The following is a 44,559-nucleotide window of genomic DNA, read 5'->3' as shown; positions in this document are numbered from 1 at the left end:
GGTGACCCCGCGGGGTCACCGTACCCGGCCGTCGGGCCATACAAGATCGTGATCGCCGATTCCGGGCTGCCCACACTCGACGAGCTCACCGGCCGGATCCGGGCCGCGCACGCCGCCGGGCGCGCGGTCGCCGCGCACTGCGTCACCCGCGAGGCGCTGGTCCTGCTGCTGGTCGCGCTGGACGACGCCGGTTCCCTGCCCGGTGACCGGGTCGAGCACGCCGCGCTCGTACCGGCCGAACTCGCCCCGGAGATGGCCCGCCTCGGCCTGCGCGTCGTCACCCAACCCGGCTTCCTCGCGCACCGGGGCGACGACTTCCTGCGGGACCTCCCCACCCAGGACCACCAGGACCTGTACCGCTGTGCCACCTTCTTCCGGGCGGGCGTACCCGTCGCGCTGTCCAGCGACGCCCCCTACGGCCCGCTCGACCCCTGGACCGTCATCGGCGCGGCGATCCGGCGGCACACCCCGGCCGGGCGGGTCGCCGGTCCGGGTGAGCGGCTCACCTTCTCCCAGGCCCTCGACGCCTACCTCGCCCCGCCCGGCGATCCGGGCGGTCCGGCCAGGCGCGTCCGTCGCGGCACACCCGCGGACCTCGTCGTCCTGCGCACTCGCCTCGCCGACGTGCCCGCCGACCCGGAGCCCGTCCGGGCGGTGCTGGTGGGAGGCCACCTCGTCTGGGACGGGCTCGGCGCGGGGGCCGCCGGCGGGTAGACGCCGTACGCCACCGCCCGACTCCTCACGGACGGCCGACCCGCGCGCGCGTCGAGGTCAGCCCTTCAGGCCGGTGTGGGCCAGGCCCTCGATGAACTGCCGCTGCGCGAGGACGAACACCACCAGCACCGGTAGCGCGGTCATCGAGGCGGCGGCGAGCTGGACGTTCCACATCGGCCCGCCGTAGGCGTCGACGAACTGGGTCAGTGCCTGCGGCAGGGTGAACCTCTCCGGCGAGGAGAGGTACACGATGGGTTCGAGATAGAGGTTCCAGCTGTGCAGGAAGGTGAAGATCGCGACAGCGCCGAGCGGGAGAGCTCACGGGCCGCGGCCAGGTGCCTGTCGGCATCCGGAACGTCGATGACCGGACCCTCCAGGTAGTCGATCATCGGCCAGTTGACCAGGGTGATGTCGCTGGCGTAGGCGCCGTCCGTGAAGTTGCGCCGCGCGGCGATCCTGCGGAAGGTCCACAGGTTCGCGTCGCCGGGGTTGAGCCGTTGGTCGGCCTCGACGAGCAGCGGATCGTCGTCGGGGTTGGGGGTGAAGGAGCGTTCCACGATCTCCAGGGTCCTGGGGTGCGGGCAGCGCCAGGACAGCAGCCGGTCACCCCGGAAGCCGGGCTGGTAGCTCCGCCAGAACTCGTAGGATCCGGGCCTGTCGATGGTGTGGTCACCGTCGACGTGGTCGATCGCGAAACAGACCGAGACCGCCTGCATGTTCGTCGGCTGGGCCTCGGCGGGCGCGCTCGGCTCGCCGGTGTCGCCCTGCGACTCGAACGTAGTCGGCGCCCACGTACGGCACCGGCGCACCGGCGTCGTCACGGCGGCCGATGGAGACGAAGGGTATGCCCTCCGCCAGCAGCCGGGCCAGGTCGTCGCGGTCGACCGTGCGCCCGAGGAGGACGCAGCCGTCGGCCAGCCGCACCCGGCTGTCCTCGTTGAAGATCCGGCGCCGCTCCCCCGCGGCCCTGGCGCTGGTGAACAGCAGCAGGTCGCAGCCCATCTCCTCGGCGCACTCCTCGATGCCGAGCAGGAAGGGGTGGTAGAAGTCGGCGCTCGCGGTCGGGAAGACCGCCTCGTAGGTGAAGACGCCCAGGATGCGGTTGCGCCGCTCGGCGAGTCTCCGGGCGACCGGGTCGGCGACGTATCCGGTCTCCCTGATCACCCTCAGCACCCGCTCACGCGTCTCCGGGGCGATGCGTACCTCGGCGTCGGTCCTGTTGTTGAGGACCAGCGACACGGTGGTCTGGCTAACCCCCGCGATGCGGGCGATGTCCTGCTGGGTGAGTCGGCGACCGGGAGCAGTCACGATCCGCAGCTTGAGCTGCCCGTTGCCGAACACCGGACGGCTGGGAGTTGATCCGTCGATCAGCTGACACGGGCGGCGATGGTCCGCGCGCACACCAGGGACTCGGTATGCGTCGTGTCCACCTCCAGGTCATAAATCACACCGTCGTGAACCACATCCGCTTGCGACGCGGCCATACCCTGGACCCGATCTCCACGTGCGACCTCGCGGCCTGCGGCGACCGTACTCTCACACCTCACACCAACCCACAGCACGTCCAGCTCGCTCAGAGCCTTCTGCCACCGCTGCTGGGACGAGGCTCCACCGAGAAAGACGTCATCGACGATAACCTTGGCGCCGGCACGGGCCATGGCCACGACCCCCTCCATCCAGGCTGCCTCCAGCGCCCGGAAGTCCGCCCCGATGCTCACCCCACCGTCCGCCGCGATCTCGATCCCCGCGTCCGACGCCTGCATCCTCGCGGGCATCGCGTCGACGAATGAATCAACGCCGAACGCCAGCCACGGATCTGGAAGAACGGCCTGCAGGCACCGTACGATCCCGGACTTCCCCGAGCTGGAACCACCATTGATAATGATCATCCGAGTCGCCACCCCGCCACAGTAGGGCCTCTCCCATACGGCATAAAACGGATTTCGGCAGACCACACCCCGGTGAACGTTCCCGGTCACAGCACCAGGGACACGCGTTCCCTGGGGCGCACGGTCCTGGGGCGCGCGGTCCTGGGGCGCGTAAGCCGCGCACCACCGGCTCTCCCCGGTCACGAACCCGCCGTGCCATGGCCGCCTCCGCGCCGCCATCGACGCCTCTGCCGCGTCTGGTCACCGTTACCGGCCATCGCCCCCGTACGGGGTGCTGGTCTAGTCTCACGATCGTGACGATCAGGAACTCGCACTGCTCCTTCTGCGGTGCGGCATTCGCCCCCGGACAGGACTGGCCGCGCACCTGCGCCGGCTGCCGGAACACCTCCTACCTCAACCCGCTGCCGGTCGCGGTGATGGTGCTGCCGGTCGGCGACGGCCTGCTGGTGATCCGCCGTGACATCGAACCGCACCGGGGTGAGCTCGCCCTGCCCGGCGGCTTCGTCGACATGGGCGAGTCCTGGCAGCAGGCGGCCGTCCGGGAGCTCCGGGAGGAGACGGGGATCGTCGTCGACGCGGACGAGGTGCGCCTCCTCGACGTGCTCAGCGCCCCCGACGGCACCGTGCTGATCTTCGCTCTGGGGCCGAGGACCCGCTCGGCCGCCCTCCCGCCGGTCACGCCCACGGCCGAGACGACGGAGTGGCTGCTGATCGACGGGCCGAGGGAGCTGGCGTTCCCGCTGCACACCAGGATCGTGGCGAAGTACTTCGGCTGAGCGGCCGCCGAGAGGCAGGCGGCGCACGGCCCTCGCCCCCGCGGCGACCCCGTGGTTCTCGTACGGCGGGCGCCTTCGCCGGCGATCAGGCACAGCACGTCTACAACTCGACCTCGCCTGTGACGCAGGTGATCGTGCCGCCGCCGACCCAGATCGTCCCGTCGGCGTCCCGGGAGATGTGGGCGCGCCCGGCACGCCCGAGGACCGTCCCCTGACTCGCCACATACGGTGCCTCGGCGCGGCCGGTGCGGAGCAGCCACTGCGCGAGCGAGGCGTTCAGGCTCCCGGTCACCGGGTCCTCGGCCGTGGCACCGTCCTTGGGGAAGAACGCCCGCACCTCGAACGCCTCCGGCGACCCCTCGGGATACGGGCCGACCACACCCACGTCGAGATCCACGAGCCCCGGCCGCAGCGCGAGCACCTCGTCCGCGCTGGCCAGCAGGACGGCCACCCAGCCGGGCCCGTTGGCCGCCCACTCGGCGTCCAGGATCTCGGCGCGGCCGATGCCCAGCATCCGCGCGACGCGCTCCACCACCGGCTCCTCGACCGGCCCCGAGCGGAGCAGCGGCGGCGCGGCGAAGGCCAGCCCGTATCCGGTCCGGCGCACCGGCACCAGCCCCGCCCCGCACTGCTGGACGATCACGTCGGCCCCGCCCGGCGTCCCGCCCGCCGCCAGCCAGGCGTGGCAGGTGCCCAGCGTCGGGTGCCCGGCGAAGGGCAGTTCCGAGCCCGGAGTGAAGATCCGCACCCGGTAGTCCGCGCCGGGCGCGCTCGGCGGCAGCACGAAGGTGGTCTCCGACAGGTTCGTCCAGCGCGCGAACTCCAGCATCTCCTCGGTGGTCAGCCCTCTCGCGTCGAGCACGACGGCGACCGGATTACCCCGGTATGGAGTGGTGGTGAAGACGTCGACCTGCTGGAAGGGACGCGGCATGCCGCCGAGTATGCCACCCCGGGCCTCGAATCCACGCCTTGACAGCGTTCACCGTGAGGGCTTGTAATGATCCACGTCGCGTGTCGCCGACCTGGAGGACGGCGGTGGCATGGAGGCGCCGTAACAAGGGATGATGTCGTGACCTCTCACTTCACAGGCTGCGCCTAACCGCATCGCGCCCGCGCGCCGTTCCCGCATTCGGTGGTGCTGAGCACCGCTTTCGCAGGTGAGCTCTTCTCGAATCCGACGGGCCGGTGACCGGCCGGCGGCCCACTGCCCCGCGTACTCATCAAGGCTCCATGCCCGCGGCCGAGTCGGCGTGTGGCGGCTTCGTACCACCCGTACCGCATCATTCATCTCCACCGCGCACCCTCGCGCTTCACCCACGCCTGGAGTAGGCAGAGCATGCCCAACGACTTCAATCAGCGGATCATCGAAGAGTTTCGTGCCAACGCCGGCCGGGTCGGCGGCCCCTTCGAAGGAGGCCGGTTACTCCTTCTGACGACGACCGGGGCCAGGACCGGCGCGCGCCGTACCACCCCGGTCGGCTATCTGCCGGACGGCACGCGCAAGCTGATCATCGCCTCCGCCGGGGGCGCGCCGAGCCATCCGGCCTGGTACCACAACCTCCTCGCCGACCCGCGCGTCACCGTGGAGGACGGGGTCTTCACCTACCAGGCGCAGGCGGTCGTCCTGGAAGGCGAGGAACGGGACCGCCTCTTCGCCCGTGCGGTGGAGTCGGATCCCGGATGGGCCGACTACCAGGCCAGGACGAGGCGGGTCATTCCCGTCATCGCCCTGAACCCCGTCGACGGCGGGCCGCCCGCCGGGCCGTAGGGGACTCCCTTGCCATCAGTGCCTTCACCCGGGCCGACCGGCCGCACGTGCCGCGCGCCGTCTGTGACCGCTCTCATCACCAGGCCTGTCCCATCAACGAGCTTCAGCCACACCGGGCAGATGGCAGTCCACACCCCGTCACCCGCACAGCGGAAGGATCACGTTTTGAACGTCACACACATCCCCACCACGCCCGACGACAGCGCCGCGGCTCTGGCCGAGCTCAGGACTCTGCAGTCCCGTCCCCCCGTCCTGCCCGACGACGCCGACCGCACGCCCGCCCTGCCGCACACCGGCGGCATTCCCGGTGAATGGGTCACCGCTCCCCGCCACCCGGCAGGCCAGACGGCGATCGAGGCGGGGGTCACGATCTACGTCCACGGGGGCGGATTCGAATACAAAAACCCTCACCTGGAACAGGTCATGGCTTATCGCTTGTCCCGAGCGACCGGCCGCCCCGTCCTGGCGGTGGACTACCGTCTCGCCCCCGCCCACCCGTATCCGGCCGCGCTCGACGACATGGTGGCCGCCTATCGAAGCCTGCTGGACCAGGACGTGCCCGCCTCACGGATCATCCTGGCGGGTGAGTCCGCCGGGGGCACGTTGCTGCTGTCGGCACTGCTCGTGCTCAAGCAGGCGGGCGATCCCCTCCCCGCGGCGGCGGTGGCCATTTCCCCGCAGACCGACCTCACCCTGTCCAGCCCGTCCATCGACGCAAACGACGGCCAGGACTTCGTCAACCGGGCCATACTCGACCATGTCCGCACCCAGTATCTGGCCGGGGCACAGCCGGACCGAGCACCTCAGTCTCCCCTCCACGGCGAGCTCGACGGGCTGCCGCCACTGCTGCTCGCGGTGGGCTCGAAAGAGGTGATGCTCGACGACGCGCGGCGCTTCGCCGAAGCCGTCTCCGCCGCCGGAGGAAACGTCTGTCTCGACATCTACGACGGCATGCCCCACGCCTTCCACGCCACCGTACTGTCGGCCACCCCGCTTCCCATCGCCACCATCCTGCTGCACCGCATCGCGGAGTGGATCGGCCGACAGGACCGATCACGATGATCATCCCAGGACTCCGAATGGTCTCACCGAGCCGGCCACCGCCGTCATCGTCCGGTTCAGTCCACGTCGCGCCCGTGATCGTTCTCGCCTTCCTTCTTGGCGATGAGCTGCCTGAGCGCGCCGACGATCGTGAAGACCACACCGATCACGAAGATCGGAAAAGCGCCCGGCGCCCGCTGGGGCAACGCCATCCACGACATGCCCGTGGCGACCGTGTTCAGGACGCAGCCGACCAGGAAGATCGTGCGCCAGACCGAGATCATGCCGTCTCCATCATTGCGACTTCACAGTGACCGGCTCGTTCCCCATGATCGACGAGTACGTGATGATGACTCTCTTCCCGCGTAGGCCTCTACGAAGAGAATGCTAAGCAGTTGCTCCGAGCTCGTCGATCAGATGAACGGGCCGATGAGGTCGGCGAACTCCTCCGGGTCGACGATCCGCACGCCCAGGCTCTCGGCCTTGGCTCGCTTGGAGCCCGCCTTCTCTCCCGCCACCAGCAGGCTGGTCTTGGCCGAGACGCCGGAGGAGGATTTGCCTCCGGCGCGTTCGATCAGCTCGTTCATCTGGTTGCGGGTCAGCGCCTCCAGCGCCCCGCTCATCGAGCCGGTGACCATGACGGACATCCCGGCCAGCGGCAGCTCGGACGTGCCGCTCGCCTCGGGGTCGGCGCCGGGGTCGGCGGGTGGCGTCCAGCCCGGCTCGGTCATGGTGACCCCGGCCTTGACCAGCTTGTCGATGAGGTCGGCGAGCTCGACCAGCTCGGCCACCACCACCGGTGACTTCTCCTCACCGATGCCCTCCACCGCCTGGATCGCCTCTGCGTCGGCCGCGCGGACGGCGTCCATGCTGCCGAAGTGCCGGGCGATGCGGCGGCTCATGGAACGGCCGGTGCCGCGCACGCCCAGCGCGCAGAGCACCCTGCTGAGCGGCTGCGCCTTGGCCCGCTCGATGGCGGCCAGCAGGTTGTCGGTGCTGGTGGCGCCCATCCGCTCCAAGCCCAGCACCTGCTCACGGGTCAGATAGAACAGGTCGGCGAAGTCGGCGATCAGCCCGGCGTCCAGTAGTTGCTGGATGCGGTTCTCGGCCAGGCCCTCGATGTCGAGCTGGTCGCGGCCGGCGGCGTAGCCGATGGAGGCGATCGCCCGGCAGGCACACCCGCGTACGCACCGCCACCGCTCCTGGGAGGCATCGATCGCGTCGCCGCAGGACGGGCAGACCTGCGGGATCGCGATCGGCTGTTTGGCTCCGGTGCGCAGGTGCACGACCGGGGCCTCGACCCGGGGGCTGGCCGAGCCGGTCACGGTGGAATTGCGCGGTGAGGTGATGTTCCCTGTCAAGTTCATCTGTTCAGGGCCTCGTAACTCTTGCAGGGCGGGGGTTGCCAGCCCCCGGCGCACAACGACAGCCCAGTCGGAGTGGGTAACCGCCAGTTCACCGTCGCCGGGCGGACCCGACCGGCCGACGACCTCACCCACCAGATCCTGCTCGAACGGTTGGACCATGGTGATCGGCGCCGGTTTTTCACGGCATTCTTGAGCGGTGCTTGAACTGAGGGCGTCGAAGCCGGCGATCATCGCGGCCCAACTCGGTGCGACCTGGGCAGTGGGGGCGATCGCGCTGCCACTGGTGTGGCGGTTCCTACCGGTCGCGGCGTTCGGGGGTGGAGAAAGCGGGGTCGTCCTCGTCGCCCTCCTGGGCGCACTGCTCATCCTGGCCTACCTGATCGTAGTGATCACGGCCACCCGCAGGGCGTCGGCCCTCGGCGCGACGGTCATCGGCCGGGTGCTCTGGGCGCTGCTGGTCCTAGGCGCGGGGACCGCCGGATGGGCGCTGGGCTGGGCGGCGACCGACGTCGCCGGGCCCGGGGTGAGTCGCAGCGGGCTGTTGTCGTCCCTTCTCGGAGGGATTCCGTTCGTCCTGGCGGCCGGGATGTTGCTGCGTGGATGGCGGCTCAGCCTTACCGCGCTGGGGCTGAGCGTGGTGCTGATCGGTGCCGGCGTGGTGGTGCTGCGCCAGGAGTCGCCAGAGGAGTTCGAGGCACGGCTGGCGGCTGCCGGCGTACGCAGGGAGACCACGTACGTGGTCGCCATCCCCGGCTACCGGTCCAACGGCGGCCGCGACTACGGCCACGGGCTGGGCGACGCCGGCTTCCTCCCCGAAAACCCGGACGCGATCCCGCCCGATCGGCACATCACGATCATCGCGTACGACCGGCTCATGGTGGGCGAAAAGATGTGCGGGCAACCCACCGCCCAGGACTCCCGCCTGACATGGGGCTCCTGCACCGTCGAGTCGGGCGGCCTGGTGTACCGGCACAACGAGATCGAGCACGGCTACCAGGTGCCGGTCGGCCGCCGGCACGTGACGGTGGTGGGAACCCCATCGGTCGACCATGACCTGCTGCGGGCCGCGGCGCTGAGCCTGCACCTGGCCACCGCCCGCGAACTGGGCGCCGTCCACGAGCAGACCGGCGACTACTACGCGGCGAGGATCCCCGGATACGCCGGGCAGCCTACCGGGATCCCTCCGGGCATGATCTACCTGCCGTTGGACCGCACCGGCATCGGAGCGCAGAGCGTCGCGATCCAGTTGTACGTGACCTACGCGGACGGGGAAGACATATGCTTCCGCACCACTGAGTGCACACCGGATGGCGCCGGCCTCACGCACGTCCGCCACGAGGACACGCACGGGTACGTGATGCGGCGCGGTGAGGTGAACGTGCGGGTGCTGGGCGGCCTGCGGATCGGCAAGACGCCACTGCGGCAGGCCACCCTGAACGCCCGCCCGGTCACCGAGGAGGAACTGCGCCGCGCCCTCCCTCCGCTGCAACCGCGTCACACCATCGACCGCTTCCGCCGATGGCTGCGGACGTTCTGAACTTGTACGGGCGCTTTGAGCTTGACATGAGCCGGCACCTGGAGCTGGACGGCGTCCCCCTCAGCCCGCCCAACTGACAGCGCAGTGGAAGTTGGGCCGGTGGGGCCGGCAACCCGGTCGCCGATGCCATTGTGGAGCGGGCCCAAGCGCTGCTCGACAATGGCCAGGAGCGGTTGCTCGCCACAGCAGATGCGTTCGACACCGCCTTGGGTGGCCGGGACTAGTGGCGGCTGATCGGCTCTGTCAGTGTCATCCGACAATCAGCGAGGCAGGTGAAGGTCTGACCTCGCTGATCTTGCCAGCTGCTACGCGGACTGCTGGAGTTTCCGCAGGGAGTTCTTGATCGTCTGGAGTTCACCCATCAGGCGATCCACCGCAGCATCCAGGACGAGGACCGGGTCCTGGGCTGACCAGAACCGGAGCGTTCGCTCCAACTCCTCCCGCCAAAAGGTGGCGTCGTCCTCAACCTTTAGTTTGAGGTGCCGGGCGAGGTCGGCAAAGCCCGGGCCTGGCGCATGTGAGCTCTCGGAGACAACCAGCGCCGAGAGCATCGGCCGGCCATGCTCGACCTCATACATGCTGACGTGGCCGAGGGCCGGGAACATAGTCCGGAAGGGTGGTCGGCTCATCCCGGTGTTGATCCCGTCCGGGTCAATCAGGAAGCCGAGCGCCTTGTAGCTCAGACAGGCATCCAGGGGTTGCGCCGGGTCGGCAGCCCGACTCCGGTCTAGCAGTGCACGGTGGATCGCCTGCTCATCCGACGTGAGTGTGATCATGAAGACTCCTCGTGGGGAGGTGGCCCGTAGGCCAGTAGGTCCGGAGACGGTGCCGCCCGTGGGCAGTGAGTCGACAGTAGGGCCTTAGGTCTGGTCGGCGCCAAGGTTCGGAGGAACGGAAGTTGAGTCCGCCGTCCGACACGACTGTTCATCAGCTGCTCTCACCTCAGACAAGTGCTGTGGCCTCGGCCAATGCGTGCTGATCGCGCCGGAGGTGTTCGGCCGGCGCGATGATGACGGCATCGTCATCCTGCTGGAGACCGAAACCACCGAAAGATGCTTGAGCGTCTCCCTCGGGCCTGAGGGTTGCCGCGCGGCAGGTCCGACATCAAGGCCGTCAGCACCATTGCCATGAGCATGCCTGTCCACCGAGATGGTTACAGGACAAGCACGCTCATATCTATCGCCCGGGCGAGCTCATCGAGGACGCGGAGGTCAGGCTCGCATCTCCCGGGTCGGCCGGGATCTTCAGCAGCTGCCCAGCATGGTGTACATGCCGCCGCGACAGACTGAAGTGGCCTTCGCGGCGACCAAGGATCCCACTTGTGTTGCCTCTCCCGGCATGCGGTCATCGATCACGAACGTTACCTATTGACCACAGCCTCACAGCGCGCAGGCCTCGGACGGCCGAACGGAATTGTCGGTGCCATCAAGCATGATCGAACCATGACCGAGGAGCCCCCGATCGCTGTCCTGACCGACGACACGGCCTACGCCGAAGCCGTTCAACTGGCTGTTGACTCCGCCGCCGCGTACTACGCCGACGGCACCTCCACGCTCGACGACGATGCCTACGACAGGCTCGCGCGCGGGATCCAGGCGTACGAGGAAGCCCACCCCGAGGCGGTGCTAGCGACCTCACCCACGGGCAAGGTCGCCGGTGGCGCCGTGGTTGGCGACGTGCCGCACACCGTGCCGATGCTCAGCCTGGACAATGTCTTCGGCGCCGAGCAACTGGCCGACTGGGCCACCTCGTTGGAGCGCAGGCTCGGACGCCCGGTCGCGGCGTGGAGCGTCGAGCCCAAACTCGACGGCTTGGCTATCTCGGCCCGCTATCGTCACGGCCGCCTGACACAGCTCGTAACCCGCGGCGACGGCACTGCCGGTGAGGACGTCTCCCACGCGATCGGCACCATCGTGGGGCTGCCCGCCAGGCTGGCCGAGCCGGTCACCATTGAATTGCGTGGCGAAGTGCTCATGACGACCGAGCAGTTCGAGGTGGCGTGCCTCAAGCGCCAGGCGCACGACGGCACCACGTTCGCCAACCCGCGCAGCGCCGCCGCCGGCACGCTGCGCGCCCAGGACCGGCCGTACGTGTGTGAGCTGACGTTCTTCGGCTACGGCGCACTGCCGTACCCCGACGACGCCTCCGAGCAGGCCGCTTCGCTGCGCGAGCTGCCGCACAGCGAGATCATGACGTGGGTCGCTGCGCAAGGCGTGCAGACCACCGCCGCCACCCCAGTGGCCGGGATCGTCGCCGAGACGCTGGTGCAGGTACAAGAGCGCATCGAGCAGATCGCCACGGTGCGGCCGGAGCTGCCCTTCAACATCGACGGGATAGTGATTAAATGCGATCTGGCCGCCGACCAATCGCAGGCCGGTTTCGGCTCGCGCGCGCCCCGGTGGGCGATCGCCTACAAGCTGCCCGCCACTGAGAAGATCACCAAGCTGATCGGCGTCGAGTGGAACACCGGCCGCACCGGCATCATCGCTCCGCGCGCCGTGCTGGAGCCGGTCGAGCTCGACGGCAGCATCGTCACCTATGCAACGCTGCACAATGCCTCCGACATCGCGCGTCGTGGCTTGATGCTGGGCGACAGCGTGACCGTGTACAAGGCCGGTGACGTGATTCCCCGCGTTGAAGCCCCGGTCGTGCACCTGCGCACCGGAGATGAGCGGCCGATCGAGATTCCTCAGGTCTGCCCGTCCTGCGGTGACGGCATCGATAGTTCGCAGGAGCGGTGGCGGTGCGTGCGCGGGCGCTCCTGCCGGGCCATCGCCTCCATCACCTACGCCACCGGTCGCGACCAGCTCGACATCGAAGGGCTGGCCACGAGCCGTATCGAGCAGATGCTGGACGCCGGGCTTATCTCCGATTTCGCCGACCTTTTCTATCTGACCCGCGAGCAGGTGCTGGGCCTGGAGCGGATGGGCGAGACCAGTACCAACAACTTGCTGGCTGCCATCGAGCGGACCAAGGCGCAGCCGCTGAGCAGGGTGTTCTGCGCGTTGGGCGTGCGCGGCACGGGCCGTTCCATGAGTCGGCGCATCGCCCGGCACTTCGGCAGCATGGACGCCATTCGCGCGGCCGACGCTGAGGCGATCCAAGCGGTCGAAGGCATCGGCCCGGAGAAGGCGCCGGTGGTGGTGGCCGAGCTGGTCGAGCTGGCACCACTGATCGACAAGCTGGTGGCGGCCGGGGTCACCATGACCGAGCCCGGCTGGAGGCCACCCGCCGTCCCTGGCATCGACGTCGACCCCGATGCGCAGACGGCCCCGGAGGCGGGCGGCACGTCCGAGCTGCCGCTGGCCGGGATGTCCGTGGTGGTCACCGGATCAATGAGCGGTGCGCTGGAGGCGCTGACCCGCAACCAGATGAACGAGCTGATAGAACGCGCTGGAGGCAAGTCCTCCTCCAGCGTCTCGAAGAAGACCAGCCTGCTGGTGGCCGGGGAGAACGCGGGCTCCAAGCGCGCCAAGGCCGAGAGCCTGGACGTGCGGATCGTCGGCCCCGAGGAGTTCGCCGACCTCGTCGGCGCGCTCCTCTAATCGGGGCCGGAGCCATAGAAGCGGGGACTGGAGAGCAGATCGGCGGCCATAACCGTCAACCGCAGGTCGTTCAGCTTACTCATGGGGGGCGTTTGCTCACAGTGATGACATTGTGGCCTGCCTGCCGCGCCGGGGGCCGCCGTTCTCAGGCTGCTGCGCTCGGCTGAGCGGCGCCCGCTTCTCCCCCGTTCAGGTTGCCACCGGGGTGATCGTGCCCGTGCCCTTAGCCGGGTGAGGCGGCCCGCATCGCAGGCGACTCTATCGAACTCGGGGTACATCGCCTCGTATGCCTTGGCCTTGGCGGCCAGTTCCTCCAGCACCTCGACGGCGCCCTTCGGCCCTTGGGAGGCCGCGCTGATCTGGTCGGCGTAGGACTCGGCGGCGGCACCGCACTCGGCTCCGGACCCGGGGGCTCATCCAGAGGACACATCAGTGGTGCTTGCCGCCGTGCTGATCGACGAGGCGGGTGAGCAGGTCGATCAGGTTCCGCCGGTCGGCCGCGGACAGCGGGGCGAGGTACTCGTCCTGGGCGGCGGCGAGGAGCCGGTCGAGGTGGGCGAGTTGCTTCTGGCCCGCCGCGGTGATGGTGACGATGTTGCGCCGACGGTCTTCCGGGTCGGGTGCGCGCTCGAGGAGGTGCCGTTCGGCGAGGTCGTTGACGGTCGCCACCATGTCGCTGCGGTCGATGCCGGTGCGGCGACCGAGGGCGGCCTGACTGTCCGGGCCGTACTCCTCCAGCGCGGCGAGCAGAGAGTAGTGGTAGCGCCGAACGCCGGCTTGGGCGAGCGCTTGATCCACGATCCGGTTGGCGATCAGCGCCGCGTGGTTGGTCAACCTGCTCGGCAGCGTGCGCAGCCGCTGCGGCGGCGGTCCCTCTGCGGTGTCCACGGGGACAATCTAGCAAATTGTTGGCCGCGCCCACGATTGTGTGTAATGTTGGCCGGGCCAACGTTGGCTTGTCCAACAAATCTGTGAGTAGAGGTGTGACCTCTCATGCCGCCGGATGGTGCGCAGCACGTGTACCGGCCAGAGCTCGACCTTCAACCACACAACACAAGGAGATTGCGTTGAGTACCGACGTCGGTGCGGCGGCCGCACCACGGGCAACCCGAAGAGAATGGCTCGGGCTGGCCGTCCTCGCGCTTCCCACCATGCTCATCGCCATGGACCTGACCGTGCTGCACCTGGCGCTGCCCGCGCTCACCGCCGACCTCAAGCCGGGCAACACCCAGTTGCTGTGGATCGTGGACATCTATGGATTCCTCATCGCCGGCTTCCTCATCACCATGGGCGCGATCGGGGACAGGATCGGCCGCCGGCGGCTGCTGCTGATCGGCGCGGTCGCGTTCGGGGTGGCCTCGGTGCTGTCGGCGTTCGCGGTCAACGCGGCGATGCTCATCGCCGCCCGCGCGCTGCTGGGCATCGCGGGCTCCACCCTGATGCCTTCCACCCTCTCGTTGATCCGGGTCATGTTCCGCGACCCCAAGCAGCAGGGCGCGGCGATCGGGGCCTGGACCGGCTTCTTCGGCCTCGGCACGGTGATCGGGCCGCTGGTCGGCGGCACGTTCCTGGAGCTGTTCTGGTGGGGCTCGGTCTTCCTGCTCGGAGTCCCGGTCATGCTGCTGCTGATCGTGGTCGGCCCGCTCGTGCTGCCGGAGTACCGGCAGGAGTCGGTTTCCCGACCGGACTTCATCAGCGCGATCATGTCCGTCGCCGGGATCCTGGCCCTGATCTACGGTCTCAAGCGGATGGCGGAGGACGGCCTGCGCCCCGAGCCGGGCATTGCCATCATCGCGGGCCTGGCGCTGGCGGCGCTCTTCATCGCTCGTCAGCGCCGGCTCCAGCAGCCGCTGGTCGACCTGTCGCTATTCCGCCACGGCCTGTTCGGCACCGCCCTGGGCATGCTCGTGCTGGCAACCCTGCTGTCCGCGGGATCGCAGTTCTTCGTCATGCAATATCTGCAGCTGGTGCACGGGCTGCCCCCACTGCAGGCAGGGCTCTGGTCACTGCCCACCACCATCGCGATCATGATCGGCGCCATGGCGGCCCCGGCCCTGGCCGGCCGCATGAAACTGCGCACGCTGCTCGCCGGCGGCCTGGTGGTCGCCGCGGCCGGCATGGTGGTGCTGACCCAGGTCAGTGGTCCGGCCGACCTGTACGTCGTGGTGGCAGGAGCGGCCGTCATCGGACTCGGGCTCGGGCCGATGATCTCGCTGGGCACCGGACTCATCGTGGGAGCCGCCCCGCCCGAGCGGGCCGGCGCCGCGTCCGCGATGGCCTCGACCGGCACCGAGCTCGGCAGCGCGCTGGGCGTCGCGGTGATCGGCAGCATCGGCTTCGCGGTGTACCGGGCGAACCTGGCCGACAGGCTCCCCGAGGGGCTGCCTACCTCCGTGGTCGAAACGGCCAAGGACACCCTGGCCGCCGCGGTCAACGTCGCCCGCGAGCTACCGGCCGCCAACGGCGCCGGGCTGCTGGCGGCGGCCCGTGAGTCCTTTGTGCACGGCCTGCAGGCGACCGCGATCATCGGAGCGGTGCTCGCCGCGCTGCTGGCCCTGGTGTCCGCGACCCTGCTACGCAGCGCCCGGATGCCGGGCTCCCCGCCGCCCGCGCAGGCCGGCGACGCGGCGAAGTCTTTGAAGAAGGTGGATAACTGACATGCTGGATACGAACTCCGCGACCGACGCGGCCCAGACTCCCGTGGGGGTGTGGACCGGTCTGGCGCACCGCGACGACGAGACCGATTCCTTCACCCTCTCGTTCGCGCCCGACGGCACGGTCGCGCTGCGCACTCCCGTCAGCGTCGGCACCGGGGTCTGGCGCGCGGGCCAGCCTGGTCTCTTCTCCTACGAGCTCACCGAGGTCGCCGCTCCGGCCGCCGATCATTCAGGTCGCGTGCAGATCCACGTCGAGGCTCACCTGGATGGAGCCGTATTTCGCGGGATCGGCACCGTCAGCGTCTACACCCCCGACGGCGTACCGGCGCACACCGCCATGTCGGCGACGTTCACCGCCGACCGCCTCACCGGCGGGCGGGCGGCCTGGCACGACGTGGTGAGCCTGGGCGCGCCGATTCGAGGGCGCACGCTCTACCCCGGCGACGAAGGCTTCGAGGAGGCCTGCACCGGCTGGCTGCTGACGGTCGAGCACCGGCCCGCGGTGGTCGTGGTCGCCGCCGACGCCGACGACGTGGCCGCCGCCGTCCGGTTCGCGGCCGAGGCGGGGCTCCCGGTCGCGGTGCAGTCGACCGGGCACGGCAAGTCCGTGCCCGCGGACGGAGCCGTGTTCATCAACACCGGTGAGCTGCGCGAGCTGTCGGTGGACCCGCGCGCCGGCACCGCGAGGATCGGAGCCGGGCGGCAGTGGGGCGAGGTGCTCACCGCGACGGCCGAGCACGGCCTCGTGCCGCTGTGCGGCTCCTCCGGCCAGGTCGGAGTGATGGGCTACCTGACCGGCGGCGGGCTCCCGCTGGCCTGCCGCACCTACGGCTTCGCCGCCGATCACATCCGCTCGCTCGACATCGTCACCGCCGACGGCCTGCTCCGCACCGTCTCACCCGGCCAGGAGCCCGACCTGTTCTGGGCGGCGCGGGGTGGCAAGAGCAACTTCGGCGTCGTGGTCGCGGCCGAGATCGAGTTGCTGCCACTGCGCACCGTCTACGGCGGTGAGCTCTACTACCCGGGCGAGAACCCCGGGCACGCCGCCCACGTGCTCGGCTCCTACCTGGCCTGGGCCAAGGACCAGCCGGAGGAGATGTCGTCCTCGGTGTCGCTGCTGCGCTTCCCTAACCTGCCGCAACTGCCTGAAGAGCTCCGCGGCCGTTCGTTCGTGCAGGTCCGGGTGGTCCACATGGGGGACGAGGAGCAGGGCGCGCGGCTAGTAAAGCCGTTGCGCGCGCTCGGCCCGGAGAAGGACACCTGCCGCGCCATGCCGTACACGGAGATCACCGAGATCTACCAGGACCCCAAGCACCCGGTCTCAACGCACCTGCGCGGCGCGTTGCTGCACGAACTGGATGACGAGGCCGTGAAGGAGCTGGTCTCCTTCATCGACCCGGCGGCGCCCGGGGGCCCGTTCCCCGGCATCGAACTGCGTCACCTGGGCGGGGCGCTGAACCGGACGCCCGGACGGCCGCACGCGGTCAGCACCCAGGGCGCTGCCTTCCACCTGTGGCTGCGGATGCCGGCTCCGGCCGGGCAGGCCGACGCGGTGCGCAAGACATCCGACGAGGTGTTGGAGCGGCTCCGGCGGTGGGACACCGGCGCCATGCTTCCGGGGTTCCTGTTCGACCACGACTCGGCTCCCGAGCGGGTCAGGCGGGCCTACACCGAGGCGGCCTACCGGCGTCTGGCCGCGCTGAAGGCAACCTACGACCCGAACCACCTTTTCCGCATCAACCACACCATCCCGCCGCCCAGTAACGGGGAGCGCACCCGATCGAGCACGGCGCAGGACATGAGGTCAATCGGCCTTTTCCTCGACGAAGACGCCAGCGTCGATTGATCGAGCCAAGTCGCCAACTCGCCGGGCACAGGCGGAATGTCAACACGTGTGGGCTAAACGGACCCGGACGGCGACGGGCCCGGACGCCCACACGTCTTGAGACCGTCCCGCTGATCGCCGAGCTCGGAACCGACCCCGCGCTGACACTCACCGCAACAACAACCTCCACCACCGAAAGACACTGGGAGACATCATGAGCAAGGGCGGTGCGGCTGCCGTGCTGCTGCTGTCTGTCGCATCCCGACGGAGTGAATGCGAGCCCAGGGCATGGCAACCGGTCACCGTGGCCTCCTGGGCGAAACGGCAGAGTCGGTGCTCGTCACCACCAGTAGGTGGGGTAGCGCGGTGTCACTCCGCTGCGTCCGATGAGCATGCCGACGAGCACCAGGACGACGGTCGCGGCGACGAGTATCGGCAGGAACGGCACCAGGGGCTGCTGCTGGGCGACCACGACCGTCGCGGTGGCGGCGGCGGGCGAGTGCGGCGTACGCGTCAGGGCCGTGACCCCGAGGGCCAGACCGCCGGCGACGGCGGCGGCCCAGACGGAAGAGCCGGCGACGGCCAGTACGGCGAATCCGGTGAGCGCCGCCAGCAGCTGACCGCCGATCACGCTGCGCGGCTGCGCCAGCGGCAGGGTCGGCGCGCCGAAGACCAGGGCGGCGCTGGCGACGAGCGGGGGTATCAGCCAGACCTGGTCCAGCACGGTGCCGAACGCGACCAGGGTGACCAGGGCGATCGTGGCGCCCGCGGTGAAGACGGCGATGGCCGCCGTCTTCGGCCGGGCGGGTGCGCGGCTCCTGAGGCGCTGCCAGGCGTCCGTCGCGGTGGTCTCGTCGGACATCCCGGCTTTCCCGCTCGTCGGCGAGACGAAGGTCGCCTTCTCCTCGTCCTTGCCGAAGGCACCCGGGTACGCCACATGGGCGGTCCGCCAGGGCCGCGACGGCTCCCCCCGGGTCTCCGGATCCGGTGTGGCCTCGATGGGCCCCTTCAGGTGGCCCCTCTCTTCCCGCGAGATCTTCTTCGGGTCCCCGACGGCCTGCGGATCGAGCCGCGTGGTCACCGGGCCCCCTCCCGGCCCGGACGCGTACGGCGGGAACGGCGTCGTCCACCTGCGCATCCGGCCGGCCGGGAAGAAGTTGCGAACCCCCATGGAAAATCTCCTACGATCTCGGCATCGGTCACCAAAGATCGCAGAACGCACTTGTGCCTCACTTGAAGGTCAGCGAAAACGCTTGGTCACCGGGCGAACGTTGCCTGATACGGCACTGGTCGACGAGGCGCACGGCCAGGACGTCCCCGCTGTCGGCCAGAGGTCCGGTCCAGATCAGGTGCTTTCGGGCGCCGTACCCGGGCTGGGGAGTCTCCCCTCAGGTCGCGGCGTCCTTCGGCATGACGGCCCCGGCCTGGACGATGGACCCGGGTGGCCGGGACGACTCGCCGGCGGAGGTGAGCGCCCGACGGCCGTCTGTCCCACGACGGCGGCGGTGACCGGCGGGCCGTGACCCGCGATCCATGGGCCGCGTGTCCGACGGACGAGGCCGAGGTGGTGTGCGGAGACTTCGAGCGGTCGCGGACCTGGCCGGACACGCTGGACCGAGTCGAGCGTGTCCGCCTGGCCCTCCTCACCGCGCGCGCCGATGGCCCCGAGGCCGGCTCGGCACGCGCGTCGTGAGGATCAGGACCGTCGGCGGCTGCCCTTGACCGCGACGACGTCGATCTCCACGAGGATTCCGCCGAGGCTGGATCCGGCGGTCGTGCGGGCCGGGCGCGGTTCGTCGAAGAACTCGCGGTAGGCCGTGTCGAAGCCGTCCCAGTCATTGTCGATGTCGGCCAGGTGCGCGGTCACCTTGACGACGTCCTGCAGGTCCGAGCCCGCGGCCTGCAGCGCGGCCGCGACGTTGCGCAGCGTCTGGCGGGTCTGCTCGGCGACGTCGTCACCGACGATCGTCCGGGTCACCGGGTCGACCGGCCCGAAGCCCGCGGTGTGGACGAGATCTCCGACGACGACCGCCTGGGAGTAGGCGCCTCGCGGGGGCGGAGCCTGGTCGGTGTGGATACCCACCTTCATATGATCTGTCATGCCTGATTCCTCTCGATGGCCGGTGCCGGCTCCGAAGGTCGACCTGGTATCGCCGCCGGGTGACCGGACCGGTTTTCCCGGCAAGGGTCGTATCACGGGTCCCTAAAGCACCAGGGAGAGCGCGCCCTGGAAACCGGTGCCGCCCGATCTGGGGGTGCTGGACCAGCGGTTGCCCGAGGTGGCACCGTTGTTGGCGTAGATCGACAGTCCGCCGGAGGCGTCGCCGACCACTAGGTCCGGCCCGGAGCCCCCGGTCACGTGGCCCAGGCCGAGCGACCGCGTTCCGGTCCAGTTGCCCGGCACCACGATCGGATCGGTTGACGCGCCGGTCGGGAAGACCCACAGGGACCCGTCGTTCTCCAGGTCGACGAGATCGGCGATGCCGTCGCGGTCCACGTCACCCAGGGCGAGCCGGGTGGCCGTCTGCCAGTTGCTGCCGACCCACGCGCGCGGCGTCCACGGGAAGGCGGTGGTGGATCCGTTGCCGGGGTAGGCGTACATGTCGCCGGTGTTGTCGCGTCCGACGAGGTCGGCACGTCCGTCACCGGTGACGTCCCCGGCCATCAGGTGGTTGAAGATGTTCCAGCCGGTTCCGCCGAAGTAGCGGTTGGTCCAGCGCAGGCCGGTCGTGGACCCGTTGTTGAGGTAGATCCACAGGGTGCCGTTGGACAGGCGTTTGTCGACCGCGAGCACGTCCTGAAGGCGGTCGCCGTTGACGTCTGCGAGGAGGATCTGCGAGGCGAAGCCCCAGTCGGTGCCGGCACTGACCCTGTCGGGCCAGGGATTGCCGGTGGCCGCCTTGGTGTTCGGCAGGAGCCAGAGGTCGCCACTGCGGGCGACATGGGCGACCAGGTCGGGCTTGCCGTCGCCGGTCACGTCGCCGGTCACGACGTCGAGCGCGTACTCGAAGCCGGTGCCCGCGGCGAAGCGGGTCGTCGCCGACCACATCGAGCCCGCCGTGGCACTCTGCCAGGGGTGAATCCACAGGGCGCCGGAGGGGTCCCGCGAGATCACGTCCGGATGCCCGTCGCCGGTGACGTCGTCCATGGACAGCCGGTCGGCGCTGCTCCAGCCGCCGGTGCTCCCGTACACGATCGAGGTCCAGAAGTTCGACGTGGTCGACCCGTTGTGCGGGTAGACCAGGAGGGCTCCGGTGGTGTCGCGGGCGACGATTTCGGGTTTGCCGTCGCCGGTGACGTCGTCGAGCATCATCATCTGGGCGAGGTTCCACCCGTTGCCCGACCAGATCGGAGACTGGGTCCATGGGTTGGAGGTGACCGAGCCGTTGTTCGGGTAAACGTAGAGGGTTCCGCTGCTTTCGGTGGGGTTGCGCGCCAGCAGATCGGGTTTGCCGTCACCGGTGACGTCGCCGACGAGGATCCGGTCGACGATGTTCCATCCGGTGCCGGCGGCGAAACGGCTGGGCCACGGGTTCGCCGAGCCGGAGCCGTCGTTGGGGTAGATGTACAGCGTGCCGTTGTTCGCCGAAGGGTCGCGCACGACGACGTCGGCGCGGTTGTCGCCGGTGACGTCGGCGACGATCAGGGTGTCGGCGAACTCCCACTGCGGCGGCGTCGCGGTGTAGGTCGTCTCCCACGGATTGGAGGTGGTGGCCCCGTTGCCGGTGTAGACGCGCAGCGCTCCGGCGTCGGGTCCGGACAGTTGGGCGACCAGGTCGGCCCGGCCGTCGCCGGTGACGTCGTTCGCCGCAGGCGACGGGGTCGCGGCGGTGCGGGACGGGCCCGAGCGGGCGGTCGGCTCGGGGGCCGCGGCCAGAGTTCTGGCGCGAATGCCGCTGACATCCCACTTCTTGGTTTTGCCAGGCTTGCTGGGCTTACCGGATTTGCCGGAGTGGTAGGGCTCGGTGGGGCCGGGGGCAGGCCGCTTGCGGTCGTCGCCGGGTGCCGCGTGCGCGGCCGGGGCGACGGTGAGGATCGCGAGGGCGAGGGCCGCGGCGACCGCGGTCGCGCGAATCGACGTCGTCATCAGAGTTCAATCCTTCGTCCGGCACGGTACCTACGTCCGTTCGCAATGATCCACTTCAACCCGGGCAGGGGTGGTGTCTCGATCACCACGCGCCCCGGTTTGTGGTGCCAGTCGCCGTGGTAGTCCACCTTGAGGGTGTCGTCGTGCTGGCCCTCCACCTTGAAGCGCAGCGTGACCGGGCCGAACTTGGTGGGGATCTTTTCGAAGCGGGTCTGCTTCTTGTCCGACAGCCACTCCAGCGGGCAGAGCCGCAGCAGTTGCAGCTGGTTCCGGACAAGGCTGTCGTCGATGACCGAGTGAATGAGCGACCAGGTGATGATGGGGTGCGAGAAAAGGTTGCCGTAGATCGCGTTGCGGTGCTCGCTGGAGACGTAGGTGTCCTGGGAGAGGCCCCCGGTGAGCAGGCCGTACAACCCTTCAAGGAAGTGCGCCCGGTCCCCCAGCTGCCAGGTGTGGAACATGTTCCAGCTGTAGCAGGGCTCGGCCGAGGACTGCTCGTGGTCGAGGATGGCGCGGTCGAGCGCGTTGTGGTGCACCGGGTCGAACAGCTTGGTGTTGGGGCCCACCCGGAAGAACTCGACGAACGACTTCATCATCGGGTCGGAGGCCGGCATCAGCCCGGCCCACACCGACATCAGCGCGCCGGTGTCGAGCATGGTGAAGGCGTCCCAGACCCCCTCGCCCGCGAACTGGGGCCGGAAGACCGGCCACTGCCTGCCCTTGTCGTCGGTCCATTTCGCCGACCGGCCGGCGAGGTCGCGGACGGCCTGGACGAACGTCGCGCGGAAGGTGTCGGCGAAGGTGGCGAACTCGCCGGCGCGAGGGTGCTTGATCCGCTGCAGGAATTCGACGGCGGAGGCGAGTCCCTTGTAGGTGAAGCACTGGCTGATGAAGCCCTGGGTCTCGACGCCTTCGTCGGTGGAGTAGCCGGGGGGCATCAGGCCCTTGACGCCGCCGTGGTTGGTGAGCGCGCAGGCCTGGACGATGTATTCGCAGGCTTTGACGATGACGTCGGTCCACTTGGTGATGAACGCCGGACGGTCGGTCAGCAGCGCGTGCACCGACAGGATCTCCAGGATCGCGCCGTGGTCGCTGATCCAGTCGACGGCCTGCAACGTCTTGGGGGTCGACAGGTACCCCGGGTACGATCCGCCGGCGAAGACCGCACCGGGCGGGGTCCGCGTCCCCTGGGTGGCCTTGTAGATCTCGATGTGGTTCTCGACGACGTCGTGATAACCGAGCCGGTCCATGAACATGTGGCTGACCATGGAGGTCGGCGTGCTCCACAGCACGTCGTAGGCGTATGAGCCGGACAGGAAGGTGAACAGCCCGGTGTCGGGGCTCTTCTCCGCGACCACCTGAGCGAGCTGCGGACCACGGCGCATGACCTGGTTGATGTAGTTTTCCGGGGTTTCGATCACGGCGATCGTCGGCGCGCTCTCCTTCCAGAACGCCTGGCATTTGGCGAGTGCCCCGTCGCGGCCGAGCGCGGCCTCGGCCTTGGCGTCGGCGAGCGGCTGCGGAATCATCGGGATGAGCACGTCGACGTAGGCCCCGACGGTCGCCGGGAGGCCGAGCCTCAGGTCGTAGACGCCCTTGACCTTGGCGTTCTCGGTCATGGCGATCGAGCCCTTGTCGGCGGTGGTCACCATGACCTTGACGTTGCCCTCGGAGTCGGTGATGGGCACCGTGATGGGCTTGCCGGTCGGGTTCCACACCCGCCCCATCGTCAGGCCGGTGAGGATCGGCGCCGTCTCGGGGAAAACGGTGAGCGGCACGCCGTCCTCGTCCTGGTACGGCCCCGCGGGCTTCATGTACGACCCGCTGAGCCAGAGCTGGAACACGAAGTCCTTGACCGCGCTGACCGGGTCGACGTGGACGACCTCGAAGCGGGTCCAGGAGTACATCGGCTCGGTCGCCGTCTGGACGGTCTGCTCGCCCGGGACGTGCGCGAACACCGACTGCTTGACGACCAGGCCCTCCTGGCGGCGGTGCTCGGTCCACAGGACGGGGGCGTCGCTATCCTCCTCCCAGCCCTGCTGCCCGTAGCCGAGGTCGTCGTCCCAGACCTCGCGCACGGTCGACGGGAAGTCGCGGAAGCCGCCGCCGCGCATGGGCATGACGACGGTCGTCTGAAAGTTCTTCCCGTGCCAGGGCTGGGTGTTGGGCTTGGCCGCCAAGACCCAGCTGGGGTCGCAGATGAGCGCGCCGTTGTAGACGACGTTGAACCGGAAGAGGTGGCCCTTCCAGCCGATGGGCGTCCACACGTTGCGCTGCGGGAGCCACCAGTGCTTGGAGCGTTCGATGTTGGGTTCGGGATCGGACGCCGCCAGTGGCGTCGGCACGAATGTGTCGGCGTACGCGCTCGACTGCCCGGCCAGGGGGGTGGTGGCGGCCAGCGCTCCGCCGGCGACGGCTCCACCGGTCATCAGGAGCATGCGGCGCCTGGATGGTTCTTTCACTTGGACAGCCTCCTCGAACAGCACTCGCACAGCGTCGGTGCCGGACGTGACGACAGAGGGGGAAGGATTTTTCGATATTCCGAAGACATATTCGGAGTATCGATAATTGGAAACTGTGACACCGGCATCCGGGAAAGGCAAGGGGGTGCATCACGGGAAGTGGCAATTCGCCCGTGATGGGATTTGTCAGACGAACGGCATGAAACTCGCACTTGGCGGTGTCAGGATCCGGCGGCACTCCCCGGCGGGCTTGAGGCGCGCCACGCCGCCGGAGTCCGGGCTCGCCCGTGCTGTGGGCCCGCCTGCCCGCGACCGCCGGGCGCCACGGCGTGCTTTACGCCGTGTGGCGTACCCTCATCGGACCGCCGTGCCGTCCGGCAGGTCGAGCATGGACAGCTCCGCGCGGGTCGGCGCTCCCTCCCAGTCGCCGTGGGCGGCGACCGCGAAGGCTCCCGTGGTGATCGCCCGCGCCAACCGGCCGGCCGGTGGCAGGCCGTCCAGCAGCCCGGAGAGGTACCCGGCGACGAAGGCGTCACCGGCGCCGATCACATCGACGGCGGTGACGGGCCTGGCCGGAAGGGTGAGCGTCTGGTCGGTGGTGAACACCGTGGCGCCGGCCGGCCCGCGCTTGACGACGACCTCGGCCACTCCCCCGGCGAGCAGCGTCCGCACCCTGCCCGCCTCGTCGTCGCCGGCCGTGGCGAGCGTGAGCTCGTCGTCGGAGGCGATGACGATGTCGGCCTCGGCGGCCAGTTCGGTCAGCACCTGGCGGGCCCGGGTCTCGGACCAGAGCCGGTTGCGGTGGTTGACGTCCAGGCAGACTCTCGCACCGGCGGCCCTGGCCAGGCGCACCGCGGCGCGCACGGCCCGCTCCGGGCCCTCACCGAGGGCCGGGGTCACCCCGGTGATGTGCAGGATTCGCGGTGGGGCCGGGATCGCCGCGAACGCCTCTTCCACGTCGGAGACGGAGAGTCTCGCGCCGGCCGAGCCGTGCCGGTGGTAGTCCACCCGCGTCAGCCCGGCGACGCGCTGTTCGAAGACCACGATGCCGGTCTGCGCCGGGTCGGTCCGGATCGTGGCAATGCCGACCCCCTCGGCGCGCAGGGTGCGCCGTACGAGTTCACCGAGCTGGTCGGGTCCGACGGCGCCGACGAACACGACGTCGTGCCCGAGCCGGGTCAGGCCGATGGCGACGTTGGCCTCGGCGCCGGCGACGCTGATACGGGCGGTTCCCCCGAGCCGGACCTGGCCGTCGGCCCGCAGGCAGGCCATGACCTCGCCGAGTGTCAGGACGTCAGGCATCTCGTCGTACCAGCCCTTCGTGCCACGCCGCGGCGAAGGCGCCTGCGCGTTCGGTCATCGTCCCCCAGCGGCGGTCCGCAACGAGGTCCGCCGAGACGAGCGCGCCGCCGACGCCGACGCCGACACACCCCATCCGGGCATAGGGGACGAGGTCTTCCAGTCTCACCCCGCCGGTCGGCAGCAGGGGAACGTCGTCGAGCGGTTCGCGCACGGCCCGCAGGTAGCCGACGCCACCGAGGGCGGAGACGGGGAAGACCTTGACCGCGGCGGCGCCGTGTCGCCGGGCCAGGTCGATCTCGGTCGGGGTGAGCGCGCCGCACGCCACCGGTATGCCGGCGGCGTGGGCGACGGCCAGGACGTCCGGCATGGTGGTGGGGGTGACCAGGAAGCGGGCGCCCGCGGCGATCGCGGCGTCGGCGTCGCAGGCGGTGCGCACGGTTCCGGCCCCGACGAGAATGTCGGGGTGCGTGTTCCAGCGGCGGATGGCGGCGAGGGCCCCGGGGGTGGGCAGGGTCACCTCCATGACGTCCACCCCGCCGTCCAGCAGGGCGGTCGCGATGGCGTCGTCGGGTTCACCCTCACGCAGGCGGATGATGGCTACGACACCGGAAACGGCTGATCCCGGGTTCGTGTGTTCGGCGCCCATGAATCCCATACTTTCGATATAATGAAACTATTATCGGAATGCCAGAATATCGAACCCCGTTCCGAAGGGCAGCCACCGACGCCGGTGCCGTGAAGCACGGGAACGACGAGCCGAAAGGTAGGACCGATCGATGTCTGATGGTGGCAGCGGGGCGGAGCGCCCGGCGTCTCCGGGTGTGGACCGCACGCTGACCGTTCTTGAGCAGCTGGTGACGGCCGACGAGGATCTCACGCTGACGGCGCTGGCCAAGGTGACCCGTATCCCGCTGGCGACCTGCGCGAGCATCGTCTACACCCTGGAGCACCGCGGGTACGCCACCCGCCGGGTGGTCGGGCGCAGCCACTTCTGGCGTCCCACGCTGCGGCTCTACAGTCTGGCCAGCCAGCTGGTGCGCAAGGTCGACCTGTCGCAGATCGCGACCGCCGAGATGCGCGCGCTCGCCGAGGAGCTGGGGATGCCCGTCCACATCGGGGTCCTGGACGGCGCGTCGGTGGTCTACGTGGCCAAGGCCGCGACCCCGGGTTTCATCCAGTTCGACACCTATCCGGGCAAGGTCGCGCCCTTCGACCTGACCGCGCTGGGCCGGGCCATCGCGGCCCACCTGCCCGCCGACGAACTCGCCGTCCTGCTGCCGCGACTGGCGGCCGGGCAGGGACCGCGGGCCCGGGAGTCCAGCTCGAAGGCGTTCATGGAACTGCTGGAGAGGGTGCGCGCCGACGGCTACGCCATCGAGGAGGAGGAGGAGCAGGCCGAGATCTCCTGCCTGGCGGCGCCGTTCTTCGATGCCGAGGGCCGGATCACCGGGGCAGTCGGGGTGACCGGTTTCGCCCGTGACTTCGTCGGCGACCGGCGCGACGCCGCCGCGGCGGGCGTCGTCCATCTCGGCATCGTGATCTCCCGGCGGCTCGGATGTCGGAGCGGGTCATTGCCATCCGAGTTCGTCGGCTCCTAAGATTCGATGTATCGGAAATAAATACGATATATCGAAGGATGTTTGATGTGTCGATAGCTCTGCGATGGTCCGAAACAGATCGTGACCGGCTAAGGCGGCACCTGCCCGAGGCCGTCGTCATCATCCCGGTCGGTGCGACCGAGCAACACGGGCCGCACCTGCCGACCTCGACGGACGCCCTCATCGCCGCCGCGGTCGCCGACGGTGCGGCGACGGCGGCGGCCGGTCGTAGCGACAGGCCGTTGATCGTCGCCCCCGCGATCGACTGGGGTGCCTCGGATCACCACCTGCCCTACGGCGGGACGCTCTCCCTGTCACCGGAGACGCTGCTGGCCGTGATCTGCGACCTGTTGCGCTCGATCGCGGCGCAGGGCGGGCGGCGGGTGGTCCTGCTCAACGGGCACGGCGGCAACGTCGGGGTCTGCCACGCCGCGGCCGCCGCGGGCTCGACCCGGTTCGACCTGTCCGTCGCGCACCTGGACTACTGGCGGCTCGCCGACACCGAAGGCGAGCCGCCGGTGCCGGGACATGCCGGGGAGTTCGAGACCTCGATGGTCCTGGCCCTCCGGCCCGACCTGGTCGGCCCGCGTGTCCCCCGGCCCCAGGTGCCCGAGGTCGTGACCGTCCAGGGAGTGGACCTGCACTCCGGTACCGTGTGGCGCCGGATCGACGGCTTCACCGACCGGCCCGAACTGGCTCAGGCCGACGAGGGTAAACAGCGGCTGGAAGACCTCGTCGGCCGGGCGGCGGACCGCCTGGTCGAGCTGGCGGGCGTCCTGTGATCGACTTCCACACCCACACCCCCACCTGGCGCACCACCAGCTGGCTGGGCGGCGTCACGTTCGGCGCGGACGAGTTCGTCGCCTTCATGGACTCGGCCGGCATCGACCAGGCAGTGGTCCTCAGCCACGATGGCCTCTTCGACGCCACTCCCGAGAGCAACGACGACCTCGCCGCCTTCGTCGGGGAGTACCCGCAGCGGCTCGCCGGCTTCGGGACCGTGCACCCGCGTCGCGCGGACGCCCCCGGAGAGGTCGACCGAATGCTCAACGAGCTCGGGCTGCGCGGCCTCAAGCTGCATCCGTGGCTGCAGGGCTTCAGCATGCACGAGTCGGCGCTCGACCCGATCTGTGACGTCCTCGCCCAGAGCGGCGGCATCCTGCTCAGCCATGACGGGACACCGCCCTACTCCACCGGCGGTCAGATCGCGGCCCTGGCCCGGCGACACCCCTCCCTGCCGGTCGTCCTGGGGCACGCCGGGCTGCACGACACCTGGCGGGAGTCGCTCGCCCTCACCATCGAGACCCCCAACCTCTACATCTGCATCTGCGGCACGCCGCCCTACGCGGCGCGCGAGATCCTCTCCCGGGCGCCCTCCCACAAGGTCCTGTTCGGCACCGACGCCGGGCTGTCGGATCGCAAGAGCCAGGACTACGCGGTGGCCCGGGTGGCCGAGATCGACGGGTGGGGGATCACCGACGAGCAGCGCCGGGCGATGCTGGTCGACAACCCCCGCGCACTGCTGGCGGGGCGGTGAGACCGACCGTCGTCGCGGTCCACACCGCGGCGATCAGCCTCCAGGTACACCCGGGCCTGGTCGTCACCGGCGCCAGGGGAACCCACGCCCGTTCGGACTTCCTGCTGGTTCGCGTGGTGACCAGCACCGGCGTCGAAGGGTACGGCGAGGTCAGCGCGACACCGCTGTGGAGCGGCGAGGACGGCGTCAGCGCCGCCCACTTCATCCGCGAGATCCTGGCCCCCGCCCTGGTGGGCCGGCCGCTCGCGCCGGTCGGCGGCCTGGAGCTCCTGATGGACCGGCTGCTCGCGGGCAATCCGTTCACCAAGGCGGGCGTGTCCATCGCGCTGTGGGACGCGTTCGCCCGGACTCTCGACGTCCCGCTCGCCGTGGCGCTCGGCGGCCCGTACCGCGACGAGGTCCCGATCAAGCTCTCCCTGTCCGGTGACGCCACGGCGCTGGACTCGGTCTTCCGTGCGGCGACCGGGGCCGGATTCCAGGCGTTCAAGGTCAAGGTCGGGCTCGGCGTCACCGGTGACGTCGCCCGGGTGTCCCGGGCCCGGGAGCTCGCCGGTCCCGCGGCCTTCCTGGGGGCCGACGCCAACGGAGGATGGACGCGCAGCCAGGCGGTCCGGGCGATCCCCGCGCTGGCCGAACAGGGTGTCGCGTTCGTCGAGCAACCGGTCGCGCCGGCCGATCTGGACGGCATGCGGCAGCTGCGGAACCTTGGCCTGCCGGTGATCGCCGACGAGTCCGTCTTCGGCCTGGCCGACCTGACCGCGCTGGTGCGGGCGGAGGCCGCCGACTGCGTCAGCCTCTACGTGGGCAAGAGCGGCGGGCCCGGGCGCGCCGTGGCGATGGGCCTGCTCGCCTCCTCCTTCGGGGTCGACACGCTCATCGGCTCCAACGGCGAGCTGGGGATCGGTGCCGCCGCGCAACTCCATGTCGCCTGCGCACTGCCGGTGTTGTCGCGGGAGTTCCCCTCCGACATCATCGGCGCGCACTACTACACCGAGGACATCCTCGCCGAGCCGCTGGACAGCGACGGCCGTCGCGTCAGGCTCGGCGACTCCCCCGGACTGGGGGTCCGGCCACGAGCGGACCTGATGAAGGAATTTCGATGATCGTCGATGTTCATGCCCATACTCCCACCCACCGCGACACGGTGCCGGCCGAGGAGGTGTGCGTCTTCACCTCCTGGCGCACCGATCGTCCCGTCGTCACCACGAACAGCTGGGCCGACTTCGACAGCGCCATGTCCGCGGCGGACGTCGCGATCGTGTTCAACATCGCGGTGGCCGACCCGGCCGCCGCGACCGGCATACCGCACGCTCCGGAACGTACCAACGACGCGACCGCGGAGTTCGTGGCCAACGATCCCGCCCGCCGCATCGGGTTCATGTCCGTCGACCCCACGTCCGCCGACTGCCTGGAGGAGGCCGAGCGGTGTCGTGAAATGGGGCTCGTCGGCGTCAAGCTCGGCCCGAACTACCAGAACTTCGATCCGCTCGGGGAGCCCGCGCTGGCGTTCTACGCCTACTGCGAGAGGAACGCGCTGCCCATCCTCTTCCATCAGGGGGCGTCGCCGATCCGCGCGGCGCCGCTGCGCTACACCTACCCGCTGGTGACCGACGAGGTCGCGCTGCGCTTCCCCGAGTTGCGCATCGTCATGGCCCACATGGGCCATCCCTGGGGTAAGGAGACCGTGGCGACGATCCGCAAGCACCCCCATGTCTACGCCGACGTCTCCTCGATCTACCTGCGGCCGTGGGTCTGTTACGAGTCGCTGCTGGCCGCGGTCGAATGGGGGTGCACGCACAAGCTCCTGCTCGGTTCGGACTACCCGATCGCCAACACCGGCGAGGCGATGGCGGGGCTGCGCGGCGTCAACAGGATCCTGGAGGGTACCGCGCTGCCGCGCGTGCCGGCCGAACTCATCGAGCAGATCATCCACGCCGACGCGCTCTCCGCCCTCGGCCTGACCGTGGGAGAACCCGTTGATCGTTGACGCGCATGTACGGCTGGGGCAGGGACGTGAGGCCGGTCTGGAGGCCGATCAGCTGATCGCGACGATGGACTCACTGGGCATCGACGTGGCCCTGGTGGCACCGGACGAACGCTGCATCGCCTACGACAACCGGGCCGGCAACGAGCATGTCGCCGCGGCGGCGGCCGCGTCGGGGGGGCGGCTGATCCCGTACGCGGTCGCCAATCCGTGGCGTGGACCAGCTGCCGTCGACGAGCTGGAACGTGCCAGGGACGCCGGGGCCCGCGCCCTCAACGTGGACAGCGTGCTTCAGGGATTCGACCTTCTCGACGGGCTCCTCGATCCGCTGCTGGACTTCGCGGCCGAGGCGGGGTGGCCCGTCTACGTCCGCACCGGCACTCCCCCGAGCGCGCTGCCACTGCCCTTGGCCAGCCTGGCCAGACGCCGGCCGGAGACGCCTTTCGTGATGGGCCGCAGCGGCGCCACCGACTTCTGGATCGACGCGGCACCGGCGCTGCGCTACGCGCCGAACCTCTACGGCGACACCAGCTACGCGCCGTGGGACACCGTCCTGGTCGAGCTGGGCCGGGATCCGGAGATCGGCCCGTCGCGGCTGGTCTTCTCCACCGACGCGCCCTACGCGGTGCCGCGCTCCGAGCTGGGCCGGGTGCTGGACTGGCCGATCGACGGCGACGCGCGACGCGACGTACTCGGCGGCACCATCATGCGCCTTCTGGGCTCCTCTCTCGGCTGACATCCGCCTCTTCCTCCCACGACCCCTTGTCGTGGGAGGACTTGGGCGTCTATCGTTCCTATTTAAGAAAATGTTTTCGGTATTTCGAATACTAAGTCCCATCAAGGTAGGAGGGCGAATGAACATCCAGACGAGTGCCTCTCCCGCGGCGGCCTCCCTCAACGGCCACGGCCACGGCGACGCCTCGGACCTGGTTCGGGGGATCTCGCCCGTTCTCGCGGTTCCGTTCACCCACGCCGGAGACGTCGACTTCGAGGGATTCGGCCGGGTCGTCGATCACGTCCTGAGTACCGGCGTGACGAGCGTGATGTTTCCCGGGTTCGCCTCGGAGTACTACAAGCTCACCGAGGACGAGCGCCGCGAGCTGACCGCGATCCTGCTGCGGCGAACCGCCCACCGGGATGACCTCGCCGCGATCGTCGCGGTGCAGGACCACACCACCCGGATGGCAGTGGCACGGGCCCGCGAGGTCGTGGCCGCCGGGGCCGACCTGATCAACCTGCTGGCACCGCACTTCCTCAGCCCCTCACGCCGCTCCCAGATCGAGCACGTGACGGCGGTCCTGGACGCGGTCGCCCCGACCCCGGTGGTGCTGCAGTACGCCCCGAACGAGACGGGAACCAGCCTGGACGCGGCCACCATCGCCGCCCTGGTGCGCACTCACCCGAACCTCCGGCTGATCAAAGTGGAGTCCAACCCACCCGGGCGGCTCATCGGCGAACTGGCCGCCCTCGACCCGCCGGTGACCTCGCTTGAGGGCTACGCCGGAGTGCAACTCCCCGACGCCTGGCGGCGCGGCGCGGTGGGCAGCCAGCCCGGATGCTCGTTCACCGAGATCTACGTCGAGATCTGGCGTCGGCTCACCTCGGGCGACGAGGCCGGCGGCGAGGACCTGCACCGGCGACTGCTGCCCTACATCTCGTACTGGATGCTCGACACCGAACTCATCATCGCCGCCGAGAAGCAGATCTCGTTCCGCCGAGGCCTCATCGACAGCGCCCACTGCCGCGGGCCCGCCCACCTGCTCGACACCGAGGAACTGCGCCGGATCGAGGTCTTTCTCCAGGAGTTCGCGGACCTGCTGCCCGATCTATCCGGACGAGACCCAGCAAATGAGACAGAAATCTAGAAACAACGACACTAAACCAGATATCACTAGGAATGGAGGTTTCGCGGTGAAAGTAGCACGTAAGGTACTGGTCGGTTTTATCGTTGTTCCCTGCCTGGTTCTGACCGCGTGCGGCACAGGCGGCGCGACCGGCGCGAACCAGGCCACCCAGCAGGCTCCCGACGCCAAGAGCTGGCAGCAGGACATCAAGGGCGGCTCGATCGAGGTCGGCGTACTCCCGGCCGTCGGCACCCCCTCCCTGAAGTTTCTGGAGGACATCGCCGCCGGGATCGAGAAGGACCATGCCGGCGCCGACCTGAAGCCGACCTTCGCCAACACCAAGGCGCGCCCGGCCTTGGAGCAGAGGTGGCGCGCGGGTGACGGGCTGGACGTCGACTACACGATGTTCGACGGCACCAACCCGGCGCTGCTGGAGTGGGCCGACAGCGGCGCCCTGCTCGACCTCAAGCCCTACCTGGACCAGGTCGACACGACCACCGGCAAGCCCTGGCTGGACCAGTTCAGCCCGGCGGTCATGCAGTTCATGGAGCACCCGACGAGCAAGAAGATCTACGGCGTCCCCTCCGAGCTGTCCCTGCAGGTGCTGTTCTACAACGCGGGGCTCTTCAAAAAGCACAACATCACCCCGCCCGCCACCTGGGACGACCTGACCAAGGCCGCTGACGGGCTCAAGGCCGCCGGCGTGGACCCGATCGCGGTCACCGGCCTGTTCGAGCCCTATATGGGCATGTGGAGCGACAACATCTGGCTGCGCACCGTCGGCTATGACAAGGCCCACGACATCCTCACCGAGGGCAAAGGGAACATCACCGACGACCCGGGATTCCTCAAGGGACTGCAGATGCTCCAGGACCTGCGTGACAGGAAGGGTTTCCTCAAGGGGTTCGAGGGCACCGACTTCACCGCCGCCCAGGCCCAGTTCTTCCAGGGCAAGGCCGGCATGATCCTCATGGGCAGCTGGCTCGTCAGCGAGATGGCCGACGTGATCCCCAAGGACTTCGAGCTGGGCGTCCTGCAGTTCCCGACCGTGGCCGGCGGGACCGGCGACCAGGCGAGCATGCTCGCCGCCGCCCAACTGATGTCGGTATCCGCGAAGAGCGAGAACATCCCGCTCTCACTGGAGTGGATCCGCCGGGTCACCAGCGTGGAGACCCAGACCCGCAGGGCCAACGAGATCGGCGAGGTCTCCGGGGTCAAGGGGGTGGCGAGCCCTCCCGGCCTGCCGGGCATCTCCGACGTCGTGGCCAAGGCCGACCGGCTCCAGGCGAGCTACTACGGCCTGATGGAGTCCAAGGCCAAGGACATCGTCTATCCCGAGATCGCCAAGCTGCTCTTCGGTAAGCAGGACGCCCAGCAGGCTCTCGACAACCTCGACAAGGGACTGCGCCGGGTCCACGGCAACTGAACCCCGTCAACCGAACCCGCCTCCCGGGCTCCGCTCCCGCGGCGGAGCCCGCGGCGGATGTGAACCCCGGAGGTCACATGCTCAAGGCGGCCCAGCGACGCATCATCATCCCCTTTCTGATACCCGCGCTCGCGCTACTGGGGGTCTTCTTCCTCTACCCGTTGATCAAAACGGTGGACCTGTCGCTGAACGAGTTCTCCCGCACGGGGACGATGCGATTCGTCGGGATCGACCAGTATCGCCTGCTGACAGGTGATCCCGCCTTCTTCAACTCGCTCAAGAACACGTTCCTGCTCACCCTCATCGGCAGCGGCATGTTGTTCCCGCCCGCCATGGCGATCGCCTGGGCCCTGTCACAGCGAATCCACGGCGAGCGCTTCTTCAGGTTCGTGGTGTTCGCCCCGGTGGTCCTGTCGGTCGCCGTCGTCTCACTGATGTGGAAGTTCCTCTACCACCCCACCCTCGGCCTGATCAACCCCACACTGGAGTCCATGGGACTGGGCGCCCTGGCCAAGATCTGGCTCGGCGACCCCTCCACCGCGCTGGCCGCCGTGACGTTCGTGTCCGTGTGGCACGGCATCGGCATCTGGATCGTCCTGCTGTGCGCCGGCTTCGAACGACTGCCCACCGACGTCCTGCAGGCCGCGCGCATCGACGGGGCGGGCGAGTGGCGGGTGTTCTGGAGCATCATGCTGCCGATGATGCTCGACCTCATGCGCATGCTCGCCATCTTGTGGGTGGTGCAGAGCCTGCAGACGTTCGCCTTCGTCTACATCATGACCGGAGGCGGTCCCTTCGGCTCGACCGACACCGTCGGCACCCTGATGTACCGCGTCGCCTTCGACCGGGCCGACTTCGGCTATGCCGCGGCCATCGGCGTCGTACTCGTGGTGGTCATGCTGACGGTGGCCAAGCTCCTCAACAAGGTGATGAAGCGCGATGACCTCCAGTACTGATCTGACCGAGCGCCCCACCCCGGCCGGCCCCGCGGCCACGCCCCACCCACCCGTCCCCACCCCGAGGCGCAGGGGTGGCCCATCCCGGCCCCGCGCCCCTTTCCGCCCGCACCACCTCTTCTTCTACCTGCTGCTCGGCGGGGTCGCGCTGTCCTCGATCAGTGCCTATGCCTGGGTCTTCAACGTGTCGATGAAGACCAACCGCGAGTTCATCTCCTCACCCCCCTGGCAGATCGCCGACGCCTGGCGCTGGGACAACTACGTCAACGCCTGGAACCAGGCCAACATCGGCCTGTTCTTCGGCAACAGCGTGGTCATCAGCGTCGCCTCCACCGCGATCGGCGTCGTGCTGGCCGTGTTCGCCGCCTACCCGCTGGCCCGGATCACCTTCAGGTTCAGCGGCGTGGTGCTCAGCACGTTCCTGCTCGGGCTGATGATCCCGTGGATGGTCACCTTCGCGCCGCTCTACCTGATCATGCAGGATCTCGGTCTCCTCGACAGCCGGCTCGGGCTCATTCTCGTCTACGCCACTTACAACCTGCCGTTCAACGTCTTCGTCCTGGTCGGCTTCATGAAGACCCTGCCGTACGACCTGGAGGAGGCGGCGGCGATGGACGGGGCCGGCCCGGCCCGCACGTTCATCTCGGTGATCCTCCCCCTCATGGGGCCCGGACTGGCGTCGGTCGCCATCATCAGCTTCCTGCAGAACTGGAACGAGTTCTTCTACGCCTTGCTGCTGATCCACTCGCCGGAGAAGATGCCCCTGCCGCTCGGGCTGTTCCAGCTGGGCCAGGCCGCCGACTACGGCACCAACTGGGCCACCCTGTTCGCCGGGATGATGATCACGGTCACCCCCGTACTGTTGGGATTCGCCGTACTGCAGAAGCAGATCACCAAGGGGCTGACGGCCGGCGCGCTCAAGGGCTGAGCCACAGCGGAGAAAGGAAGATCCATGTCATCTGGTCCTCGGGACACGACTTCACCGCGCCGCGCGCTGATCACCGGCGCCGGCGGGGGGATCGGGGCGGCGATCGCGCGGGTCCTGCACACCGGCGGCGCCACGGTGATCGTCACCGACGTCGATCTGGACGCGGCGCGCGCGATCGCGGACACCATCGAGGGCGCCGAGCCGGTCCACCTCGACGTGCGCTCGGAGAAGTCCGTCCGCTCGGCGATCGGCTCGATCACCTCGCGCCACGGCCCGGTGGACGTCCTGGTCAACAACGCCGCCGTCTGCAGCAACCTCGGGTTCGAGTCCGTGCCCGAACCGGTCTGGTCGGTCGACGTGGACGTCGTCCTCGGCGGGGCGATCCGCCTGTGCCAGGCGGTCCTGCCCGGCATGCGCGAGGCCCGGCGGGGAGCCGTGGTCAACGTGGCCTCGGTCAACGGCCATCGCTACTTCGGCAACGACACCTACAGCGCGGCCAAGGCCGGGCTGCTCAACCTCACCCGCGGCCTGGCCGCCCAGTACGGACCGTACGGCGTGCGCGTCAACTCGGTGTCGCCGGGCACGATCGCCACCCCGATCTGGGAGGAGCGGCTCGCGACCGATCCGCACGCCCTGGACAAGGCTGCCTCGTGGTATCCGATGGGACGGGTCGGCACCGTGGACGACGTCGCCGAAGCCGTCGCGTTCCTGGCGGGCGACCGCGCATCGTGGATCAACGGGATCGACCTGCCCGTGGACGGCGGTCTCCTGGCCGGAAGCCGGGCCATGGCCGTGGACATCGGCGCGGCCGTCGTCGACGCCGGATAACACGAGAACGCCTCGTTCACGAGGAGGAACCTGACCGGACCACGCTACAGGCGGGCGATGTCGGGCAGGTCGATGCAGGGGACCTGACGGTTCGGGCAGAGCCACCGGTCGCCGAGCTTCACGCACAGCCAGCCACCCGATCCGGCGCGGTCGCATTTGTATCCCCGTTCTTCGAGGTCGCCTGCCGTGACGGTGCTCGCGTAGGACGGCGCGGTTACGAAGAACAGGCCGGTCGCCGCAATGGCGACCGCGGCCATTCCCTTTGCTGCCCATTGTGTTCTCATTGTTGGGCCCTCTTCTCTGTTTCAGGTGCCCGGTTGAGCACTTCCCCCACTGTCAACCTAAAGGAGCGACTCAACCACGTAAAAATACGCGCCCGACCAAACGTGAGGTAAACATTCACGCCCTTGAGTGAGGTAATGCGGGGTGTTCCACTGCTGGTCAAGGCGGTTTGGGAGTGTCTGATACTCCAGCCATAGATCGTAAAATTGAGCGGTTCGCGCACATGTGAATCTATGGAGATAGAGCCACAACCACGACAGACGACCACCATTGTGATCATTCAGGCGCGCCCCCCTGCGATGGTTCACCGACAACACCCGGATCACGCAACTCGCGACCGATCACGGAATCGGCGGCATGACCGCCTACCGCTACCTGCACGAGGGCATTGACATCCTCGCTGCGCATGCCCCCGACCTGTGGAATGTCTGGACGTCATCACCACTCTCGCCGCCGTCCAAACCGGCCTGCCATCCCTGGCCGACCCGGGCTATGAAAGGGCCACCGACGTCATCCGCGTTCCGATCAAGAAGAAGGCCGGCCGGCCCAAACTCGACCATGACCAGCACACCTACAACAAGCTGCTCCGCGGCCTACGAGGAGTCGTCGAACGGGCGAACGCCCTGCTCACCGTCACATTCAAGGCCCTACGCCGGGTGAGCCTCGATCCCTGGCGTATCGGAAAGATCACCCAGGCCGCGCCGGACACCCCCGTCCAGCAGCACCGGGACGGCTCCGCCGACGGCGGCTCGGCAAGCGTCGAGTAGATCTCTTCACGCTTTGTGTCAAGTATAACCTTCGAGTGGCTACAGTTCCCCTGTGCGTTTTATACCTTTTGTCATGATTCCTGTCATGCTGATCGCGACCGCCATGTCCCCCGCGTGGGCCATCACGAACGGCTCGCCCGACTTGACAGCCCACCCGCAGGTGGGAGCCGTCATCGACGACAAACCGAACGACGATGGCACGTGGTCCTACTGCACCGGCACGCTCATCTCGCCGACCGTCTTCCTCACCGCCGCCCACTGCGCGGAACCGGGGCAGAAGACCGCTCGGGTCTCGTTCTCCAGCCACTACCGGCCCGGGGACAAGGTCTACACCGGCCGCTACGTCCTCGACTCGCGATACAAAGACGAGTCCGCCCTTCATGACCTGGCCGTCGTCGTCTTCGACACGGCCGTCCCGGACATCAAGCCCGCCAGGCTGCCCACCGAGGGTCTGCTCAACCGCCTCGAAGCCGGCAGCGACCTGAAGGCGACGCGATTCACCCCGGTCGGGTACGGCGCCCTGGCCTCGACCAAGGGGAAGCACGGGATGCGGCTGACCTACACCGACACCCGCAACCAGACATCCATCTCCTTTGAGAACCTCACCCGCAGATGGCTTGAACTGTCACCGAACCCCTCCAAAGGCGACGGCGGAACCTGTTTCGGCGACTCGGGCGGCCCGAACTTCCTGGGAGGGTCCACCTCGGACCTGCTCGTGGCCACGACGATCAGCGGAGACGACGAGGCGTGCAGGGCGACCAACTACAACTACCGCCTGGACACCCCTTCGGCCCGGGCTTTCCTCGGAAAGTTCGTCACGCTTCCCTGAACGGGTGAGGCGGACCGGGCCTGACCAGTAAACGGCTCTGGCGTGAAATCGGTGGTGACGGTGAATCACATGATGCAGGATGACGGCGGTGTGACTCCGACGTCGTCAGCTTCTCGCCGTACCTGGCAGGTACGGTTCAGGCCGCGTCGTCGGCGGCGTGACGCACTGCCCGGCGACCGATATTGATCGCCGCGAAGTAATCCACCGGGCCGACGAGTCCGCACGAAACACACCGAAACTCATCCCGGGTAGGACGATTCCGCCTGTCGATGTGACCGCACCCAGGGCAGGTACGGGAGGTGTTACGCGGATCCACCAACCGCACCGCTACCCCGGCCAGGGCGGCCTTGTACGTCACGAACGTCCGTAGCTGGTGGAAACCCCAGGAGTGCAGGTCGGCACGCTGAGCCTTGCGAACCGTGACCGACTCCCGAATGCCCGAGAGGTCTTCCAGGGCGAACGCGACCTCGGCGGCCCTGGTCGCGGCGGCGTTGCAGGCATGCCCCGTCGCGTTCGAGCGCCGGGGAGTTCCCGGTCGGCGCACTAACCACGCAGCCGCTCCATCGCCGGGTCGTAGAGCGGCTCCTCGGCGACGACGGCACTCACCCGCCGGTCGAAGTAGCCGATGTGCAGCTCTCGCCCCGGCACGGACAGCTCGGCGGGCAACCAGGCGTAGGCGATGCCCCTGCCTATCGTGTAGCCGTAGGCGGCGCTGGTGACGTATCCGGCGCAGGACGCGCCGTCGTACACCGGCTCCTTGCCCATGACGACGGCCGCGGGGTCGTCGACGGTGAGACAGGTCAGCCGCCGCCGGGTCGCCGCGCCGCGCTCGGCCAGGGCCGTGCGGCCGATGAAGTCACCCCTGTCGGCCTTGCGCACGGCGAAGCCGAGGCCGGCCTCGTAGGGATCGTGCTCGTAGGTCATGTCGGTGCCGAAGGAACGGTAGCCCTTCTCCAGCCGCAGGCTGTTGAAGGCGCCCCGGCCCCCGGCGATGATCCCGTACGCCTGGCCGGCCTCCCAGAGGGTGTCCCACAGTTTGGCGCCCATGTCGGCGGTCGTGTAGAGCTCCCAGCCCAGCTCCCCGATGTAGGAGAGCCGCAGCGCGGTGACGGGCACGGTGCCGACGTGGGCGCGCGCGCCGCGGAAGTAGCGGAAGCCATCGGAACCGAACCCGGGACCGGCCAGCGGGGCCACGACGTCGCGGGCCAGCGGGCCCCAGACCCCGACGCAGCAGGTGCCCGGCGTGACGTCGGTGACGGTGACCGATCCGTCGGCGGGCAGGTGACGGTGGAGCCAGTCGAGGTCGAGGTTGCCGTTGGCGCCGACCTGGAACAGGTCGCGGCCCAGCCTGGCCACGGTGATGTCGCTGCGGATACCGCCGTCGTGGTCGAGCAGCAGGCAGTACGTGACAGAGCCGACGGACTTGTCGACGTCGCCGGTGGAGATCCGCTGGAGGAAGGCGGCGGCCCCCCGGCCCGCGACCTCGATCCGCTTGAGCGCGCTCATGTCGTAGAGCGCGACGGCCTCGCGCGAGGCCTGGGCCTCGGCGCCGACGATCGGTGACCAGTAACGGGCGGCCCAGTCGTTCGGCCGGGGGATGTCGCGGCCTTCGACCAGGGAGGCGTTGGCCTCGTACCACTGGGGGCGCTCCCAGCCGGCGGCCTCCAGGAAGTACGCGCCCAGCTCGCGCTGGCGGGCGTGGAAGGGGCTGGTGCGCAGCGGGCGCAGGTTCTCGGCCGGCTGGAGCGGGTGGATGATGTCGTAGACCTCGACGAAGTTCTGGCAGTCGCGGGTGCGCACGTACTCGGGGGCCAGTTGGTGGGCCTCGAACCGGTTGACGTCGCACTCGTGCAGGTCGAAGGAGGAGCAGTGGCCGTCGGCCAGCCATTCGGCCATGGCCCGGCCCACCCCCGCCGAGTGGGTGACCCACACGGCCTCGGCCACCCAGAAGCCTCGCACGTCGCGCGACCGGCCGAGCAGCGGCATGTTGTCGGTGGTGAAGGAGAACAGGCCGTTGATGCCCTCTTCGAGCGCCGCCTGCTCGGTGGCGGGCAGCAGCGCCCGCGTCTCGGCCCAGGCGGGGGCGAAGTCGTCGCCGGTGAACGGCAGCACCGAGGGCATGACCTCGGCGTCGGCGACCGGGAGGATCTCCTCCGGGGCGATCGGCATCGGGCGGTGACCGTAGTAGCCGATGCCGAGCCGCTCGAACCGCTCCCGGTAGTACAGGTCGGCGTCCTGGTGGCGCAGGATCGGCCGGACGGCCTCCGCGCTCTGCCCGCTGAGCGCGGGGACGGGGCCGGTCCAGGCGAGCTGGTGAGCCAGCGGGGTCAGCGGCAACGCCATGCCGACCATGCCCGCGATCTTGGGGCCCCAGATGCCGGCGCAGCAGACCACGAGGTCGGCGGGGATCTCACCCCGGTCGGTGACGACGGCCGCCACCCGGTCGTCCTCGACCCGGATGTCTCGCACCTCGTGCCGGTCCAGCACGCGCACGCCCCGCTCCCGTGCTCGCTCCAGCTGGACCTCGACGGCGCGTACGGCCCTGGCCAGGCCGTCGGTCGGGACGAACAGCCCACCGAGGACCCTGGCCTTGTCGAGCAGGGAGTGGCGCTCCACGCACTCCTCGGGGGTGAGCAGGCGCGCCTCGACCCCCCAGGCGGTGGCCCAGCCGTGGCGGCGGTGCAGTTCGGCGAGCCTCTCGGGCGTGGTGGCCACCTCCAGGCCGCCCACCTGGAGGAAGCAGTCGAGCGCGACGAGCTTTTCGACCGTGTAGCGGGCCAGCTCGGTCATGGTCTTGGACGGGTTGGTCTGGAACACCAGCCCCGGCGCGTGGGAGGACGACCCTCCAGTGGCGGGCACGGCGCCCTGGTCGACGACCGTGATGTCGTCCCAGCCCTTCGCCGAGAGCTCGTCGGCCAGGGCCGCCCCGACGACACCTGCTCCGATGATGACAACGCGTTGGCCCGCCATACACACCTCCGTCGTTGCACAGTCCGGAACGCGGTGCGCTTCCCGCAACAGATTCTCCCTTTGCGGGTGGCGCTGTCAAGAACGGGCCGTACCCGCCGGTGAAGGGTCCGGGCACGGCATCGGAGCACGCCGCGGACGCTGTCGCCGTCCGCGCCGTGCCCGATCCGCGCCGCTCCGCGTGACGCCTCGCCATGTCACTTCGCACCGCGCCCGGCGCGTGTCGCACTCCGCCGCACCGATCCCTGTCGCCCGGTGTCGCCCGGTGCGGGCGGGCCGTCGAGCCGCCGGGACCGCCGCCCGCTCAGCCGGTGGGGAGCCAGGCCTTCACCTTGTCGGGATTGTCGCCGACCCACTTCTCCGCGGCCTCCTCGGCCGTCATCTTGTCCTCGGAGATGTACTTGGCCACCAGGTTCTGGTCCTCGTTCGTCCAGGAGAAGTTCTTGACCAGCTCGTACGCCGGACTGCCGGAGTCGGCGAACTTCTTGCTCACGATCTTGTCGAGGTCGTAGAGCGGGTAGTCGCAGGCCACCTTCTCGGCATCGGCGTCGCAGCCCTCGGTGTACTCGGGCAGGTTGACCTTGACGAGCTTGACCTCCGCCAGGAACCACTGCGGCTCGTAGAAGTAGCCGAGCAGCGGGGTCTTCTCCTTCTCGGCCTTCCGGAAGCCGGTGATGAGCGCCGCCTCGCTGCCCGCGTAGACGACCTTGTAGTCCAGCTTCAGGTTCTTGACCAGGGCCGCGTCGTTGGTCACGAAGGACGGGTCGCCGTCGAGCAACTGCCCCTTGCCACCCGACTCCGAGGTCTTGAACAGCTCGGCGTACTTGTTGAGGTTCTTCCAGTCGGTGATGTCGGGGTATTTCTCGGCCATCCACGGCGGCACGTACCAGCCGATGACTCCCTTGTTGCCCGTCGAACCCGCCGCGACGGCGACCTTCTGCTCCTCGATGTACTTCTTCTTCAGGTCGTCGTGCGCCCAGTTCTCCACGATGGCGTCGACCTGACCGGTGGCGAACCCCTGCCAGGCGACCTCCTCCTTGAGGTCCTTCTTGGTGACCGCGCAGCCGAGCTCCTTCTCGGCCACGTGGGCGATGACCGCCGCGGTCGCCTCGTACCCGACCCACGGGTTGATGGCGATGTTGACCGCGCCGCAGGGCTTCCTACCCTCCGCGCCGGAGGCGGCGGGGGCGGCTGTGCCCTCGCTGCTCTCGCCGACCTTCGCCCCGCCGCACGCGGAGACGAGGAGGCCGCCGGCCACCAGGAGCGCCACCGCCCGTGGTCGCCCGATCCTCGAAACTGTCACCACAGGTCCTCCTGTATACGAGTCCGCCCGCCACCGTGTCGGGGCGACGGGATCGCTGTCCGTCGTGTTCAGTGGACGCCGTGCGCCTCGGCGTCCGCCCGCCGCGCCGCCGTCCTGGTGATGCGCTCCAGCATGATCCCGAGTACCACGATCGCCACGCCCGCCGCGAGCCCCTTGCCTCGTAACTGCAGTTGGGAGAAGCCCGCCACCACGTCGTAACCGAGCGCGCCCGCGCCGACCAGGCCGCCGACGACGACCATGGCCAGCACGTAGATGAGTCCCTGGCCGGCCGCGAGGGCCACCGCGCTGCGCGCCATCGGCAGCTGCACCTTGGTGATGAGCTGCCAGGTGTTCGAGCCCGCGGCCGTGGCGGCCTCCACCGCGCTCGGGGAGACACCGCGGATGCCGTCCGCGGTGAGCTTGATCGCGACCGGCGCGGCGTAGACGACCGCGGCGGTGATCGCGGTGACCCGGGTCGCGCCGAACAGGCCGAGGATCGGCACCAGGTAGACGAACGGCGGCATGGTCTGCCCGGCGTCCAGGACGGGCCGCACCAGCTGGTCGACGCGGTCGCTGCGCCCCATCCAGACACCGAACGCCACCCCGAGGATCATCACCAGGACCGTGGCCACGAGCGTCGAGGCCAGCGTCACCATGCTGTCCTGCCACAGGCCGAGCAGCACGAGCAGGGCGAGGCAGGCCGCGGTGACCAGCACGACCCTGACGTTCGCCAGGATGGCGGCGAACGCGATCACCACCGCGGCGACCAGCCACCACGGCGAGTCGGTGAGCAGCGCCTCGAACGGGTTGAGCAGGCCGTAGGAGACGGCGTTCTTGAACGCGCCGGTGTAGGCGGCCAGGTTGTCCTGCACCCACAGGGTCGCCGCGTCGACGCCCCGGCGGACGTACGGCCCCAGGTTCGCCTCGCTCGGGAACTCCGCGGCCCACACGTAGGTGTGGGAGAGATAGACCAGCACGCCGGTACCCGCCAGGACTGCGCCGATCCCGGCACGGCGGCGGCCGGGTCCCCGCGAGCGGCCCGCCCGGTACCGGGTCTCGACGCGCCTGCCGGCCGCGGAGGTGACCCGGTCGAGCACGATGGCCATGATGACGATGGCCAGGCCCGCGTTGAAGGCGCTGCCGACGTCGAGGGTCTCCAGCGCCTTGACGACTGTCTTGCCCAGCCCCGGGGCGTCGATCAGCGCGGCGATGGTGACCATGCAGAGCGCGGCCATGATGGTCTGGTTGACACCGACGATGATGGTCCGCTTGGCCAGCGGCAGCCGTACCTTGCTCAGCAGCTGCCAGGCGGTGGAGCCCAGCGAGGTGCCGGCCTCCAGGATCGCGGGGCGCACCTCGCGGATACCGTGCGCGGTGATGCGGATCGCGGGCGGTGCGGCGTAGATGACCGTCGCCACGGTGGCGCTCGCCGGGCCGATGAGGAAGAACAGGGTGAGCGGCGCGAGGTAGACGAACGTCGGCATCGTCTGCATGAAGTCGAGCACCGGGGTGACCAGGCGGTTGAACCGGTCGTTCACCCCGGCCCAGACGCCGAGCGGGATGCCGATCAGCAGCGAGATCACGACCGCGGCCAGGGTGAGGGCGAGGGTGTCCATGCTCTCCTCCCACAGGCCCAGCAGGCCGAAGGAGGCGAAACCGGCCGCGGTCAGCACCGCGACCCTGAGGTTGCCCCAGAGCAGCGCGACCGCCGTGGCGACGGTGACCACGCCCAGCCAGCCGATGACCGGCAGTGGCCGCCCGAAGGACGGCCGGCTGATCAGCGCCTGGACGAACGTGACGGCCTCATCGAGGAAGAGCCGGATGTAGTTGACGAAGTACAGGAAGAACGGATTGTCGTTCCTGCTGTTGTCGACGACCTCGCTCGCCTCGTTGATCCGCACGTGCAGCGGCGTCAGCTCCGCGCCGCCGAGTTGGAAGGTGTCGCGCCCCTGGACGAACACCCAGACCAGCACCCAGGCCGCGACGACGGCGGCCAGCAGGTAGCGGCGCGGCCAGGCGGGCAGGCGCCGCAGACCACCGGCAGGGGTGGCCCTGGTGGCCGTCACCCCTGCTCCCCTGACCTGGCCGGCGCGGCGGGCCTGCCGGAATTCTCCTCGGTGAGCAGCGCGGGGGTCTCGTCGGGAGAGGGCTCGGTGAGTACTCCCAGGAGTTCCTCCGCGGTGACGACGCCCAGCAGCTCGTCACCGTCGACGACCCTGACCGGGCTCGTCGCGCGCAGGATCGTGTGCACGGCGTCGCGCACCACGACGTCCGGGGAGACCTGTGGCCCGTCCAGGGGCTCGTCCCGCCGGGGTGGGCGCGCGATCCAGCGGGTCGTGA

At 69.3% G+C, this 44,559-nt stretch carries 43 protein-coding genes and 2 pseudogenes (1 of these 45 only partly in view); 24 read left to right on the top strand and 21 right to left on the bottom strand.

The window, feature by feature from the left end; translation table 11 throughout:
- Nucleotides 1–714 (top strand): amidohydrolase family protein (locus tag ABT130_RS11650; RefSeq protein WP_350954896.1); only part of this gene is annotated, 714 nt, incomplete at its 5' end.
- A 57-nt stretch (nt 715–771) separates the two neighbouring features.
- On the opposite strand, the gene ABT130_RS11645 is transcribed toward ABT130_RS11650, so the two are convergent.
- The 4 genes from ABT130_RS11645 to cpt are packed head-to-tail and all read right to left on the bottom strand — an operon-like array spanning nt 772 to nt 2,615.
- Complete coding sequence (locus tag ABT130_RS11645; RefSeq protein ID WP_350954893.1) at nt 772–963, bottom strand: ABC transporter permease family protein; 192 nt, start codon at nt 961–963, stop codon at nt 772–774.
- The gene (locus ABT130_RS11640; RefSeq protein WP_350954890.1) at nt 918–1,430 is read right to left on the bottom strand and encodes an FAD-dependent oxidoreductase; all 513 of its coding nucleotides are present in this window, start codon (nt 1,428–1,430) and stop codon (nt 918–920) included. The genes ABT130_RS11645 and ABT130_RS11640 overlap by 46 nt, the downstream gene beginning before the upstream one ends.
- Nucleotides 1,384–2,022: a LacI family DNA-binding transcriptional regulator gene (locus ABT130_RS11635; RefSeq protein WP_350954887.1), complete on the bottom strand. Its 639-nt coding sequence runs from the start codon at nt 2,020–2,022 to the stop codon at nt 1,384–1,386. The genes ABT130_RS11640 and ABT130_RS11635 overlap by 47 nt, the downstream gene beginning before the upstream one ends.
- A 59-nt stretch (nt 2,023–2,081) precedes the next feature.
- Nucleotides 2,082–2,615: a chloramphenicol phosphotransferase CPT gene (gene cpt / locus ABT130_RS11630; RefSeq protein WP_350954884.1), complete on the bottom strand. Its 534-nt coding sequence runs from the start codon at nt 2,613–2,615 to the stop codon at nt 2,082–2,084.
- Nucleotides 2,616–2,896: 281 nt separating this feature from the next.
- Here cpt and ABT130_RS11625 point away from each other — a divergent pair, with 281 nt between their 5' ends.
- Complete coding sequence (locus ABT130_RS11625) at nt 2,897–3,379, top strand: NUDIX domain-containing protein (RefSeq protein WP_350954881.1); 483 nt, start codon at nt 2,897–2,899, stop codon at nt 3,377–3,379.
- Nucleotides 3,380–3,479: 100 nt separating this feature from the next.
- Here the strand turns inward: ABT130_RS11625 and ABT130_RS11620 are convergent, their stop codons facing one another.
- Nucleotides 3,480–4,310 carry a PhzF family phenazine biosynthesis protein gene (locus ABT130_RS11620; RefSeq protein WP_350954878.1) on the bottom strand — a complete coding sequence of 277 codons (831 nt, stop codon included), beginning with the start codon at nt 4,308–4,310 and terminating at the stop codon, nt 3,480–3,482.
- A gap of 405 nt (nt 4,311–4,715) precedes the next feature.
- On the opposite strand from ABT130_RS11620, the gene ABT130_RS11615 reads away from it, so the two are divergent.
- Both ABT130_RS11615 and ABT130_RS11610 read left to right on the top strand, forming a co-directional pair.
- Entirely contained in the window at nt 4,716–5,147 is a 432-nt protein-coding gene (locus tag ABT130_RS11615; RefSeq protein WP_350954876.1) for a nitroreductase family deazaflavin-dependent oxidoreductase, read from the top strand.
- 165 nt (nt 5,148–5,312) lie between these two features.
- A complete protein-coding gene (locus ABT130_RS11610) occupies nt 5,313–6,209 on the top strand; it encodes an alpha/beta hydrolase (protein ID WP_350954873.1) in 897 nt (298 codons plus the stop codon).
- A gap of 56 nt (nt 6,210–6,265) precedes the next feature.
- Here ABT130_RS11610 and ABT130_RS11605 read toward each other — a convergent pair whose 3' ends face one another.
- Complete coding sequence (locus tag ABT130_RS11605; protein ID WP_350926312.1) at nt 6,266–6,472, bottom strand: hypothetical protein; 207 nt, start codon at nt 6,470–6,472, stop codon at nt 6,266–6,268.
- 129 nt (nt 6,473–6,601) lie between these two features.
- A complete protein-coding gene (locus tag ABT130_RS11600; protein WP_350954870.1) occupies nt 6,602–7,555 on the bottom strand; it encodes a helix-hairpin-helix domain-containing protein in 954 nt (317 codons plus the stop codon).
- Between the two features lie 196 nt (nt 7,556–7,751).
- Between ABT130_RS11600 and ABT130_RS11595 the strand changes: the two genes are divergently transcribed.
- Nucleotides 7,752–9,092: a hypothetical protein gene (locus tag ABT130_RS11595; protein WP_350954867.1), complete on the top strand. Its 1,341-nt coding sequence runs from the start codon at nt 7,752–7,754 to the stop codon at nt 9,090–9,092.
- A 305-nt stretch (nt 9,093–9,397) separates the two neighbouring features.
- Here ABT130_RS11595 and ABT130_RS11590 read toward each other — a convergent pair whose 3' ends face one another.
- Nucleotides 9,398–9,868 (bottom strand): hypothetical protein, encoded by a 471-nt coding sequence (locus ABT130_RS11590; RefSeq protein WP_350954865.1) that lies wholly within the window; start codon nt 9,866–9,868, stop codon nt 9,398–9,400.
- A gap of 181 nt (nt 9,869–10,049) precedes the next feature.
- Between ABT130_RS11590 and ABT130_RS47765 the strand changes: the two are divergent.
- Nucleotides 10,050–10,223 (top strand): annotated as a pseudogene (locus ABT130_RS47765) (ferredoxin); the annotation flags it as partial.
- A gap of 311 nt (nt 10,224–10,534) precedes the next feature.
- Nucleotides 10,535–12,637, top strand: a complete 2,103-nt coding sequence (gene ligA / locus ABT130_RS11580) for an NAD-dependent DNA ligase LigA (RefSeq protein WP_350954863.1) — start codon at nt 10,535–10,537, stop codon at nt 12,635–12,637.
- Nucleotides 12,638–13,066: 429 nt separating this feature from the next.
- On the opposite strand, the gene ABT130_RS11575 is transcribed toward ligA, so the two are convergent.
- Nucleotides 13,067–13,525 carry a MarR family winged helix-turn-helix transcriptional regulator gene (locus ABT130_RS11575; protein WP_350954861.1) on the bottom strand — a complete coding sequence of 153 codons (459 nt, stop codon included), beginning with the start codon at nt 13,523–13,525 and terminating at the stop codon, nt 13,067–13,069.
- Nucleotides 13,526–13,788: 263 nt separating this feature from the next.
- Between ABT130_RS11575 and ABT130_RS11570 the strand changes: the two genes are divergently transcribed.
- Together ABT130_RS11570 and ABT130_RS11565 are read left to right on the top strand one after the other, a co-directional pair.
- Nucleotides 13,789–15,294 (top strand): MFS transporter, encoded by a 1,506-nt coding sequence (locus tag ABT130_RS11570; protein ID WP_451935779.1) that lies wholly within the window; start codon nt 13,789–13,791, stop codon nt 15,292–15,294.
- Between the two features lies 1 nt (nt 15,295).
- Nucleotides 15,296–17,140 carry an FAD-binding oxidoreductase gene (locus ABT130_RS11565; RefSeq protein ID WP_350954858.1) on the top strand — a complete coding sequence of 615 codons (1,845 nt, stop codon included), beginning with the start codon at nt 15,296–15,298 and terminating at the stop codon, nt 17,138–17,140.
- 319 nt (nt 17,141–17,459) lie between these two features.
- Here ABT130_RS11565 and ABT130_RS11560 read toward each other — a convergent pair whose 3' ends face one another.
- A complete protein-coding gene (locus tag ABT130_RS11560) occupies nt 17,460–18,290 on the bottom strand; it encodes an HPP family protein (RefSeq protein ID WP_350954856.1) in 831 nt (276 codons plus the stop codon).
- Nucleotides 18,291–18,638: 348 nt separating this feature from the next.
- Between ABT130_RS11560 and ABT130_RS11555 the strand changes: the two genes are divergently transcribed.
- Complete coding sequence (locus tag ABT130_RS11555; RefSeq protein ID WP_350954854.1) at nt 18,639–18,812, top strand: hypothetical protein; 174 nt, start codon at nt 18,639–18,641, stop codon at nt 18,810–18,812.
- A gap of 3 nt (nt 18,813–18,815) precedes the next feature.
- On the opposite strand, the gene ABT130_RS11550 is transcribed toward ABT130_RS11555, so the two are convergent.
- The 5 genes from ABT130_RS11550 to ABT130_RS11530 all read right to left on the bottom strand — a co-directional run bounded on the left by ABT130_RS11550 (nt 18,816) and on the right by ABT130_RS11530 (nt 25,616).
- On the bottom strand, nt 18,816–19,220 hold the full coding sequence (locus ABT130_RS11550; RefSeq protein ID WP_350926329.1) for a RidA family protein: 405 nt from the start codon (nt 19,218–19,220) through the stop codon (nt 18,816–18,818).
- Nucleotides 19,221–19,322: 102 nt separating this feature from the next.
- Nucleotides 19,323–21,206 carry an FG-GAP repeat domain-containing protein gene (locus tag ABT130_RS11545; protein WP_350954852.1) on the bottom strand — a complete coding sequence of 628 codons (1,884 nt, stop codon included), beginning with the start codon at nt 21,204–21,206 and terminating at the stop codon, nt 19,323–19,325.
- A complete protein-coding gene (locus ABT130_RS11540; protein ID WP_350954850.1) occupies nt 21,206–23,668 on the bottom strand; it encodes a hypothetical protein in 2,463 nt (820 codons plus the stop codon). The genes ABT130_RS11545 and ABT130_RS11540 overlap by 1 nt, the downstream gene beginning before the upstream one ends.
- Before the next feature lie 354 nt (nt 23,669–24,022).
- Complete coding sequence (locus tag ABT130_RS11535) at nt 24,023–24,970, bottom strand: sugar kinase (RefSeq protein WP_350954848.1); 948 nt, start codon at nt 24,968–24,970, stop codon at nt 24,023–24,025.
- Nucleotides 24,963–25,616, bottom strand: coding sequence for a bifunctional 4-hydroxy-2-oxoglutarate aldolase/2-dehydro-3-deoxy-phosphogluconate aldolase (locus ABT130_RS11530; RefSeq protein WP_350954846.1), 654 nt, complete (start codon nt 25,614–25,616; stop codon nt 24,963–24,965). The genes ABT130_RS11535 and ABT130_RS11530 overlap by 8 nt, the downstream gene beginning before the upstream one ends.
- Before the next feature lie 130 nt (nt 25,617–25,746).
- On the opposite strand from ABT130_RS11530, the gene ABT130_RS11525 reads away from it, so the two are divergent.
- The 11 genes from ABT130_RS11525 to ABT130_RS11475 all read left to right on the top strand — a co-directional run bounded on the left by ABT130_RS11525 (nt 25,747) and on the right by ABT130_RS11475 (nt 36,071).
- Nucleotides 25,747–26,568, top strand: coding sequence for an IclR family transcriptional regulator (locus tag ABT130_RS11525; RefSeq protein ID WP_350926340.1), 822 nt, complete (start codon nt 25,747–25,749; stop codon nt 26,566–26,568).
- Nucleotides 26,569–26,615: 47 nt separating this feature from the next.
- Nucleotides 26,616–27,350 carry a creatininase family protein gene (locus tag ABT130_RS11520; protein ID WP_350954844.1) on the top strand — a complete coding sequence of 245 codons (735 nt, stop codon included), beginning with the start codon at nt 26,616–26,618 and terminating at the stop codon, nt 27,348–27,350.
- The gene (locus tag ABT130_RS11515) at nt 27,347–28,105 is read left to right on the top strand and encodes an amidohydrolase family protein (RefSeq protein ID WP_350926344.1); all 759 of its coding nucleotides are present in this window, start codon (nt 27,347–27,349) and stop codon (nt 28,103–28,105) included. The genes ABT130_RS11520 and ABT130_RS11515 overlap by 4 nt, the downstream gene beginning before the upstream one ends.
- A complete protein-coding gene (locus tag ABT130_RS11510) occupies nt 28,102–29,208 on the top strand; it encodes a mandelate racemase/muconate lactonizing enzyme family protein (RefSeq protein WP_350926346.1) in 1,107 nt (368 codons plus the stop codon). The genes ABT130_RS11515 and ABT130_RS11510 overlap by 4 nt, the downstream gene beginning before the upstream one ends.
- Nucleotides 29,205–30,092 carry an amidohydrolase family protein gene (locus ABT130_RS11505; protein WP_350926348.1) on the top strand — a complete coding sequence of 296 codons (888 nt, stop codon included), beginning with the start codon at nt 29,205–29,207 and terminating at the stop codon, nt 30,090–30,092. The genes ABT130_RS11510 and ABT130_RS11505 overlap by 4 nt, the downstream gene beginning before the upstream one ends.
- Nucleotides 30,082–30,825 (top strand): amidohydrolase family protein, encoded by a 744-nt coding sequence (locus ABT130_RS11500; protein ID WP_350954842.1) that lies wholly within the window; start codon nt 30,082–30,084, stop codon nt 30,823–30,825. The genes ABT130_RS11505 and ABT130_RS11500 overlap by 11 nt, the downstream gene beginning before the upstream one ends.
- 118 nt (nt 30,826–30,943) lie before the next feature.
- Nucleotides 30,944–31,954 (top strand): dihydrodipicolinate synthase family protein, encoded by a 1,011-nt coding sequence (locus tag ABT130_RS11495; protein WP_350954840.1) that lies wholly within the window; start codon nt 30,944–30,946, stop codon nt 31,952–31,954.
- A 46-nt stretch (nt 31,955–32,000) separates the two neighbouring features.
- The gene (locus tag ABT130_RS11490) at nt 32,001–33,359 is read left to right on the top strand and encodes an ABC transporter substrate-binding protein (protein ID WP_350926354.1); all 1,359 of its coding nucleotides are present in this window, start codon (nt 32,001–32,003) and stop codon (nt 33,357–33,359) included.
- 77 nt (nt 33,360–33,436) lie between these two features.
- Nucleotides 33,437–34,315: a carbohydrate ABC transporter permease gene (locus ABT130_RS11485; protein WP_350926355.1), complete on the top strand. Its 879-nt coding sequence runs from the start codon at nt 33,437–33,439 to the stop codon at nt 34,313–34,315.
- A complete protein-coding gene (locus tag ABT130_RS11480) occupies nt 34,299–35,243 on the top strand; it encodes a carbohydrate ABC transporter permease (RefSeq protein ID WP_350926357.1) in 945 nt (314 codons plus the stop codon). The genes ABT130_RS11485 and ABT130_RS11480 overlap by 17 nt, the downstream gene beginning before the upstream one ends.
- Before the next feature lie 24 nt (nt 35,244–35,267).
- Nucleotides 35,268–36,071, top strand: a complete 804-nt coding sequence (locus ABT130_RS11475; protein WP_350926359.1) for an SDR family NAD(P)-dependent oxidoreductase — start codon at nt 35,268–35,270, stop codon at nt 36,069–36,071.
- A 44-nt stretch (nt 36,072–36,115) separates the two neighbouring features.
- Here ABT130_RS11475 and ABT130_RS11470 read toward each other — a convergent pair whose 3' ends face one another.
- Nucleotides 36,116–36,328 carry a hypothetical protein gene (locus ABT130_RS11470; RefSeq protein ID WP_350954838.1) on the bottom strand — a complete coding sequence of 71 codons (213 nt, stop codon included), beginning with the start codon at nt 36,326–36,328 and terminating at the stop codon, nt 36,116–36,118.
- A gap of 319 nt (nt 36,329–36,647) precedes the next feature.
- On the opposite strand from ABT130_RS11470, the pseudogene ABT130_RS11465 reads away from it, so the two are divergent.
- The 3 genes and pseudogenes from ABT130_RS11465 to ABT130_RS11455 all read left to right on the top strand — a co-directional run.
- Nucleotides 36,648–36,773, top strand: a pseudogene (locus ABT130_RS11465) (IS5/IS1182 family transposase); the annotation flags it as partial.
- Nucleotides 36,773–37,120, top strand: coding sequence for a transposase family protein (locus ABT130_RS11460; protein ID WP_350954836.1), 348 nt, complete (start codon nt 36,773–36,775; stop codon nt 37,118–37,120). The pseudogene ABT130_RS11465 and the gene ABT130_RS11460, both read left to right, overlap by 1 nt.
- A gap of 85 nt (nt 37,121–37,205) precedes the next feature.
- Nucleotides 37,206–37,949 (top strand): S1 family peptidase, encoded by a 744-nt coding sequence (locus ABT130_RS11455; protein ID WP_350954834.1) that lies wholly within the window; start codon nt 37,206–37,208, stop codon nt 37,947–37,949.
- A 136-nt stretch (nt 37,950–38,085) separates the two neighbouring features.
- On the opposite strand, the gene ABT130_RS11450 is transcribed toward ABT130_RS11455, so the two are convergent.
- The 5 genes from ABT130_RS11450 to ABT130_RS11430 all read right to left on the bottom strand — a co-directional run.
- Entirely contained in the window at nt 38,086–38,493 is a 408-nt protein-coding gene (locus ABT130_RS11450) for a zinc ribbon domain-containing protein (protein WP_350954832.1), read from the bottom strand.
- On the bottom strand, nt 38,493–40,919 hold the full coding sequence (locus ABT130_RS11445; RefSeq protein ID WP_350954830.1) for a GcvT family protein: 2,427 nt from the start codon (nt 40,917–40,919) through the stop codon (nt 38,493–38,495). The genes ABT130_RS11450 and ABT130_RS11445 overlap by 1 nt, the downstream gene beginning before the upstream one ends.
- A 301-nt stretch (nt 40,920–41,220) precedes the next feature.
- Complete coding sequence (locus tag ABT130_RS11440) at nt 41,221–42,219, bottom strand: ABC transporter substrate-binding protein (RefSeq protein WP_350954828.1); 999 nt, start codon at nt 42,217–42,219, stop codon at nt 41,221–41,223.
- A gap of 68 nt (nt 42,220–42,287) precedes the next feature.
- Nucleotides 42,288–44,285, bottom strand: a complete 1,998-nt coding sequence (locus ABT130_RS11435; protein WP_350954826.1) for an ABC transporter permease — start codon at nt 44,283–44,285, stop codon at nt 42,288–42,290.
- Nucleotides 44,282–44,559, bottom strand: the final stretch of a protein-coding gene (locus tag ABT130_RS11430) for a quaternary amine ABC transporter ATP-binding protein (protein WP_350954905.1). The gene runs 802 nt beyond the window's last position; 278 of the gene's 1,080 nt are visible here — the last part of the coding sequence; the start codon falls outside the window, past its right edge; the stop codon is at nt 44,282–44,284. Before ABT130_RS11430 ends, ABT130_RS11435 begins: the two co-directional genes overlap by 4 nt.

This window comes from Streptosporangium sp. NPDC001681 (genome assembly GCF_040298085.1).
GTDB lineage: Bacteria > Actinomycetota > Actinomycetes > Streptosporangiales > Streptosporangiaceae > Streptosporangium.
This window is presented reverse-complemented; position numbering and strand designations above follow the sequence as displayed.

Excerpts from the sequence above, each read along its gene's own strand:
- ABT130_RS11640 (WP_350954890.1), bottom strand. The coding sequence starts at position 1,430 with ATGCAGGCGGTCTCGGTCTGTTTCGCGATCGACCACGTCGACGGTGAC.
- ABT130_RS11620 (WP_350954878.1), bottom strand. The coding sequence starts at position 4,310 with ATGCCGCGTCCCTTCCAGCAGGTCGACGTCTTCACCACCACTCCATAC.
- ABT130_RS11615 (WP_350954876.1), top strand. The coding sequence starts at position 4,716 with ATGCCCAACGACTTCAATCAGCGGATCATCGAAGAGTTTCGTGCCAAC.
- ABT130_RS11605 (WP_350926312.1), bottom strand. The coding sequence starts at position 6,472 with ATGATCTCGGTCTGGCGCACGATCTTCCTGGTCGGCTGCGTCCTGAAC.
- ABT130_RS11600 (WP_350954870.1), bottom strand. The coding sequence starts at position 7,555 with ATGAACTTGACAGGGAACATCACCTCACCGCGCAATTCCACCGTGACC.
- ABT130_RS11590 (WP_350954865.1), bottom strand. The coding sequence starts at position 9,868 with ATGATCACACTCACGTCGGATGAGCAGGCGATCCACCGTGCACTGCTA.
- ligA (WP_350954863.1), top strand. The coding sequence starts at position 10,535 with ATGACCGAGGAGCCCCCGATCGCTGTCCTGACCGACGACACGGCCTAC.
- ABT130_RS11570 (WP_451935779.1), top strand. The coding sequence starts at position 13,789 with ATGCTCATCGCCATGGACCTGACCGTGCTGCACCTGGCGCTGCCCGCG.
- ABT130_RS11565 (WP_350954858.1), top strand. The coding sequence starts at position 15,296 with ATGCTGGATACGAACTCCGCGACCGACGCGGCCCAGACTCCCGTGGGG.
- ABT130_RS11560 (WP_350954856.1), bottom strand. The coding sequence starts at position 18,290 with ATGGGGGTTCGCAACTTCTTCCCGGCCGGCCGGATGCGCAGGTGGACG.
- ABT130_RS11550 (WP_350926329.1), bottom strand. The coding sequence starts at position 19,220 with ATGACAGATCATATGAAGGTGGGTATCCACACCGACCAGGCTCCGCCC.
- ABT130_RS11545 (WP_350954852.1), bottom strand. The coding sequence starts at position 21,206 with ATGACGACGTCGATTCGCGCGACCGCGGTCGCCGCGGCCCTCGCCCTC.
- ABT130_RS11535 (WP_350954848.1), bottom strand. The coding sequence starts at position 24,970 with ATGCCTGACGTCCTGACACTCGGCGAGGTCATGGCCTGCCTGCGGGCC.
- ABT130_RS11530 (WP_350954846.1), bottom strand. The coding sequence starts at position 25,616 with ATGGGCGCCGAACACACGAACCCGGGATCAGCCGTTTCCGGTGTCGTA.
- ABT130_RS11525 (WP_350926340.1), top strand. The coding sequence starts at position 25,747 with ATGTCTGATGGTGGCAGCGGGGCGGAGCGCCCGGCGTCTCCGGGTGTG.
- ABT130_RS11505 (WP_350926348.1), top strand. The coding sequence starts at position 29,205 with ATGATCGTCGATGTTCATGCCCATACTCCCACCCACCGCGACACGGTG.
- ABT130_RS11495 (WP_350954840.1), top strand. The coding sequence starts at position 30,944 with ATGAACATCCAGACGAGTGCCTCTCCCGCGGCGGCCTCCCTCAACGGC.
- ABT130_RS11485 (WP_350926355.1), top strand. The coding sequence starts at position 33,437 with ATGCTCAAGGCGGCCCAGCGACGCATCATCATCCCCTTTCTGATACCC.
- ABT130_RS11480 (WP_350926357.1), top strand. The coding sequence starts at position 34,299 with ATGACCTCCAGTACTGATCTGACCGAGCGCCCCACCCCGGCCGGCCCC.
- ABT130_RS11475 (WP_350926359.1), top strand. The coding sequence starts at position 35,268 with ATGTCATCTGGTCCTCGGGACACGACTTCACCGCGCCGCGCGCTGATC.
- ABT130_RS11470 (WP_350954838.1), bottom strand. The coding sequence starts at position 36,328 with ATGGCCGCGGTCGCCATTGCGGCGACCGGCCTGTTCTTCGTAACCGCG.
- ABT130_RS11455 (WP_350954834.1), top strand. The coding sequence starts at position 37,206 with ATGCTGATCGCGACCGCCATGTCCCCCGCGTGGGCCATCACGAACGGC.
- ABT130_RS11445 (WP_350954830.1), bottom strand. The coding sequence starts at position 40,919 with ATGGCGGGCCAACGCGTTGTCATCATCGGAGCAGGTGTCGTCGGGGCG.